Below are 57,671 nucleotides of genomic sequence, written 5' to 3'. Positions count from 1 at the left end.
TTCGGTTAGCAATTTTTCTCTTTTTTGAGGTAAGTCTCCCGTTCTTACAAGAGGAATTTCTGACCGATTACTTCCTTGAATCGTCTTGATTTGATCTTTATGAATCTTTATTTTCCTTGTCTGTTTTAACCCTACAATAGGAGCGGTGGTCATTTTTACAACAACCTTTTTTGACTGTCCTATTGCTTTTTCCTCAATATAATCTGTTGATTTTTTTGCAAGATCATCAGTCGTGTTCACATTTCTATATACGTTTCTTCTCACGTTTTTACTCACGTTTCACACTCCTTTACTGCTTCCCTGCCTTCTTTCTATATTCTGCAAGTTCCTCTGGTTTTGAAGTCATGACCGGATATAAATGATTATTTTTGGGGAATTTATCCTTGAATGGTAGAATCTCTCCATCATAGACAATCAAACCTTCCCCTTCTTCACTATTTGTAATATATTCTGCTTGATAATCACTGATATTCAGCTTTTTTTGAAGAATCAATTTATCGTCCCATGCTTGATTCAACAAGTAGATAAAATCAGAGTTACCCAAAATCGTTTCAATCTTAGGTGAAGACAATAAATCCTGCACGTTTTGCGTAATTCCGCTCGGAATCCCTTTGTATTTTCGAAATCTCTTCCAAAAATCAACAGAATAACCACTGGTTCTCTCATCTGCCAGCAACACATGGAATTCATCCATGTAATACCAAGTTGTCACATTTTTGTTTCTATTCTTTGTGACTCGATTCCAAACATAGTCTTGTAAAATCAGCATACCCAAATCTTTTAAATTACTACCCAAATGCTGAATATTAAAAGAAACAATCCTGCTCGTTACATTAACCGTTGTTCGATGATTAAACACATTCAATGAGCCATCCACATACAGCTCCAAAGCATCCGCCAGTTCTTTTGCTTCTGGTTCAGGAAAACTCTTGAACGCTTCATAAATATCTTCTAATAGCGGAATCGTTGCTGGATCTCCGTTAGAAGCCACATACGGTTTATAGGCTTTCCTAACCGCTTTATCGGTCAGGCTTTTTTCCTTACCGGTCAGTCCGTCTTTTGTTCCAACAATAATATTCATCATATTGGTCACAAAATCGGATTTATAGCGAATCGGGTCGTTGTCTTCCTGTCCGCCATATTCATCATTTATATCTAATGGATTGATAAAGACATTGCTATCGAGCGAGATAATCATCTCTTCTCCTTCCAGCTGTCGGACAAAGTCTCCGTACTCCCCTTCTGGATCTGTGATAATAATTTCATCTCGGGTATTCAAAAAGGTATCAATCATTTCTCTTTTTGCACTGAAAGTTTTCCCTGATCCCGGTGTTCCTAAGAATAGTCCATTAGGCGTTCGTAGATTCTTCCGACTAACCTGCACCAAATTATTACTCAATGCATTCAACCCATAATACACAGGATCGTTGGTTTCTTGATACAATTCCTGTGTCGTAAAAGGTACGAATATTGCAGTTGCAGTCGTGTTTAACCCTCGTTCAAACTCAATTTCATTAATGTTATTTCCCAAAGGCAACGCACTCATAAACGCTTTTTCCTGTTGGTTTTTTAAGTTTAATATTTCACAATTGTAGTTTTGCGCCAACGAAGATAATTGATAAATCGAGTTATCGAGATCAGTCATGTTTTTATCAAAAACAGTGATAGTAAAGGTAATATAAAAGTACCGTTCATCTTCTTTTTGCAGGTTTTTCAATAACTTTGTTACTACATCACGGTTTGGATCCAAGTCAGCAGGCATCAAATCCATGTCATACCCACGTTGAATCGCTTTTTGTTGTTCCTTAATTTTAATTGCGTCCAAGTCGGAACTTTTGGTTTTCATCATCCGAATGGCTTTCTGCTGATCCATGGAACGCATATGAATGCTAATGGCTAGTTCTTTTTGTAGTTCCAAGAAATCGACTAGCACTCTATCTGCCAATTCCGATGAAGTAACATTAAAATACATGGTCGATCCCAAACGATTCCCTATTTTAAAATACGTTCGCTTCTCATTGTTGAAATTCAGTAATCGAGGAGCAATATAGTCTTTTTCCAATGCCTGATCAAAAATATCGTTGGGAAGATGTTCCACGTTAATATAACTTTTTTCTCCGTTATTCAACAATTTATTTAAGACTGATAAGCGTTCCACCCCATTTAATGAATAAGTACTTGCACCCAATCGTTTGAAGAGGCGTTTGACATTCTCTTCAATCGTCTCCAATCTTCTAACGGCGTTTTCATAACTCGCATCTTTAATTGAAAAGGTTAAATACTTATTCCGAGTGATTCCATTACTGCCCTTTTCCCTTTGATTTCCAATGAAATCAGCATATTCCTTGCGTAATTGTTGAATCTTCTCGCTACCTTCGTCCATGTCCTTGTTGTCGTTCTCTTTTTGTTCAATCGCATGATTGATAAAAGAAAACTGAAATTGTACTACAGGATCAAACCAATTGAGTAAGGAGCAATAAAGGGAAAATATCCTCGTCTTATCTTCATCTTTTGACAGCTGGTAGCCAACGTCGCTAAAACGAATACTCTTGCTATAGATATTTTTCCCAATAGATACAACACCGTTTGAATCAAACCTATTAAAAGGCAGGCTATCTTGTGTCGATAGCAATTTCACATCATTTCTTCGATTATGTATCGCTTGTTGAATCCTCTGAACTAAGTTCTTTTTCTCGATCATCTTTGATAAACCCCCTTTGAATAGCGACTTCTCGATTTTCTTTTGTTAAACGATATCGTCTCTTTTCATTGAATAAAATATTGGTTTCCAGCCAATTCTTTACCCATTTTTCAATGTACAATTTATCTTTTTTAAAAATAGTCGAAAAGATGATTGGTGCACCGACAATAAAAGCACCATACATAGCAAGATTAATATCCAGTTTTTTTAAAAGAAGAAAAGATGGAACGACAACAATGCCTGTTAAGCCAAATCCAATTAATTGTCTTTTGGTTAATCCCATAAAAAGTTTCGACTGGATTTCTTTTAACTCGGTTGGGATTGGTACAATAATATTATTGGCCATTTTTATCCACTTCCTCTTTCAATTTATTTGGTAATCTCAATAAAAAATCTATTTCATCTTTCATCATTAAGCTTGAAAATATTTTTCTGTTCGGTATAAGTAATTTGATAAATAAGACGCTTATCAGGAACAAAAATACTAAGAATAATAGGACTAAAATCCCACCTAAAACAAAAATTGAAATCACGCCACCGGTTAATTTAGCTGTAAGCAAGTATTGGTTGACTTCTTCTTGTTTGCTTACGGTGACAAGCAACAAACCAATGAATAGGAGAAAAAACGAAAGAATATTGACTCCCAAAAGAATAAACATTGGCTTTTGCTTTTTAAAATAATTTCCCATCATTTTCCCCTCAACTTTCTTCTAAGTTGCTCCTGTAATTGACTTCGCTAAACTATGTGTACCAATTAAAAGTTTTGCAACAATTGCCATGGAAACTACAATCAATATCATTCCCATAAATCCACCGTTACCACCATCGATCAAGGTAGTAGTACGTGAAACCAACCCATTGTAGATAACCATTAATACCAACATCAAAAATCCTTGAAGGGTCAATGCCATTAAGTTCTTCAAGTAATTTTGACCAATGGAATTGACCCATGTTTCTGACATCACAGTCGCCATTGGAATTGGCGCGATCGTAACATAAATAAGAATCATGATAATTCTCGACCATGCCACCAGATAAATAATGCCACAGATAATTGCTACGATCAGAAATCCAACGCCTGCAATCATCAACGTCATTAATCCTTCGCCTAATTTATAATCCATTCGTTGTGTATCTTCGTCTGCAACTTCGTCCAAATCTTCTTTAACAACTTCTGTACCATCTGCAGTGATTTCAACAACAACAGGCTTTAAAGAATCTACCAATGAATCCGATACATCAGCAGTGATCTCTATTTGCTCGGTCGGTACTTTATCAATCATCCATGTAGCCAGATCAGAGAATCCTAATGCAATGGTGAAAGCATTCGTAGCTAACAAAATCATAATCGTGGTTTTGATAATCAGCATAATCATATTGCCAACATCAAATTCCCCGCCTTTGTTTTTATCTGTAACAAATTCAATAATCTGTAACACAAAAACATAGGTAATTAGTAAAACAGCGATTGGCAAAACTACTGTATCAGAAATGGACTTCAAGGTATCAACCATATTTCCATCAAATTGAGCCGGTGTAATTGCGACTTCACTTTTCAATGCATTCACAGAGGTATTAAACAGAGCAGTCATGCCTTCCAATGAAGATTTCGTAAAACTTATCAATACGTCATTAAATAGTGCCTGCAAGCTTTCGAGGGCGTCTGATAGAGCATTTCCTATTGGATTCCACCAACCTGCACCTATTATCAGAGAAGATGTCATATTCACCTTGAAATCACCTGCCTTTTCTAATCAATATCGATATACACAACTTCATCATTGATTGTTGCTTTGAACTGTAGCCCTTTTTTTATAAAGTCTTTTTTTACGATTGTAATAATTCGATAGTCTTTAACAACTTCTCCATAAACAACTTCTTCATTTTTTTCTTTATCAAATCGTTTTAAATAATCCTTATCGGCTATTGTCATTTGATAGAGTTTGGTATTAAGTATTTCATCATCATAAATAAATTTTGAAGTATTTTCATCAAATCTATAAACAGTTCTATTTATTCTGTCTATTCTTTCTGAATCCCCAAAATAAAACTCAACAGCAGAATAATCTGAATTTAGAGTGTTCAACGTATTGTTTTCCATTATTGCAAGAAACTTTTCGTTTTCATCAGCAGTTAGATCACGAACAGTTACTTTTTCTAAAACCTGATAATCCGTATAATAATCCAAACCTTCTTCTTTAAAAGCTTGAACTTCTTCATTTGTAATTTCATAAGGAAGTGTAATAGACGGTTGCGTCTTTACGTTGCTTCCAGAACAACCTGCTAAAACAAAAAAGCTAACAAACAGCGTAAATAGTAATTTTTTCATCGTACAATTCCTTTCCTTTTTGGTTTTCAAACCACCAACTATTTGATCCTCGTGGCTTATGTATAATCCGTTAGATAGTTCGATATTTCACAATTGCAGTTGGCAGGAAGTGATTTTTTCACTGTTCCCTGCACCCTATCAATCGAGGCCTACGATAATATTTACCGCTCCTTTTGAGCTTCTAGCCACAATTGAATGGCTTCTTTTGTAGCCTGCTTATAAGACTTCCCTACTGCTTTTGATTGCTGCTTAAACTCTGCCAGTAAGGCTTTATCAATCGGAAATTTCCGCTTTACTTCCACTTCATTAGACATAGTATCCATCCTACTTTCTATATTCTAACACACTTTGCCACCTTTTGCCACCTTTTGCCACCTTGTCTATTTAATTACTTTATTTTTTTCTAACCACAGCTTGATGGCTTCTTCTAAAGAAAGGTTTAGTTGCTTGTTTTGTCGTTTTACTTCTTTACGAAATGCTTCGTCTAGTTCTTTTTCTATTCGAATGACAAATGCTTCTTTTTCCATAAGCTTCTCCTTTAAATAATAGTTTTAAAAATATTTTAACATAACTTACAGACAGTTCAGAAAATTATCTAGTCGAAGTGATTATTCGAAAACCAAAGGTGGCATATAATGTGGAAAATAAAAATAATTAAAATAATTTGCAAATGTTCATTAGTTTGGTATAATCAAATTAAATATTACACAAGGACGTGGTAAAATGAATTATGCTGAATTTTTTGAAAAGCATGGATATGAATTATACCCTGCTACCGTTACCGATTTTGTTCCAGTAATAAAAAAAGTTATCAGCGATTACAAAGCAAGAATAATTACTCAGCAAGAAGCCAAAGAAGTTCTAACATTCTATGCTGAAAAACATCCTGAAAAATTATTTGACGAAGATGATTACAACAAAACACTGAAACGATTGATTGGAAAAAAACGATTAGACACTCTGGATAGATTAATAAATGATCTAGACTAAACACCTTTCTAAAGGAGTTGAAAATATTGAGTAATTTTAATTTTTACAAAGCAAACAAAGCCTATGGCGAGTTGTACCTGCAATTTCCAAAAGTATTTCTTTACAGTGATAAATACAAGGATTTATCAGACAGTGCCAAAATAGCCTATATGGTTTTCAAAGACCGACTTCAGTATTCGATTCGAAATAATTGGGTTGATAAAGATGGAAACGTGTATTTCATCTACACAACAAATGAAATCATGAATCTTTTAAACTGCTCGATCAATAGCGTGACTAAAATCAAAAAAGAATTGATTGAGAAAGGCCTCCTGCTTCAAGTGGTTCAAGGTTTTGATCCCAAAGCGAAGAAAAACAAACCCAATCGCCTTTACCTAGCAGATTTAGAAGTAGAATCCTATGAGGTATATGCATACCAAAATATCCAAAAAAGCCATGAAACCCTTGATAATGGCGGATTCACAAAATTTGTGAGTCGAGAAGAAAATTTTGAAACAGCTGAAACCATTGGTACGAACGGATTCACAAAATTTGTGAACCGAGAAGAAATGGCTGAAACCCTTGATACAAGCGGATTCACAAAAAATGAACTATATCTATATAAAGAATTAAAGAATAAAGATAATAAAGAACATAAAGATCAGGCTTCTACATATCAAAGTCAATCTGACCTACTCCGTTCAGGGATATCTAACACTAAATCAGATCCCGAATTAGAAGCCGACCTAATATCTCTTTATTTAATAGAAAATTCTTTAGAAGACCTTTTTGGCAAAGACCTAACCCACTCACTAAAAAAATTCAGCATGAATAATTTCGAACGCTTAAAATTATTCCATGAAAAAATTCATTATGCCAATAAAGGTGCTGAAAGGGAGTTAGGCTATCCAATCAGTGTCTACACAGACAGTAGCCCGAAATATCAAATTTACCAAGAACAACTAAATCAGACATTCTGGAAATGCATCCAAGCTGAAAAATATGGAAAAGTAGAAGATATAAACAGTTACCTATTTAGCTCCTTCAAAAATGCGTTCCTTTCTATCGGTAAAGATATGAACCATGAGACTAAAGATTTACCTTCCATGCCCATTCATGATTGGGCAAATGAAGACTAAAGGCTAGGCGATAAGACGCTAAAACAAGTTATCACCTAGCTAATCTTTAGTGTGTCCTTGCGTTTGTTTTCACATGGTTGGGTACTACTGATAAGTCAGTATAGGTCGAAGTTCAAGATGATAGTTGATTTTCAACTATCTATTGTTTTTAAGTGATCTAGTTCTTGTAGGCTTTCTTTGTTGTTCTACTTCATGGTATTTATCCGTCCGATTTCCTACCAGCGTTTTATCTGCTTCAGTCCGAATCACGCTTCTTGTATCATCCGGATCAATCCGATCTGGCACACCGTCATTGTCTAAATCCAATTCTCTAACTCTGCGATTCTGTTCTTTTAAACTAGCAAGAGTCGTTGCTATATTTGTATCTAATCTTGCCAGTCGATTCAAAAGTGTAGGAGATTTTGCCAAGTATCTATTTTGTTGCAACTCTTTTAAGGAAGAACTATCCAAGTCGCTCCCCAGCTCGTCTTTAAAGTGTTTTTCCCATAAGTCTTTATAGTTGGTAAATGTTTCTGTACCGTTTTGTCGAATCGTATCTTTCGTATAAAGAATTTCTCCGTAGCCGTTCTCTTCATAAGTTTCATATGGCGACAGTTGGAAGCTAATGATGTTTTTAAATTCATGGTCAAAGATAAAATCATCAGGGATTGCTACATCAAATGCCTGAAAGAACTCAATCGTTTCTGTGTCTAAATTCTTTAATAGATCATTTTTTATTTTATACATATGTTCTAAATCAAGATGAACAACATCAAATTTATTTTCTGCGACAAATTTGTCTAAGTACTGTGTATCTTCCGTTAAAGCAGTTAATTTAATCATATTAGTAACATCATCAATCGATAGTTTAAAACTTGATGTTGTATCAAAGAAATCATCAAACCGACAATTCATTAAATCTGATGTACAATCTTCAATGCCATAAGGATAGACAGCTTCCAACGTAATGAATTCATTCGATAAACTATTAATCTGTGTTTTGTTTTTTAAATCATACGAAACCTGTTTTGAAAATTGTAATGTATTCGTTGAATCTTCTTCTTCCGTATAAACCAGATCCGCATGGTAGCCATTTTTTTCAATGGTATGCATAATCTTTTCAGACGTTTGATTTGTTCCAAATTCACGTTCAGAAAAATCATTCAAAGCTGATACAAAAGCTTCTAATTCAATTTCAGGAATTCCCAAAGATAGTTTATCAAATCGATTTGCCACAGTAGTGATAAAACTACTTGCAACCTGCTTAACTTCTTCCAGAGATTTAATATAAACTTCATCATCTACATTTCGTTTCGTCCAATTCGCTAAGTATTTTTTCGAATAATCCTCACTATCAATTCCTAAGGTCGAACTAACGATATAGGCCGTCATTTCAGCTTGATATTCCAAGACGCTAGTTGCTACTTCACTATCCGTTTTAGTAGCAAGTTTAGCTAAATTATGCATTTCTGCATGAGCCAATTCATGCAATAGAACTTTGACCTGTTCGACTTCATCCATACTATCTTTAATCACAATATCATTGGTTGCAGGTACGAAGTATCCTTTAGCCGTGCTATTCGTTTTATCAAAAGTAATTTCAATATCTTTCTCTTCTGCAAATTCAACCAGCACTTTTTTAATTCGTTCCACATCTTCTTTTGAACCATCAAAGCTAAAGGTTTCCGGTTTATTCGGATAGAGTTTTGGATAATCTTCTTCAGGACAATTTGTCTGCGTGATATCGAATACCGGAACGGAAAGAAACCCAACCAATCTATCGGCTACTTTCATCTTGCCAGTTTTTATTTTGGCTTTTTGTTCTGCGGTTGCCAGGCTTAAAAATTTCCATTCATGAGTCTTTTCATCTTGAAACATTTTTTGAAACTTAGGAGCCAATATGCGAATGGCTTTTTCGCCTTTTTGAACTTGATGGCCGTTTTGTTGATGTTGTTTATAAGATGCCACCCCAATTGCACTTTCACCAAATTGTTTCTGAATTAAGGCAATATTTCTAACAGAATAATTATTAAAACGATTCATAAATGCCAACAGTTTTAGTTCTTCCAACGGGTCATTCTTATACTGTTTGATACTCTCATTCATACCAGCCATTAATTCATCGATAATTTCTTTTTGTGTTTGTTTTTTACTCATGATTAAAACAACTCACTTTCATCTTCTGGGAAAAGAAACGTCTTTGTTTCAGGATCAATAAATGCTATCACTCCAGTTGGTTCATTCGTTAATGCCGCGTCTTCTTTGACTTCGTCAAGCATGGCAGCATACACCCGACTTTCCTCTTTGCTAATTGGAACTTGGATTTCTTCTTCTGTGTCCAAATCTCGAACAGTCGCAATGGTTTTATTTACAACAAGTAATTCAACAACTTGCTTCATTCTCACCGACTCCTTTCATTTGTTTTCTACAAAATATTTCCGCCAACAGTCGTTCAATAATTCACAATTGAAATTAAACTAAAGTTTTTGCGTTTGTTTCTTGTTACGAACCTTCACTTGTTTTTGTTCCTTCTTCAATTCTCTAGCCTGTTCCTGCAATTCCTTAATCTTGAATTGCGGTTTTTCTTTTTTCTCGGCAATGTTTTGTTTTTTCGTTTCTTTAATCGCATATTTTTCAATTGCATTTCTCAACCCTGCTTCGATTGCTTCACGATCTTTGCCTGCAAAGAATAAAGAATAACTATCCTTGCCAATTTTTTTAGGCGCAAAATCAACACCCATGGATTTTAATTCCTTGTTAAACGCCGTTAATTCATTCTTGGAAACATTGCTACCCAACGCTTCAACCCCACTGTTTTGATTCTTTTCAAAAAGATTTTTTACTTTTTGCTTCCCTTGTTTCGTCGTTAGATCTTGGTAGACTTTTTCCTCTTTGTCAAGATTTAAAAAGTAGTCCATAGTTGCAATTAAAACCTTCGCTCCTAAGCGGATAGTGGTTGTTGTCAATTCAATCCCCACTTCTACATTTTCATCAATATTTGCCATCTATTTGCCCCTCCTTTCTTGAAAAGGTTTTCTTAATTATATCATAAGTCAAAAAAATATGGTAAAATAAACACAATAAAAAGTGATAAGTTAAGTAAGGCAGGCTACGTATTTGTCATGACAAATACCAAAACTAGCGTTTTTACCTGTTAGGATAAATCCTAAAACCTTTTAAAATTATTGTCGTAAACTCCAATAAATTTCGTGTCGCTTTGCTCGATTTAAAAGTAAATAAACGGAGAGTGTTTGAAGAATGAGTAAAAAATTTAAGATAGAAGCCAGAGTGACACAAGAAGAAAAAGAAATGATTCAAAGGAAGGCGCAAGAAAAAAAGACAAGTATTTCTGCCCTTCTTATTAATAGTGTCGAAAACCATATCACGGTTAATTTAAATACTTCCGATTATCGAGATCTAGTGATTCAATTCAGAAGGATTGGCAACAATATTAATAGCATGATCAGAGACATTCGTTTTAATCACATTGTTTCTGATAGTCATATGAAAGGCATTGAGCAGCATTTAAAAAGTTTAGAAGAACTCTTAAAAAGTGAGAAACAAAAAATCAATACAACCAAGCTTGAAATGCAAAAAATGTCAGCAAGACAATTACGAGAATTATTGGAGAAACAAGATAAACGTGTTCCTGATTATTTGATTTATGAAAATATCAGTGACCATATCGTTTTGCAATTACGTTCATTTATTGATCTAACGATTCAAAGTGATTTAGATGAAACCTATCCCCCATACATCGAACGTTTCCTAGAAACATTTGATGTTTATTCTTATGAGTATGACCGGTTGGTAGATTTTTCCAACGCTTTGGATAAGCAAATCTATCGCATCAACCAAAAAATTATAAAAGAAAAAAGCCAATTGGAAGAAGACGATTTTATTCTTGTTTTGGATACATTGGATGAATATAGGAAAGTACGTGATGAATAATGTCGATTGTAAAAATTCAATCAGTAAGAAGATTAGATAATGCAATTGCATATATCCAACAGGAAAAAAAGACGAAAAATCACCTCGTCTCTACTTTTAATTGTGACAAAGATTATATCTTAGAAGACTTCAATCAGTTGTATGAAGAACGAAGAAATACGCTACGAAAAGAGACCAAAAACAAAGCCAAGATGATAATCCAATCTTTTGATTTTGAAGAAGATATTACGCCTGAAGAGGTTCATAAAATTGGGGTTGAATTGGCAGATAATTATTTAAAAGGGGAACACCAATACATTATAGCCACTCATATTGATACGAATTACATTCATAATCACATTATTTTTAATCAAGTAAAAACGGATAGTTTGCTGATGTATGATACATCAAGAATTAATACGATAGACAATTTAAGAATTGAAAATGACAAGCTGTCTAGAAAGTATCAATTAATTATTCCTCAAGAAAGAAAGCACGAAGATAAGATTCATTATATTTCTCAAAGAGAACAGCGAGCAAGATTAAAAGGCACTTCTTTCAAGGAAACGTTAGAAGTGGCCATCGACCAGGCAATCAACGAAAGTGTCAGCTATTCGCAGTTTATTGAAAAGATGAATGACTTAGGTTTTGAACCAAAACAAGGAAAATATCTCGCTTTTTTAAATCAAAAATCAGGAAGATATATGCGTACCAAAACGTTAGGAATGAACTACACCGAAAACTCCATCAAGTATCGTATCGAGCATAATGATTTTGAAATTTATAAATTTAAATACACTGTGAAAACCAGAGAAATCGATAAATCTGAAGAAAAATACGCTAAGAGTTACGGTTTAAGAAAATGGGCGACCAAGCAAAATATTATCCATTTGCAGGAAATCAGCCACTTAGTTTTTAATGAGCATAAATCGCTGGAAGAAATCGAACAAATCCAAAAAACGGAAGCTGAATTCACTCAATTCATTGAAAATAAAGTGCAGGACAAAGACGAAATCTTGTATGATTTAGCACGCAGAGAACAGGCTTTTTCCGACTACAAAGCAAGTGCCGGTCTAATTGCCGATTATAAAGAAGCAGCTAATAAACAAGCATTCAAAAGTGATCACTACCAAGAATTTAAGACGTTTGATAATGCCAAGAAAGATTTAAACTACTTGAAAAAGCAATATAGTATTTATTCGTATGATGATTTGTTGGCGTATAAAGCAAGTCTTTTGAAAGACCGAGACCAGCTGTATAAACACTTCACTTCAATTCAAAGAATCCAAGATTTAGAAAAACAAAATAAAAGGAAAAAATAAGCTATTAGTAAATTGGTTAGGCTAATGAGTAATTAGGAGAGGGACAGCAACTTGAAAAATAAAGAAGTAGAACCTAGAAGAGGAGAAATATACTTTATCGATTTTAGTACACTTGGATTTGAGGGAAGCGAGCAAGGTGGAACACGACCGGGGTTGATTTTGCAAAATGATTTAGGAAATCACTTTAGTGATACAACCATGGTAGCTTTAATTTCTAAGAGCACTAGAAAGAACTTCCCTACACACGTGTTGTTAGATCATGAAAAGTATCCGTTTATCAAAGAAAGAAGCACGGTCATGCTTGAACAGATTCGAACAATTTCTCAGACGAGACTTACAGTTAAATTAGGATCATTATCAGAAGATGAAATGCTTGAAGTGGAACAGAAATTAAAAGTTAGTTTTGGCATTTGTTGATGGTTACTTACAAAATAAGAACGAAAGAAAAAAATATATTGATTAGGAGGATAAAAAATGGGTATAGCTTTTATTGATGAAAAAGGTCCACAAGAAAGAATCAAAATAGCAAAGCAATTTGATGATAATAGAAGAATAAATTTAGGTGACGACTTGATGAAATCGTATGTAGCGGATTTGATTTATATTCCTAACGATTACATGGAATTACTTTATCATGAGTTTAGTCAACTTCTTATGGATTATAAAGCCACAAAAAAAAATAAAAGTAACAAAGAATTAAAAGGAGCGGCTGTTTTAAAAGGTAATTTTGAATATGGCATTGCAAGCTTGAAAAGGGAAAATAGCGATTTCTATACCAAGTTATTCGAAACTCTTTTAAAAGGAGAGGCAAAAAACCTTCTGTTTGCGGTAAATAAAATGTCGCTTGTTGTTGATGCAAGACTAACTGAGTGGTTATTGAAATTAGAAGAACGAAGACTAATTCCAAATGTTGCTCTAACAAAGTATGCTCTAACAAAATATTTGGAAATTGAAGCTTCAGAAGAGATAGTTCGTGCGTTTTTTAATGAGGATATTACTAATAAAAAATTGACTTACTTGATTATCTCGGATTTAAAAGACTTTATTAAAAAACATAAAGGCCTAAAGAGAATGGAACGTCAAATCTATAGTTATAAAGAGCTAATCACGATATTAAAAAAAAATAAACACTTAATCGATGAAAATATAATCTCTGAAGTATATTTTGATTGGGATAAAGTAAGTTTTGCAATTGATTTATGGGTAACAGAAAAGAAGGTGGGTGGTAGCTGGATCCAAGAAGAAAATAAATTGATTTTGGATGAAGGCATACCTTTGGAACCCTTTGATAAAATCGGATTTGATAAGATTTTAGAAAATCAAGATTCTAAAAAACATTTAGGACTTCAGCTAGCAGATTTTGTGGTAGTTATTTCAGGATCATTGATATCAAGACTAGTTACAGCACTAAAATATGATAAGAATCAACCGGGTGAATTTGTCATACTTAACGAAAAGTGGTTTGATTTAGAGGAGCATCAATTCAAGTTGATATGTGTATTCTCTGAATTTCTCTTAGGTGAAGAAATGCAATATGGAATTGTCTCAGATACGTACTTTGATGAAACTTTATTATTTGAAACTTATATTAATTATATTTCCTCATATGGGAGTTATGAAAAGTATAAAAAAGTTCCAAATAAGTATCATCCAGAGAAACATTTTTCTAATTTTTCTCAAGAAGCACGTAATAAAGAGGAGGCTAGTAGGCGTGACGAATTTTTTAATAGGAAAATGTACGGTTCGTTAAGATTAGTGATTAAAGAAGGTGTTAAGAGGAAAATATAATTGAGTATTTGATGATTAAAAAGGACATAACTTTTAAGTTGTGTCCTCTTCTTTTGCGTGTTATACTATCAATGTTTTTAGAAGGTCATAACTTAACCTCATAAGTCAGGAGTGAAATTGATGAAAATTGGCTATGCACGAGTCAGTACCCACGATCAAAAAATAGAAAGTCAAATCGAGGAGTTAAAGTCAAACGGAGCTGAAAAAGTCTATCAAGAAAAATTTACCGGAACGACCAAAAATCGTCCTATCTTTACCATCGTTCTAGATGAACTAAATGCTGGTGATACGTTGATAGTCACCAAGCTAGATCGATTTGCCAGAAATACCCGAGAAGCTTTAGAAATCATCCAAGACCTTTTCCAACGAGACATCAGTGTTCATATTCTGAATGTTGGATTAATCGATAATAGTCCTACTGGAAAATTAATCTTTACCGTATTCAGTGCTTTTGCGGAATTCGAACGAGATATGATTGTCACTCGAACACAGGAAGGAAAAGCTTTTGCCAAAAACAATGACCCCTACTTCCGTGAAGGACGTCCAAAAACCTATACCAACGAACAAATTAAGCTGGCCTATGAACTAAGACAACAAGGGATGACTTACAAAATGGTCTCACGCAAAACAGGAATTAGCATAAAAACTTTGCAAAGAAGATTTAAAGATTTGAATGATAAAGAAAAAACCTCTAATTGATCAGAATTAGAGGTTTTACTATACTCAAAATAAGTAATAACTCACAAAAAAATTAGTTAAGTGCATCTTCTAGTTCTTCTTCAGAATAACCAAATGTATAATCTTCATCCTTACCATTAGATTGCCAAATAAGAGCAGCGTCATATACGCTTAGTGATTCATTACTTTCATAATCGCCATCATCTTCTAAACCATATTGGCAATCTTCACAATACATTCCACTAAATACATAACGCTTTGTTAAAGGATTACCACAATTAGGGCAATCTGGGGTATCACCCTTATAGGTGTTTTTTTCTTCCCAAGTTAATTCTTTTTTAGACTTATTATCACCTTTAAAAAAATCAAATAGTCCCATCGTAGTCACTCACTTCTTTTAGCCATTCACCACTAACAAAATATGGGTTATTATCATCATTTTCTTTTTCAATTAAAACAGCATCATCATGAGTTACTGCAACGAAGAATCTGTCTCCTTTAGAAAATAATAATTCATTTTCTCCAAATCCATTCTCAGTAAAAATAAAACTCTTCAGATTAGCTTTATTTGCTTTTTGTTTGGTTTTACTCTTTATTAACTTAAATATTTTTTTTCCACCAGCTTCGACAGGTCTTATAATTATGTATCCTCCTGCAGCTAAAAGAAGCATTAACTGCTTCGGCCCACCGACTTTTTTCGCCCAAGTTGTTAATAATTGATACCAACCTAAATTTCCCATCTCTCTATCTCCTTATCTATTTTAATAGTTTTTTCCAATCTTTAATTTTAACAGAACTCAATAGTTCAACCACTAGTGGGGAAAGTGCCATTAAAGCAAGAAATAATGCGTCCCCTTTGATTCCGCTTGTCGCAACTGCAGATACAGTTTCTACAGATTTTTGAGCTTCTACATACTTATCATCATCTAAGTCATCATCACTATCGAGTAGAATTTCAATAACTTTAGGTAGTACTTTATTGTCTTTATTTTGTTCAATTTCTGCATCTAATACAGAACGGATTGCAATATATTGAGTAAAGTTCATTGGTGTCTTCTCATTTTCTAGATTACTAATAGTCTGCTTTGTAACGCCAATTTTATTTCCTAAGACCTCGGCTGTCCAACCTGCAATTTTCCTGATGGATGATAGGTTTGATTGTAGTCGATTAATTTGTTTTTGACGTTGTTCGATTCGAGTATCCACTAATGAACACCTCCTTCATAATATCAGTATATCATGATATTTGACTTAGTCAAATTATTTTACTAAGGTAAATTTTCTTTACTTATTAACAACTCCACCAAAACTATTTCACACCCAATCCCCCACTCTACCAACCGAAATACGTTCACAATCTCCCTCTATAAAACACAAAAATGTCGGTATTCTCCACTTCAATGAAGGTCAGACCAAAAAACTATACTAATGAACAAATCAAGCTAGCGTATGAACCAAGAAATCGGGATAAATATTTAGAAGTTTAAGATCAAAGTTGAGCACTTGAATAAGCGCCAAAAATGAACGATTACTCGTTATTTCTGGCGCTTTTCATGGGACTTACGTCACAAGTCCAAATTACTATTCAAATTCTTCAATTTCTTTCAAAGTCTGTCCTTGTGCATTTTTCCAATAAATTAATCCATTTACACTACTACCATATACAAATGCGGCAGCATAGCTAGGGCTAGAAAATAACTGATCTTCTTGCAAGATATTGTTGGAATCTATACTTGCAGTTTTTCGTAATTTCTTGATTGAATTGGGTATCGCTTTCGAATCAATTACTTCAATCATGCTTCCTTTTAGAACCACAAATCCTTCCGCTGTTTGTAGACCTGTTGCTTCCGTAGTTTGCTTGCTTTTTTTTGATGTTCGTTTGAAGTAAAGTAGTTCATTTTGTGTTGCGTTGTCAGAATTAACACTCATTACAGACTTAATTTCTGTTTTTTTCGCCAATGGTTCAAAAACTTTATGTCCGAATGTGCCCATAATTATCTGAGCATTATCTATATAATCTTCCATTTCACTTTCTTTTTCTTCGGTCAAATGACCAGGATTTGGATCGTTTCCATTTTGAACTTCATAACGATTAGCTTCTAAAGCTAGATTTGTAAAACGATTTTCTAAGTAACTTATTTCAGTAGGTCCAAAAGTATTATTGGAAGTTGTAAATATAATAGCTTCATTCCAATACTCTTTTTTAGCATTTCTTTTATGTTCTTTTAAGCGATTAAGGATACCTTCGCCATTTTTTCGAATACCTGCTTGACCAATATACACCACTTTTTTATCGGTTTCTTCATCTGTTCCAAATAAAAAATATACACCACTTTGTTTTAAATCTTCTCGATTATTACATTTATCTAACTCTGTACGCGGAATTTTATAGGCAACACCTGTCCAATTGGCTAAGGTGCATTTGATACGACCATTTATTTCGCCATCCATCAAAAATAAATTGATGCTCTTACCTCTAGAAGCCATCTTTAAGTCCCCCACTTGATTATTTCATCTAAATCAATTATATACTATCCACAGTCTTAAATTAATTATTTTTTACGAATAGACTATCTTCTCATAAATAAAATTGAATTACCTACTACCCTAATTCATCTATACACTCTCCGGTAACTATCCTACTCCACCAAAACCATTTCACAACCAATCCCAATCCCCCACTCTATCAACCGAAATACGCTCAAAATCAACCTATGCAACAAATAAAGGCAAAAAATGCCCAACCTAATTACCGAAGGTCGGACATTTCCCTTATTTTGATTTTTTCCTGTCTCGTGCTTCATAGGTCTTCATATACATATCAAACATAATCCGTTGCTCATTCTCCAACTGGTTTTCAAGTCGATCTAATAATGAAGCCACTAAATCATCCTGCGTATCAAATTCCAATGTGTTTTGTAAGGCATTGATACGATTAATTGTATTCTTTTGAATTCGAATGGTTGAATAAACCTTATTTTTGCGTGGACGTCCCATCGTTGTTTGCCGTTCCGGTTCAACAACCTTCTCCACTTCTTTTTTTTCAGGAGTGAATTTCGATAAATCGAACGTTTTGCTAGGTTCAGAAGCTTTGGTTTCATCAATTTTCTTGTAGGTCTTTTCTTTCACCCCACGATTGGGATCTTTTTTAAATTCCACCTTCGCCATAAATTACTCACGCCCCTACTCTTTTAATCAACTCATCGACCAACTCACTATATAATTCATGGACTTTCCGATCGTGGAAATCAAATTTCTCAGTATAACCTTGTTCAGAAATCCCCAACCGGTCATAACGTTTCAAACGTTCCATATGTCTAACAATTGTTTTAAATACCAACTTTTCGCCAAAAGTTTCTGAAGCATCATTGATAATCTGATTATCCAACCCACTATCATTCTTTAAAAGCACTGGCAACACACCTGCAATGTCAAAGTCCGTTTCAGGATATGCATTATAAACAGTTTGCAGGTATTCAAAGAAGGCCTCCGCCCCATCTAATGAACGTTGTTGCGTCTGCAAAACAATCACAATTTGATTGGATGCAAATAAAGCCGTATCCGTAAAGACAGAAAGTGTTGGCGGTACATCAAAGATAATGAAATCAAATTGATCCTCAAATTCCTTTAATAACTTAGAAAAGTATGAAATACGCTCTTTTTTATATTCTGGAGTCGTAGCAGGAATAGTTAACTCTAAAAAGTCCGGATACTGTACAAAATCTTTATTTGAAGGCAATAGAAACAAGTTATCCATCACTTTGACGATAGCCGAAGATAAATCTTTCTCTTGCAGTGCCACCATCAAAGTCTTTTCGATTGTCAGCGGTTCATCGTTCTGTAAATAATATGTTCGTGATAATAATTGTGTCGAATTAGATTGTGGGTCTAAATCGCAAACCAAAACAGAGTATCCTTTTTTCGCCAATTCATAAGCAGTCATGATTGAATTCGTTGTCTTCCCTACGCCACCCTTAAAATTGCCAAACATAATTTTATTAACCATCAAGTCAGTCCTCCTCAGCGTAAATACTTTCTTACTACATAAAGTATTGTAACATAAAATCCGACTTACTACAAAAAGTATCCTTTGAAATTTACTATTTTACTACTATACTACTTTACTATTATACTATCTTACTATTGTACTATTTTACTACAAAAAGTATTTACTTATCATATTTAAATGTTTATACATCAGCATTTCATTCTTACTATTGTACTATTATACTATTATACTATCTTACTACTATACTACTTTACTATTATACTATCTTACTATTGTACTATTTTACTACAAAAAGTATTCGTGTATTTAAAACCCATTCAACGCTTGCTATTCTACGATTGTAACCAACTGAATAGAGAGCAAGCGTTGAAGCCAAACAGCGTACTGTTAGATCAGCAACCAAATGGAAAGGTCAAGCATCAGCCGACGCAATAACTGATGCTAGTACACGAAAGCACGATTTCATCGTTTCGTGTGTGTACGAAGGGTGGTAGCGACCGTTAACGGCTAGGGTGGCAAACAGGCTCTGACAAGAGCGGTAGCCACAATCCAAGGCTTTTATTGGGCTGTTTGATAAGAGGGGATTGTGGCGTGATAAATCACCAGCAAACGATGGATGTGAAGCGTGGCTCCGCAAACGAAGCGACGGTAGAACAAGCTGTATCCTGTATAAGCTTTTATTTTTATTTTAGCTTGTATAGGGTACAACTATGCTCGCTACACCACTGCACTTCGCTTCCGGTAGCAAATTGAAAACCAAAAAGCAAGAATTTTTGATAGATAACAGCTGATTTTTAGCTGTTTTAGCTTGGGTTTCAATGATATACTTATTAATAATTAGTTATTACAAATAACTTTTTTAGTAGATTTAGAAGTATTTGTTGGAAAACTTTGAAAAATGTTTTTTGAATAGAGAATTAAATTAATAGAAGTATTTGTTTTGGTTTTAATTTAATATAAAAAGGCTTGAGAGGATTGAGTGAATGTGATAACTGTTACAGAATATGATCGTGTATATAGACATACATATGGGTTAGGGCAAGATGTAGCTCATGATTTAAAAAATTTAGCAAAAGTTGCATCTTTGTTTGTATTTGATTCAAAAATAAATACTTGGCTATTAAACGAAAGGTTAGATGAAGTTGTAACTGATGTTGTAACTTGTGCTCAACTCAAGTTTGCAATTCGGCAAAAGGAAATTATATTAACGCATAGGCAATTGGGGGGGACACGAACCAAATCTGAAGCTAATTCGCTAGTTCAGGCTATTTTCGAAGGACAAGGTCGACGATTGGCTATTGTTGATTGGGCAGCTCAAAATTACGTTAGTGTTACAGTTGCGTTTGGTTTAATTAAATTTAATCAATTAAATGATAGTTATCAAATTACTGATTTGGGAAGACAAGCTGTTAAAATGTATGATGCAGAACAAAATGAGGAGTTAGATACTTTTTTTTATGAAAGATTACTTGAATATCCTTATGCAGCATGGCTGTTAAGATTAACTGCTAGAGATACCGAAAAAAAATTTAGTAAATTTGATTTGGGTAGTAATTTTGGTTTTATTGACGAACTTGGATTTTCTACAGCTCCTTTAAATTTATATTTAGACGGATTAGCAGAAGCAACTATTAATCATGATTCTCAATTAAGGAGTCAAATTAGATCTAATTTTGAGAGTACTGGAGATAAGTATATGCGTTGGCTTGCGGGTGTCTTAGTTAATTATGGTTTATTAAAAAGTGAACAGAATACAAGAGTGAGTCATTGTTTTGAAGGTAGGGTATTGGAACTTTCTATCGGAATAACGTATCAAATTAGTTATAAAGGTTTACAAGCGCTTAGGAGAGTAAATGGTTTTTCAAGTTATGCTAGAACTAAAAAGCGAGTTATGTGGGAATATCTTGCACCTAAAGCTGGAGATGCTATAAGAAAAAAAACAGTTAGAGCTCTTATTTTAAAGGTTTTATCGGAAGGAAATAGTAGAAAAGAAATTGTTGATATTTCTGATAAAATTAATAAAGAGTATCCAAGTCTTGAAGTAACTCCGGAACAAATTCTAGATGATTGTAAAGGAATTAATAGAATTGGAATAGAAATTGAAATAGAAGGAACTCAAGCTAGACTTAAAGATCAACTTTTACCATTTGAAATCCCTATTCAGCGGCAAAGTTCTTTTGTTAAACAAGACATTGATATTTTGAAAGATAAATTGAGGAAAGATTTAAAATTATTAAATCATAGTTATTTGAAAGGCATCGATATTGCACTCAAGAGTAGAACATCAAATACTGAAAATACAGAATTTGAATCCTTGTCTGTAGACTTATTTACTAAGGAGTGTTTATTAGAAGGAAAGCACTTAGGTGGATCAAATCGACCTGATGGAATTGCCTGGTGTGATGAGTTTGCATTTATTATTGATTCAAAGGCATATAGTGATGGGTTTCCTTTAACTAGGAGTAATACTGATCCAATGTTACGTTATTTAAATGATCTTAATTCGAGAAATCCGGAGATACTTCCAAATTGGTGGATCGATATTCCTGAAAATATAACAAATAAGTATTTTGTTTATATATCTGGTAAGTTTAGAGGGGAATATATTAGGTTATTGGACGAATTTAAAACTACTTCGAATCATAGTGGAGGAGCATTAGAATATATCAAATTATTATTACTGGCTGAAAATTACAAATCAGGTAGACTTAATACAGAGAGTTTAAAAAATTATATATTGGATACCAATATTGATTTTGAGGATTATTACTCTAAATTAACGAGCTAATATAACTAAACATCTTTCTTATTGTCCTTAAACAGGTGATTTCTATTGACTAATTACGTTAAAGAAATTATCATATAATAAGGATGAAAGGGGATGTTTTTTTGCGTTATATTGGTTCAAAAAAATTACTTTTAGAAGAAATTGATCATTTATTAACCAAACATCTAAGCGGAGATGAAGAAATTTTTTTGGATTTATTCGCTGGAACTAATTGTGTAGGGAATTATTTTAAGGATAGATTCACTATTTATTCAAATGACATATTATATTTTAGTTATGTGAACGCTAAAGCAATTATTGAAAATAATGAACAATTAACATTTGAAAAATTAAAATTGGAAGGAATTGATAACCCGTTCTTGTTTTTACAAGAAAACAAGAACTTTCGAACTTCTAATTATTATGAAAAATCATATACCCCAAGTGGTGATGCAATGTATCTATCGGAAAAAAATGGCCAAAGTATTGATTTTATACGAAATCAAATTGATGATTGGAGAAATAAAGATTTATTGTCTGAATATGAGTATTTTTATCTGCTATCATCGTTAATAGAAGGTATTCCTTCTGTTAGTAATATTACCGGAACGTACGGTGCATATTTAAAGCATTGGGATAAAAGAGCGCTAAACGATCTTGAATTAGTACCTTTAGCTGTAACTAATAACTACAGAGATAATAAAGCTTTTAACGAAGATGCCAATGAATTAATCAAAAAAATCAGTCCAGATATTGTTTATATAGATACTCCGTACAATACACGTCAATATGCATCTAACTATCATTTATTAGAGAATATTGCTCGAAATGAACAACCAGAATTATCAGGTAAAACTAAAATATTTAATTGGGCAAGTTTACGAAGTGATTATGCTATGAAAAAGAATGCTTTAGCAGCAATGTCAAATTTAATAGAGAATATTGATGCAACACACATAATCGTTAGTTACAATAACGAGGGAATAATTTCTACAGATGAGTTAATCAATTTGATGGAGAAGTACGCTATTGATGGAGAAGTTGATATAAAAAAAATTCCGTATCGGAAATATAAATCGAAGAAAATTAGTGAATCTGATAATATTCATGAATTGCTTTTATATATTCGAAAGAAAGATTCTAATTCACAAAAACAAGAAACTAAGGCAATAAAACGTGTAACCCAAAAATGGTCACCTCAAACCACTCCATATTTAAAGAGTCCATTAAATTATATTGGTGGTAAATATAAGCTATTAAATCAAATTATACCTTTGTTTCCTAAAAATATAGGTACTTTTGTAGATTTGTTCAGCGGAGGTGCAAACGTTGGTATTAATGTTGATGCTGAGCATCACATTTTTAATGATATGAACAATCGTATTAATGAAATGTTTAGATACTTTTCTACTAGTAATCCTGACGATTTAATAAGCGCAATTAAGCTGCGGATTGATGAGTACCAACTTACTAAACAAAATGAAGAAGGATATCTTAAATTTAGATCGGATTATAATAAAAATCCCAATCCACTAGATTTATATGTCTTGGTTTCTTACAGCTATAATTATCAATTTAGATTTAATAATTCAATGGAATTTAATAATCCTTTCGGTAGAAATAGAAGTCAGTTCAGTCAAAATATGGAAAAAAATTTAAGATTATTTGTTTCCAGACTCGAAGATATTGATGCCACATTTGTTGATGGATTATTTTCTGATTTAGATTTATCTGGATTAGGTAAGGATGACTTAGTTTACTTAGATCCGCCATATCTTATTACGACTGGAAATTATAATGATGGCAATAGGGGATTTGTTAATTGGGGTATTGAACAAGAAGTCAGTATGTATAATTTGATGAATAATTTAACTAGACAGGGAGTACGATGGGCGCTAAGTAATGTTACAGAACATAAAGGCAAGTCAAATGATTATTTAAAGTCCTTTATTGCAGATAATGAAGTCTTTGTAAATTACTTAGATTTTAATTATGATAACGCTTCTCACAATAGTAGTGGAACAGGTAGCGTTGAAGTTCTAATTACCAACTATAATACTGAAAACTTTGAGATTCTAAAACCAATTTTAAATATAAACTCAAAATCTGTATTAATATAAATAAAAAATCTCCCTTTTCAATTTGAGGGAGATTTTTTATCCGAAGTATTTGTTTTTTGAGAAACAACCGTAACCTGTATTAGAGAGTTTACAACAGCTTCCGAATGTTTTTTAGGTTTTCTGTCAAGTTCATCTCTAGAACTTCCTACGAGTTCACGATATGAAAATTCGGATATTGATAATTCTAATTGCTTGAATTTTGATTATAACTTAGTTAATGCGTTACGGATTTCTAAAGATATGGGATTAGTTCAACAATGGGTCTTAAATCATTATCATACATAACGTAATGTTTATGGCAGAATAAAAGTACATACAAGTGCAACGAAAAACTACACAACTCCGCAAATCGATTAAGTTAAGATAAAAAGCCATTGCGGGCAACCTGAAATTCCTCTAAAGTTATAGTCTCGACACTGTAACTGGAGGTAAGAAAGGTATGCTCACAATGACCGATATTAATACTATCAGAAATTTACGAAATAATCATGATAAATCCATTAATCATATTGCAAAGGAGCTAGATGTAAATTGGCGCACGGCTAAAAAATATGCAGATGATGATTTGCTACCGCAACCTAAAGCACGCAAAAAGACTGGTATGATGTATACAGAAAAGTGGGGAGGCATCGTTTCCCTATGGCTTTCAGAAGATGCTAAGCTGCCAAAGAAAAAGCGTAGGACTGCTGAAGCAATGACTACTGCTTTAAAAGCCGATGGCTTTCCAGGATCCTACCGAACAGTCTGTGTATTCATTCAAGATTGGAAAGCGACACACTACTTGGAAACACTGGAAGACCAAGGCTTTGAGCGTCTTGAACACCCGCCAGCAGAAGCGCAACTTGATTTTGGTACGATGGAAGTTTGTCACGATGGAGCGTTTAAAGATGTGAAGGTATTAGTGATGACTTTCCCTTTTAGTAATGCAGGATTCGCCGTTGTACTCCCCGCCGAGAATCAAGAATGTTTGTTGGAAGGCATGAAAGAACTCTTCAGCCAATCAGGTGGCGTTCCTCGGAAAATACGGATTGATAATATGTCAACGGCCGTTACTCAGACAAAAACAAAGACTGAACAAGCGGTGCTGACTGACGGTTTCCTCCGATTTTCTATGCACTATGGTTTTGAGACACAGGTGTGCAATCCACGTAGCGGAAACGAGAAAGGTAGTGTGGAAAACAAAGTCGGCTATGTACGGTACAACTTCTTTTCATCTACACCGATTATGAAGGATTTCGCCAGTTTCAACGAGGCATTAGCGGTGGAGCTGTCACACGATCGAGAGCGAATCCATTACGAAAAACATGTCATTATCAATGATCTATGGAACACAGAAAAAACAGATTTGCTAGCTTTGCCGGACACCGATTACCCAGTATTTAAAGAAATCGAAGTCAAAGCCAATAAGTACAACGAAATTAAATTAGATAACGAACGGATCCACGTTCCACGTGTACGCAATTATTCAATTATTTATGGGCTGCTTCGTTTTGATTCCTATCAGCTAATCAGCACTGATGGTGAGATTATTTCAGAAGGACTTCGTCCTTATATGATGAAAAAACGAGCAATCGATTGGCAAGCAATTCTTCCTGATTGGCGCAGAAAACCGCGTGCCATGCATTACTCTCGCTATTGGAAGTATTTGCCCGAACGAATCAAGTTATTTCTCAGTCATCCAGATTGGAAAGAACAGGAGAAGCGTTTAAATCAAATCTCAGGTTTATTGGTGACACATGATATGTTAGGGATTGATACACATTTTTACGACATGTTTAGTGCCTCGACTACTACCGATGCGTATGATATTGATTGGCACCAATACGATGCTTTCTTGTCTCTAACAGGGGAGGTCATTGACTAGTGGATCAAGCAAAAAGTTTAGAAACTGCCTGTAAGTTGCTGAGACTTTCCCATGTTCTTCCCACTTTGGTTCGCAAAGACTTAGATTACAGCTTTGAAACCAAAGAAGATTGGTTGATGTATCTTCTGGAAAAGGAGTTGGCTTGCCGTGAAGAATTGAAAACTGCCCGACTCCTAAAACAAGCAAAGTTCCCAAATAAACGTACCTTAGAGGATTACGAATGGCATGATCATATATGTTTGCCAAATGCGACGACTAAAGATGAATTATTGAGTCTATCGTTTATTCATCAGAAAGAAAATGCTGTATTTGTGGGTACACCCGGTACCGGTAAAACACATCTAGCTTGTGGATTGGGTCAGCTGGCAGCCAAATCAGGTATCGATACACGCTTTTGGCGGGTATCAGATTTAGTCAACGAATTGGAACACCATTGGAAAAACAATACCTTAGAGGTCTTCAAGCATCGCTTCGATAAAGTAAAATTAATCATTCTTGATGAGATGGGTTATGTGCCTTTCACTAAAGAAGGCGCGGAACTGCTTTTCCAATTGATCAGCGATTGGTATGAAACAAAAAGCGTTATAGTGACTAGTAATTTAGAGTTTAGCCAATGGAATAAAGTCTTCGTTGATGCACGGTTAACTGCCGCGTTGGTGGATCGCTTGATTCATCATGCGCATATTCTCAGCTTCACGGGTGAGAGCTTTCGATTGAAAAATGCTTTATCAAAATCAAATTAATCAAAGGAAAATATCAGGTTGCAGCATTGTGCATTTTTTCTCTGCAATTATATGTACAAAAGTCTTGCAAAACACACTATAAAGACGTTCCATTTTGTGAAGTCACAATGGATATAGAAAAACAATACAAAGAACAATTAAATCTCTGTTTTATTAAAAATAATCAAGGTATCATAATAGAAAATGAATATAAAAAAATTTTAACGGCAATTTAACTAAAATGAACGAAAGCAATCAGTTAGCTGCTTTCGTTCATTGTTTGATATTATTAGATGGTTCTGATTTCATGTCATAGATATTACCTGAATAGACCAACGTTTTTTATATCGACTTTTTAGCGTAACTTTGATAAAGGAAGTCTAGCCTCGACTGAATTTTTGGCGTTGCAGAATCTAGATGCTGCTCTTGTTTCCGATGAGAAAAGTATGCTAATCCCCAACTAGTAATACTGAAAAATAACCAGAGAATTCCTTTTAGATAAGCACCTGATAATAAATTTAAACCCGAAAAACCTAGCAAAATCGCTCCAATAGTACCAAATAATAACAATGGACCAATCTTATGCGCTGAATTTTTCCCCTCCAACTTCCTAATTTCCTTTAAAGTAGTTTCACATTGTTCTTGCAAACGATCGACTGAATTTTTGTTTTCGATTCTTCGATCGCGTTTAAATTTTAGGATAATCATTTCTTGTTCGTTTTCAATTATCGGATGCTGCTCTACAATCCCCCCCAATTTTGTTTCGCCTAAAAGAATCCATTCAAAATTTTCATAACAGTCTTTGTACAAATTAATTTGATAGCGCGGGATCTGTACTTGTTTATACTCCCATTCAACTGGATTCGCTTTTCTCTCAGTCATCATTTTCTCCTTCCCTCTGTTTTTTAAGATATGGATCGTATTGATCATTACTTGGCTGATACTTTTGATAGCTATTCATACGCTTTTCTTGATTAATCTTTTCTTGTTGATCTGATTGTTTCAACCGTTCCTTTGCCTCTTTTAAAGTCTCACCATCTTTCCGAAAGAACTTATCTACAAAGTGATCCGAAACTTTCGTAAATCCCCCAATCGCACTCTCCTCTACTTTTTTATAGCCATCAACCACATTTCCCTCAAGGTGCTTATATCCTTCAACTACTTTTTTCTCAATCTTTTCATTTTTGTCTGCAAATGTCATATGTCATCCTCTTTTCTTTTTTAATCATGCAAAAATTAAATTCAATTCAGGAAATCCACCTGTTGATAAATAGGTGAATCCCATAATACCAAGGGCTAGTACTGATAAAATTCCTCCTACAATATATCGACGCTTATTGGTATATTTCCCTTTCATAACAGATGATGGTACTAGAAACACAATCAAACTTAGCGACAAAGCTAATGTTGCTACGAAGACCATTAAAGCACTGAAACCCATACTGATATTCACAAAAAATAAAACTATAGATGCTAAAACACCCAAGATACTCATTCCCAGCACTCCATAGCGTGTACCAATAAACAAACCATCAATAATTTTAAATATACTCATTTTCTCATCTCCTCTTTATTCATTAAGATAAATAAACTCCAATTAGTCTTAAATTTTCTGGTAATTTAATTTTATACTTATGATCTTTTGTAACCGAAACCACTATTTCTTCTATACTATTTTTATAATTGTTCCACAGATGTCGAAAACCTATAGTACTTACAATTTCGTCTATAAATGTGTAGTTTGACAAATGATTCACACTATTTTTGTCTTTAACTTCTAGCAATACCTTTTTAGAGTTCCGAGGTTTAGGAATAAGATATACATTTTCCATTTCAACTCCAACATCAATCTTCTTTAAGATAGAAACCATTCGAAGCCTCCATTCTACTTCTTTGATTTACTTTTATGTCTTTTGATACCAAATGCTCCAGCCATCAAAGCTACACCCACGACTACGATAAATTTCATATACTTAACTTCTCCTTTTTATGATTAAATTTCTTTATTTCGAACGACGTTTCAGCCAAAGTGCTACGCCTACGATTACTACTACTACAACGATTACACCAATGATAACAGTACTTGGTTCCATGATTCATTCCTCCTTTTACGATCATATTCATTTATTTTGAACGACGTTTCAGCCAAAGCGTTACACCAATGATTGCTACTACTACAACGATTACACCAATGATAACAGTACTTGGTTCCATGATTTCTTCCTCCTCTCATCCCGAAAATTTAATTTACTATTTAGAAAAAAAGGCAAACAAATCATTCGTATGTTTAATTACAGCAAGAACGATAGCAACACTAATTGTAAAATTTACAATTTCCATATTTAGCATCCCCTTCCTATTTTTACAACAATTGATTCCCTCTTTTGGTAATCTCATATAGTTCATCGTATTTTTTTTCAATCAACGGGTTTAGATCAACTACTTTTTTTTGACGAATTCTCTTATAGATCGGATAAGAAATTATCCAGCCCACCAATCCAGGAAGTGCCAGAAAAATCATTCCAACAATCCATCCAGCGTTTAAAGCAAAGACAGAACCTGCGACAAAAGCAGTACCCAAAACACCTACAATGTAAGCAAACGTAGCTGCCAGTATCCCCTTTGATTTTTCCATACTCTGTATTTCTTCTAGAACTGCATCAAACTGCCGTTGTAATCTTGTAAGTTCTGCTTTATTTCGAATTGCCCGGTCGCGTTTGAATTTGATTGTTATCGATTGAACAGGTTGTGCAGGTTTCAAACTACTGTCAACTTGCCAACCAAAATTTTCATACCCATCTATCACAATTGAGACAATCTCTTCTTTTATGGTCACGTCGCGATATTCATACCCAATAAACGTCTCTTTACTCGTTAATGTCATTGTTCTTTTCCTTCTGTCTATATATTTGATAAGGCTATTGTATGTTTAAATTGTTTCTAAATGACTGTTAAAATATTTCCAAATTGTTAATATGCAATAGATTGAAAGAAAAGTTGCTATATCATAGAATATTCATTTGCATTCCCTTCAAAGTAAATAGATGCTTTCTCGTGTAAGAAATCTGAAGGAAAGTACACTGATGTATCCTTTTTTAAAACCATTGCTCCGGATCGTTCTAGCAATTCTGCAACAAATTTGGAACAATAGTATCCTTTGTCAAACTGATGTTTTATGCCAAGAAATCCTAACGCAACGCTTAAGTAGGAATAATGATATTGTTCTCTTTCGCTAATAAATGAGTGAATAACCTCCTGGATATTTCGATACTCGATTTCAGTCACCTCTACTTGATAAATTGCACACGGTATATACTTTTTATGTTCCTTATTAAAAGAAAAGGGATGTTCGATACAAAACCCCCATTTCGTTCGAAAACTATAAAACTCTTCTAATTCGTCATCAATTCCGATTGATGCATGGTTATAAGTCCCGCCTTTCATAAATTTATACACCTTTCCAAAAAAACATGTGTACTCCTGTAATAAGATATAAATTTTTCTATTCCCCATACATCTCCTACTCTCTTTCTTCTATCTGTAATTTACTAGGTAGTTGTTTAATAAAATCGACAAAATTGTTTCTAATTTATTAAAATCAAAAAAAAGCCTTACCATCAATTTGTGGTAAAGACTTTTTTTACTGATACAATTCTCTATTTTTTTAGATTCTATACATGATTACTAGCCCTTAGGTAAATTCTGAAAGTAGTACCTTTTCCCAACTGACTTTTCACTTCTATGCGACCATCCATCATTTCAATCACACGATGAACCAACGACATTCCTAATCCATTGCCATCTTTTGAATGAGAAGTATCTCCTTGATAAAATTTTTCAAACAAATGTTTTTGTGTATCTTCAGACATCCCCTCACCAAAGTCCTTGATAGATATACAAATCTCATCCGAACTAGAAGTTTGTTTGATAATTATCTTTCCTCCCTCCGTGCTAAACTTTATAGCGTTAGAAAAAAGATTTCGCCAAACCAAATCCATTAAATTTTCGTCAGCAGTAATATAAGCTCGATCTTCAAGTCCAATTTCAAGAGTCAGATTTTTTTCCTCAAATAGTGGATCTAAACGAAAAATAGTTTCTGCCAGTTGCCCGCAAACATCATACGGTTTAGGGGGTAGAATGATTTGTTGATTTTCTAGTTTATTCAACATTAACATTGTAGAGACTAAGCTATTTAAACTTTTCACAGCTGTAATAATGGTGTCTATATAATTATTTCTATCTAAAATGGATAGTTCTGGAGACTTTAGCAATGTTACATAGTTTTGGATAATTGCGATCGGTGTTTTAATTTCATGAGATACATTGGCTACAAAGTCCGTCTTCATCGTTTCCAAAGATCCTAATTCTTTCACCATTTTATTAAAATCATGAAACATTTGATCTACATAATCTGCCTTGTCGGCTGTATGAATCGGCTTTATATAGACCGAAAAATCACCCTGTGCTACTTCTTTGGTAGCTTTACTCAAGCGATTCATTGGCACATCAAACGCTTTGTACTTTTCCCTTGCTGTAACTATACAAAAAAAACCAGATAGTATCGCCCAGTAAAGTAAATACCAAAAAAAGTAATCCCAAATCACTTTAAAAACTCCAGTATCATATCCATACATAATTCCAGGTAACGCTGAAAAAAATGCCATTGATGTAAAAATAGCTAGATACTCAACCCAAGAAAAATGACTGATTTTACGATCTTTATTTTTTATAAACATCATCAAGAAATCACCGCCTTATAACCTAAACCATGAATAGTGACTATTTTAAAATCGTTAACGTCAGAAAACTTATCTCTAAGCTTTGTAATATAAACATCCACCGCTCGAAGACTTGTCGTTGATTCCAAAGACCAGAATTCGTCCATTAATTGCGCTCTAGAAAAAGCATGTTCTGGATTTGAGAGTAGCTTAAAAAGAATATTAAACTCTCTCACAGTAAGAGCAATTTGATTTCCTGTAACAAAAACAGATAATGAATCTGCATCGAGTGCTACATTCCCAACAACAACTTTCTTACTTGATAAAATATTAGCCCGTCGCAACAATGCTTCAATTCTCAAGACCAATTCTTCAAGCTCTACTGGTTTGACCATATAGTCATCTATTCCCGCTTGGTATCCTTTTTGTTTAGCAGAAAGGTCATCTCTAGCACTTAAAAATAAAATAGGAATGTTTGGATTAATTGATCGAACAGTTCGAGCAAATTCAAATCCATCAATATTTGGCATCATAATATCACTAAGTATAACATCGAAATTTTCATTATACATTGCATCATATGCTTCGTTAGCATTTAAACAGCCGATTACTTGGTATCCGTTCATTCCCAAATAATTCGTGACAACTCGATTTAATTGAACATCGTCTTCTACAACTATTACTTTTGTCAAATAATCACCTCATTTTTTTACATCATAACACAATTAAATATCTGTATTATTAAAAATAATTGCGATAATCGTTTTAAATGTAGATCCCGGTACATAACAATTCGTAAATGGTACCCTTTGTCCTCAAAGAAGACTGTATTGATTTATCACTATGTTCCTTGCCGCACAGTGATAAATTTTCGTTTGAAGAGGCTGTTTGTTGCATAACATCATATGAAACGATCCTATACAATAAGGCAATAAGCTTTTAAGATTATGACCCCATCCAAGATTTGTCCTAATACTCATAAATCTAAATTTTAAATGAACAATAATTTACTTACGTTTTTATGAATGTCAATGGTCATAACAAAATGTCGTTTTGAGCATGCGGACAAAAACTTGGACTAAAATTAGTTTGGAGGAACGCCCGTGTACACATACGAAGAACGAAAAAGAGCTGTGAATCTCTATTTTGAATATGACAAAGCTTTAACTGCCACAATTAAAAAATTAGGCTACCTCAAAAGAGCCACTTTAAGAAAATGGGTGTCAGAATATTCACCAGCTACTCGTAAAGTTCAGTTAAATTCGATACACTATACGAAACAGGAGAAAGAAGATGCTTGGAAAAGGAGCGTCTAAACGAATGAAACAAGCCAAATTAATACGTTCCATGTCAAAGAAAGGATATTCTCCAGACAATTGATCCTGTGAAGGATTCTTTAGCCGTCTTAAAAATGAATTTTTTTATGGTCATGATTGGTAATTGTTCTCTATTGATCAATTCATCGCTGAGTTAAACGAGTATATCCTTTGGTACAATCACAAGCGAATCAAATGCTCGTTGGGTGGACTTAGCCCGATAGATTATCGTGAACAGTTAGGTATTTTATAGAATGATGGTGCAAGAAAACGTCCGCCCCCCCTTTTCTACATTTTACCGTGACAATTTACAATGAACGCAAAAATAGAGGAACACAGATCAATTATAGTACCTAAAAAGCGTGTTCAGAAATTAGACATTTTCTGAACACGCTCTCTAAAAAAATAATAGATACGATTTCATATTATATGAAAAATTATCGAAGGTTTGTCTTTCATCTTTAGGTCGTATCCACACAACTCTTTAAAGTAATCTTTATAGTCATTCTCAACGATTCGAATGATCTCCTCGTTTGAAAAGTCTTCAAATGGCATCAATTCAGTCAATAAAGTTAATTTGGCATCTACACCCAAAATCTCAGGAAAGACCTGCCAAAAGTTCTCTTGCGAAATACCTTCAATCAGCTGATCGAATTTTTGAACTTGACTATCCAAGTAAGTCTTCAAGGTTGTCCGATCTGATCCTGATTGGTCAAGCGCTACTTGAAACTGGTTGATATAGTCATTTTTTGTTTTTAATTGCGTCATAGTCTGTTTCCTCTTATCTTTCGTCAATTCTTTCGGTAATTGTTAGAGAATACTACTTACCAATCAATTTCCTTTAACGCTTGTTTGATTTCTCTTTCTTCAGGGATCGTCGATAACCATACTACATTTGGTCTTTCCTGGGATATTCCGCCATTCGTTATGATCAATTGCCGATTGAAAGGCGTAGGTCGTATATCCTCTAGTAAATAGAAGCCTTTCACCTGTAAATAGAGACGAACATTCTTTTTTATCCACTCTTGTAAAACTAAACTTCCCGTTAATTGGAAAGTAAGTACCAGCGATCGTTCAAATCGCGCTTTACTGCCGTAATAGTTCTTCATCAGCTGATCAAAGAATCGTTTTTCTTCTGTCTGTTTTTCTACCAGAACTTCTTTAGTTTGGCTGAGAGATAATTGGAAGAACTGATGCATTATGGCAATCAAGGTTTCAAAAAATGGAACGATCATATTTTCAAAATCCATGATCAAATAGTTATGGCCATCCTCCGAAGAAAACTGTCGGATAAATTCTTTTTGACATAGCGGATTTAAAAACTGTTCTTCGTTTAACGACAAGAGGAACAAGGCTGCTTTTTCTTGTCGTGGCAAAGATAGTGTGACCGTCTCATCCAGTGCGGCAACGATTCTTTCTAGGCCTTTCTCTTGACCATTTTTTTGAGGTAAGTATTGTCCCTGGCCGATTCGCCATTGCGCCAGTTGGCACCACTGATTCAGACGAATCGGGTCTAACGCCCATCTACCAGACTTATTAAGTTGGTAAAAAGAGTCCCATGACTTGATTCGATGTTCTAGTACCTTTGGATAAAGAGGCAGCGTAAAGTATAGGTCATACATAAACTGCCGGATCGCGGGTTCATTTCCCTTTAATTGATTGTCTTTTTCGACAATCGTCAACTGGTATTGTTCCTCTAATAGGTGAACAAACTGCCGTTTGACCCGACCAAAACTAGCAGGGGAAAGGTTTAAAGTTTCCGCCCATTCTTGATTGGTTTTTCGAGTCCCGGAAACTAACTGATCCGCATAGAAAAACAACGGTTCTTGGTCTATTAACGCTTGTTTTTCCTTGGTATACGATACAGGGTGATGAAGTGAAAAGTGATAGCCATCCTCTCCGCCCAGAAGCAGGATCGATGCGTCAAAATACTTCTTGATTTGTTTGATATCTGATTGAATCGTTCGTTGCGTACAACTTAGTTTCGTCGCTAAGTCTTTGCCTGTCATGGTTTGATTCTCTTCGAACTGATCCAACATCATCAACCAGCGTTTCGTTTTTTCGTGATAGATCAGGTGATAAAACAACTGACTCATTGCCTCTCCTTTCTAGTAGATAGCCTATAAGTAATACTAGTAGAAAAAGGAAAAGAGAGGGTTCTCTTTCCCTTTCGTTTTTAATTGCCAGGAACGGCACTTAACTCCCAGATCAAGGTAGTGGAATAAGTAGTAGCTTCTGGATTGGCGCCTTTTGGGACATCCAGTGCGACACTGTCGCCTGCCGTCTCTCCATCACCAAAACGATAGATACATGTCCCTGTTCCTTCATTTCCTTCTGCACGAATCAAAGTCCGCTTATTTCCCGGTACCAAAGTTAAAGGATTGGTGGCTTGTAAGGATGGAGGCACCCCATTTTGGGCAGTCACTAATTGTTGGTTTGACAGACTCAAGCTAGCTCCAGTGAGTTGTTGGTCATCTTGTCCTTCAAATTGTTTCCTTTGTGTGACCGCGAGTTGCCAGCCATTACGGTCGTTTTCTGAACGTCGATCACTGATCTGAACATAGTTCGGTCGTTCTTCCGTCTCGCTCACTGTTCCATCTTCATTCAATAATCGTTGTGGTTGCGCATAATAGGTTTGGTCATGAACCGAAATAGCTTGTGAGCCAAAATTGAAGGACGAAATAAAGTCAATACTTAGTTGCCCCTGATCTTCTGGCAATTCTGGTTTATTTTCTGGATCCACTTCTACTTCTGGATCCAAGGGATCTACCGGTGAGACAGGACCTACATCCCCAACGATTAATGTCGTAGCCGGTTCAAAAGTTACATCGTGAAAGGTTAATTCCACGGCTGGATTGATATTTCCACGCGCGTTATTCGTTTCTGGCGGATTGATCACACCTGCGGCTTCTGCCGAACCTTCGGTATCTCGTAGAAAGACTTTTATTTCATCATCCATTTCTAAATCAACGTCACTTAGATTTAGAGTAAATCTGCCGTCATTATCTATCGTAACATCATCGGTATCAAGTGGTTCACCATTGTGTGTGGCTGTTACTTCAGCATCCAGATTATCCGTCACTCCTTGAATCGTGGTACTATCTTGCGCAATGATTGACGAAGAAAATTGTGCCGGTGTTGGTGGTATGATTGGAAAAACCTCAACTGTTTCTGTTAAAATCTGGTGTTCGAAGCCATCTGTAAGTTCGCCACTGGTTAGTTCAACTTTACTGATTCGAACTTTTGATCCTGCTTCTAGCGGTTCATCCAAATGGATTTCAAAGAGTCCGCCACGCGGCTCTTCGCCATAAATGCTGATTCCTGGCGATTCATTTGAATCACCAACCGTTTTGGTCGTATATTCTTGTGTCGTTTCTCCCGATGGAGATTCTACTTCTACGGTAACAATTGCTTCATCATCCCAAGCAGGACGACTATTGTCTAGCCCTTCCGGAAGGCTCACTCGCCCATGGATTTTCTTGTCGGCATTGGTTGGTATTCTGAGTTCATCTGCGATTGCCCATCGACCATTATTAGAAGATATTCTTCTGAAATTGGAGAGACCGCTTGTACCAATTACTGAAGTATTTAACTCTTCAGGTTTGCTGGTTGAGACTAGAGTATTAAAAGTAGCACCTCTAAATTCATAATCTAGAGTATCAAAATTAAAAGTAGGGTTCTGTTGCAAAGTTTCAAAATAAAGAAAAACCTGCCTATATTTAGTGTTGACTAAGCAGGAATTCTCAATAATATCTTGATTTCAGTACAGACTGAAAAGCCGAAAAGAGTCCCTTCTTTTCGGCTTTTCTTATACAGTCCTCGAATCGTTTCCATGCCTTTTATCGTGGTTGAGGCAGTGCGCAAACTTCGATAGAATTTGTTGCGACGCTTGATGGGTCGGTGATCTTGCTCAATCAGGTTGTTAAGGTATTTCACCGTTCGGTGTTCAGTCTGTTGATAAAAACCGTGGGATTGTAGCTTTCTAAAGGCACTTCCAATAGATGGCGCTTTGTCCGTGACTAGAACCCTAGGTTCATCAAACTGCTTGACTAAACGCTTCAAAAACGCATATGCTGCTTGTGTGTCACGTTTTTTACGTAACCAAATATCCAATGTCAGCCCGTCTGCATCGATGGCTCGATACAGATAGTACCATTTTCCTTTAATTTTAATATAGGTTTCGTCCATTTTCCACGAATAAAAAGACTGCTTGTTTTTCTTTTTCCAAATAGTATAGAGAAGTTGGCCGTACTCCTGTACCCAGCGATAAATGGTTGTATGACAAACATTTATCCCACGGTCATACAGAATTTCTTGGACTTCTCGATAACTCAAGTTATAGCGCAGATAGTAGCCGACGGCTACTATGATAATATCCTGTTGAAATTGTTTGCCCTTGAAATATGTCATGAGACGTCCTCCGGATGGTTTAGTATCTTCAGTTTACACCTAACAGAAAACTTTGCAACAGAACCAAAAAGAAGTATTTGATAAATATCTATAAAAAACAAAGCGGGATTTCGGTATATCGAGTCTCGCTTTGTTTTACTGATCTACACCTTAAACCGCTCCATATCCGACCACTTCAACTCGTTAGAAAAAGCCACATTCCGAATTTCATCATAGCCAACCTTCGTATCCCCAACGTAAATTCCCAATTCGTCTGAACCCTGAATCATACCAATAATATCTGGCCGATAATAACCATTGGAATCTCTTTCTTCAATCTGAATCACAATTTTCCTGCTTTTCAACACCGCTTCAGATAAAACTTCGCCAATCTCATCGACGTCCATTTGCATTTTTTGAACTGGCCGGTTCGCCTCAGCTGTTTTCTCGTTATGAAGCGTGTCCGTATGTTCAGAGAGGTAAAACCCCGCCCATTTCACCATGCCACGATCTTTATAATTCTTCCCATAAGAAGCCATAAGCCATCACTTCCTTTCCATCAATGGCCACCAATTTTAGAACTCCGGCTGATAGCTGTTGCGCCACTTAATAATGAACTGGCGTGAACTAATGCTTTAAATCCATACCGATTCCTGATTTCGTCACACAAGTAATCAAGTTTTTCTTGCTGAAGCAATTTTTCGGGATCAGAAAATAAATCTAATTGTACGCTAGTTTGATAGATTAATTTTGAACAAGAAATAGCAACAGTTCGCACATCAACGCCGATATAGTATTCATGAAAAATTTTTAGTGCATACTCTGTGAGTTGTTTTGTACTTGCTGTTGCAGTTATCTTCATTTGACGTGAAAATCCACTGATTAAATGCGAATCAGAATACCCAATGCTAAGATTGATACATTCTGTTTGCGAATGTATCTTCCGTAAGCGAGAAGCGACGAGATCACTCATTTCTCGAATTATGACCTCAATTTCTCTAGGGTCTGAGTAGTCACGAAGTAATACTTGCGAATTGGAAACAGATTTTTCTAACGGTTTAAACTTATGATCGATTTGACTACGATCAATCCCATTGGCGTGAGCATGGAGCTGTACACCAATTGCACCCATAGACGTTTTTAACAAAAAAGGGTTGTAGTTTGCTAAATCGCCAATTGTATCAATTCCTTTGTTATACAGGCGTTTGGCGGTTTTCTCGCCAATCCCCCAAAAGTCCGTTAATCGATCAATCGTCCAAACTTTTTGTGGTACATCCTCATACCGCCATTCGGCTATCATATCAGGATTTTTTTTTGCTTCGTTATCCAGTGCCAATTTTGCCAAAAGCATATTATCGCCAATGCCAACGGTCGTATAAATACCAGTTTCTTGTAAGATTTTTCGCATTAAGTCTTTAGCAAACAGCTTGACATCAACATTTCCATAAAGGTTTTTTACCTTATCGTAACGGACAAAAAGTTCGTCGATACTGTAGACATGAATATCATCATCAGAGACGTATTGTCGAATAATATTGACGATTTTTACATTGGTTTCAATATAAAGTCCCATTCGTGGTGGTACTTGTATTAAATCTGGGTGATTAGGTAATTCAAATTTGCGAGTTACGTTTGAGATCCCAAGTACCTTTTTAGCCACAGGAGAAGAAGCCAATACCAATCCCCCAGGTCGATCAGCTCCCGAAAGTACGACTAACATTGCTGTAAGTGGATTTAAACCACGTGCCACACATTCAACTGAAGATAGCGATAGGTAATCCTTTGATGCAATCTCCAGATTTTCCCCCGCTCCACACCGTACGTGCGACTTTCACCGCATACGGCGTTCCATCAAAGTTTACTAACAGTATCATACAGTTATAGATTCAGCGACAATTCACGATTCTTAGCTTTTTTGCGAAACTGGTTGATTATCTCAAGTTGAGCACTTGTAACTCTCATGTTTTGTATGAGAAGTGATGCTCTTGTTTTATCCTCTTCATGAATAAGTGAGTGAATGTTCCGGTGGACAATGACCAGATTTTGATAATTGTCTTTCCCACCTAGATTTTTAGGGACAATACGGTGGCAGTATATGTCTGCTAGCTCTAAGACTTCTTTCGTTACTCGGCAACGGCCGACTTGGGAAGAGTACTTGGATACACGATTGTCTCTAAACTCAATGCTTTCATTAGGATTAGACATGTTCATGAGTTGGTTGATAATATCGATTGGGAAAGTAAGATACCTGTGTATCAGCACACGACCTTCGGGCGTGTATTTACAGGTTCCTATCTTGGGCAGGGAGGTGTGGCTATGTTTTATGAATCCAAAAGGAAGCATAGGAACACCATTAAGCCACCTCAACTGCTTTGACCGAGCGTAATTTTTTTTAATAAAATCACTCGGTGGAGGACCCTTTCTCTTAATATCTAGTCGATTTTTGATGATAATCATTAGGCGTTGATTTATTCTTGGGCAGTCCACACTGATGTGGGTTGCCTTTTTATAATATTGATGGATACCTACTACCATTGAGTTATAAATACTTAACTGTTTTTGAAGTTCAACTTGGGTAGGTGAATGTTGAATCACCTTAATTTGTTTTGCTAACTTATTAGATGCTGCACTCATGGCTTTGGCGCACATGTGCGTTTCAATCACAAAGCTTTTTCTTTTGCGTACCAGTTTCATTGTGAATCCGAGAAAATCAGATTTCTGTTTCTTTAGATTCACTACCTTTGATTTTTCAGCACTTATATCAAGTTTCAGTCGGTCTTTTAACCATAATTTAGTGGCTAGAAAGATTTTGTCTGCGTCACTTCGTTTTCTACAGAAGATTTTGAAGTCATCTGCGTATCTAACAATATAAATCTCTTTTAGTTTCGAAGCACGCAGTGCTCGATATTTGTTGCTCTTAATCCATTGCTTTCTTGTTTGATGATAACAATCGTAGTTTTTCCTAGTCGGGTGTGTTTCCCATTGAGAAGATATCCACCAGTCCAGTTCATTCAAAACAACATTGGCAAGAAGTGGAGAGAGAACACCGCCTTGCGGGGTTCCTTTCTTTGGATGTTCAATGCGTCCATCCCTATGAATAATAGGTGCTTTAAGCATTGCTCGGATAACACCTAGAAGCCATTTATCACGTACCCCTAATGTCCAAAACTGTTTAATAAGTTTTGAATGGTTTACGTTATCAAAGAATCCTTCTATGTCTATGTCTACTACAAAAGTTAGTTTTGAAAGTTGCGCCATTCGTACTGCTTGAGCGAATGCATGATGTGCCGACCGGTTAGGTCGGAAACCATAGTTCTTATCATGAAACTTTGCTTCCATGATCGGTTCTAAAACTTGTAGTAGACACTGTTGTATGATTCTATCCCATATTGTTGGTATACCTAGTGGTCTAGTTTTCCCATTTGGCTTAGGAATATCTACTCGTTTAACTGGTTGCGGTTTATATTCTGAAAATTTTGTTTGAACAGTTTTTATAAACTCGATATTCGGTATTGCTTTTAAATCATCAATATTCTTTTTGTCGACGCCTGGGGAAGTACTACCAGAATTTCCTTTAACATTCCGAAATGCCAATAGAATGTTATTAGGAGAAGTGACAATTTCCATAAGGTTACTGAAAATTTTGTTCTCGCTACTCTCTTTGTAAAGAGAATCAAAGCTATCAATAAGACCATAATATTCCATATGGCGAATTGAATGTGATGCTGATACGTTTTCCATAGCACCGCCTCCTTTCGGACGTCGGCGTTTATTTTGTCATACTCGATTCTATGGATTGTATCATAACTGTTAGTAAAGCAAATTGACTTGTGGCTATCCCTCCACAGCTTATTATCACTGCTTCATAGGTACTGTGCCACTACTCTCACTAGTGTAAATGAGCTTATTATTCTTCGTCTCAACCGTTTCAAAGGAAGTTAGTCCTCCACGACACTAGCTTTCAACGTTCCAATGATTTTATCCCTGCATTTACTTTTAGGCGCTCACTCTGAACCTGTAACTTTCCAATGCCTACTACATTGCACGGTTGTTCATATCTACGATTCTTACTTAACCGCAAGCTACACCCTTTGTCACAGTAATATTTGTGCGGGTAAGATACATTTCTGTACCCCAAGCTTATAGATTCGTACATTCGCGAGTTCGTCAGTGCAGCTGCACATTCTCACCATGAGTAATTTCTGGACTCCCGGCCTATAGGTTACACCATTCACCGCTGAACAGCTTTCGATTGCATAATGCAACTGCGGTAACTCTCAGCCGACTTTACCGAGCTTTTGACAATTCCTATTCTAACTTAAGGTATTGCCAATCGGAGTATCAGAGGGAGCGCTTCAGGTCGTTACACCGTCATTTCACTCCTCAAATCATTAGTTCTACACAAGAAAATCTTGTGTGCCTAACCTTTTCAGTTAGGAACGTTTCGCACCATAAAAACTTTTAACATCAATAAAAAGAATGTCGCGCTTGGGTTCTTTCCTATAATCGAAGTTTGTCAAAATAATCACCTGCTTTAACTTTCTGACACCATTATACGAACTTATGTTCTTTTTTGCAAAAGATATTTATGAACAAAAAAGAAAAGTAATCGTTTTATTTGGAAGGCAGGTTCTTGCATGATACACTTAATATGTAAGATATAATTTGTAGGAGGGAACGTCTATGGCAAAAATTGGAAAAGAATTGTTTGAACAATTGACTTCTGAAGGTGTAACAGGACCATTTCTCACGATTATGTTAAATACACATGTGGCACATCAGGACATCGAAAAGGATCAGCTCAAATTTAAAAACTTTGCAAAAGAAGCGAAGCAACGATTTGTTAAACGCTATCCGGAACTTGACTGGAGCCCGTTTCAAACAAAGATCGATGGACTATTAAGTGATCGGGACTTTTGGCGCAGCGGGACGACCAGCGCAGCGATCATCTTAACGAAAGAAGAAAGCTACATTCATCGGTTGAGTATTGAAGTAGATGATCAATATTATGTTGGAGACACGCCTTATTTGTTGGCGATCATTAAAAATGCTCAGTACAACTATCATTATTATCTACTTGGTTTAAATCGTAATTCCATGAAATTATATGTCATGGAGAATAAAAAATTAGCCGAAGTTCCGTTGCCAAAAGATGCACCATTAGATATCAAAACGGCTATCGGAGAAGAGATCACTGGTGGCAACCTCAATTTCCGTTCACAAGGAAGTGCGAATGGTGGACGAGATTCTGTTGCTTACCACGGAGTGAGTGCTAAAGACGAAGAAGTCGAAGTGGACTGGGTCAATTACTATCAAGCAGTAGATAGCTTCTTCAAGGATGACTTTGAAAACGAAGAGGGACTTCCGATCTATTTGTTTGCTCTTCCTGAAAATCAAACGATGTTCAAAAAGGTTGCGAAAAATCCTTACTACGATGCAACAGTAGCTGTTTCTGCCTCACCGGCGCAACTTTCATTGAATGACTTGGAAAAAGGTGCCGAACAAATCAATGAAGAATTAACCAAAAAAGAAGTTAGCGTCTACCATCAACTGGTCGAACGGAAAAATTTTGATCAATTGTCAGATATTCGTCAAGCAGCGCCATTAGGACGAATCGCTCAATTGTTTATTGCGACTTCTAACTTAATTGATGGCTTTGGAGAAAATCCAGAAGTCGAATATGATTGGCGGCAGGTTCTAAATACACTGGCAGATGATACGATCAGTAATAGTGGAGAAGTCTTTATCTTAGATGAAAAAGATGCCCCTGGAGAAAAGGAACTGTTTGCTGTGTTGCGTTATTAAACAGAAGCGAACTCTTTTTGAATTGCGACTAAAATTGTTTACTGCAGACTCTAAGTAAGACCTACTCACAATAAAGGACGACGATGTAAGCGTGACTTACATCGTCGTCCTATTTTACAATTTGAAGAGAGTTTTTTGAAAGATAATGAAAAAAAGTAGCTATTTTTATGGGACTTGTGTTATAATGAATTTGTAGTTTTTGTAACGGTAATTGCTGGTAGTTTGTTTCATCTTAAAACATCTTCCACTTTTTCACCTTAACAAGTAATTGCAAAATATGTGTTTTTACACAAGGAGGATTTTTTAACATGGAAACAGGTACAGTAAAATGGTTTAACGCAGACAAAGGTTTCGGATTCATCACTGCAGAAAACGGAAACGACGTATTCGTTCACTTTTCAGCTATTCAAGGTGACGGCTTCAAAACTCTAGAAGAAGGTCAAACAGTAACTTTCGATATCGAAGAAGGTCAACGTGGCCCTCAAGCAACTAACGTTGTTAAAGCTTAATTCTATAAGAATGTACAAGGACGAAGCGTAAAGCTTCGTCTTTTTTTGTCCTTTTAAGTGGAAGCGAGTGAAAAGCGAACGATTGTATGGGTGTTGTCGATTAACTTATGTGAAAATATTGTGGAGTATCTGATTTCATTTATAATGAAAAAGAATCCAAAGAATTAGGAAAAAATGTCGCACAGGGTGTCTATCCTGTGATCACACCTCGTTTTGTACCTAGTTGTACGGACGAGGGCCTAGCTGGACTAGGACAGTTAGCTGAAAAATATCACGTGCATGTTCAATCTCATTGTAGTGAAGGGCAATGGGAACATGATCATGTGAAAGAACGATTTGGTAAATCGGATACAGAAGTATTGCGTGATTTTGGTTTATTAACAGAAAAATCCGTGATGGCACATTGCAATTTTGTCGATGAAAAAGATGGTGAAATTTTTGTCGAGACAGGGACAGCCGTGGCTCATTGTCCGATTTCAAATGCTTATTTTGCAAACGGAGTTATTCCGATCAAACGTTTGAAAGAACAAGGAGTGGAAATTGGTCTAGGTACGGATATTTCTGGCGGATTTTCTCCAAGTTTATGGGACAACATCAAACAAGCCGTCATGTCTTCAAGAATGTTAGAAGACGGTGTAGATGTTACCTGTGCCCAAAAAACACGTGGTGTGGCAGATTCGCGCATCACTGTCATCGAAGCTTTTTCTTTAGCAACGCAAGGTGGTGGCGAAGCTTTAAGCCTACCAATTGGTGTCAAAGAGAAAGGATATACCTGCGATTTACAAGTCATCGATATGAATGCTACAGGGGCATCGTTGTCTGGGTTCGGTGTATTTAATGACCCAGCAGAGCAATTGCAAAAATTACTTTATTTAGCAACACCTGCCAATATTAAACAAGTTTGGGTGCAAGGAAAACTTATACACGAGAAACACTAGCGGGAAAATTTGTGGAAACAAAAGTAGAGAAAAAAGGACTAACCGTGGGAGTCAATGACAACATTTCCTTTGGTCAATCCTTTATTTTAGGGTTACAACATGTATTGGCGATGGATGTGTATGTCCCACCGTTTATTATTGCGACAGCTGTAGGAATGTCTTCTCTGGAAGCAGCAGGACTGATTCAATCAACTTTTTTAGGAGCAGGGATTGCTTCATTAATTCAAGTTCTATTTTTCTTAAAATTACCTGTGTGCCAAGGTCCTTCTTTTGTCCCAGTAGGAGCGATTATCGGGATTTATCTGGGCGCGCAAGGAATGGATACAGTTTTAGGAGCCAGTGTCATTGGTGCAATCGCCGTAATATTGCTCGGCTTGACAGGAGTCTACAAATATATTGTTCGTAAATTTATTCCAAGTATTGTGAGTGGGACGATTATTATGATTGTCGGTTTAACTCTCTTGCCTTCTGCTTTTACAGGGAATATTTATGTTTCAAGTGAGAGCTTAAGTATCAATCAGAATATTTTTTTGGCGGTAATTACTGCAGCAACCTTGATTATTTTTTCTATGTTGGATGAGTATTTCCCACGTCTAGGCAAAATTTTCCGTATTAGTTCCGTGATCATTGCCTTAGCATTAGGGTCAGTGGTGGCTTCTTTCATGGGTGGTTTGGATTTCAGTTCTGTTTCAGAAGCTCCTTTCTTAAGCTTGCCGAATTTAGCGTTTATTGATTTTGGATTTAACTTTGATTTTTCAGCTATTTTAACCATGTTAGTGATTTATATGATGCTCTTAGCTGAAACAACGGGAACTTGGTATGCGATCAGTGCTGTAACGGATGAGCCTGTGACCGATGAACAAATTAATAGAGGTGTGATAGGTGAAGGTCTAGGTTGTTTGACGGCGGCCTTAGTAGGAACCACACCAGTAACTGGTTATTCAACAAATGCGGGAATTATTTCCATCACGGGTGTAGCAAGTAAGAAAGTCTTTGTGATGGCATCTGTTTGGTTTATTATTTTATCCTTCTTAGGTAAATTGTCCGCGTTGATTCACATCGTGCCATCCTCTGTCATTGGTGGTGTCTTCTCTGTAGTATGTGTCATTATCATGCTCAGTGGCTTCCGTGTGATTAAGAACGAAGAATTTTCCGAACGTGAATTATACATTATTGGTGTGCCGTTAATTTTTGCTATTGGTCTATTGTTTATGCCAGCTGAGGTCAAACAAAGTGCACCCCAATTCATTCAATATTTATTAGATTCACCGATTGCTTTGAGCGCAATTGTCGCGGTTGCGATGAATAAATTGATTCCTGAAACAAAATAAAATCAAAAAAGATCATCTTGATGGGTGGTCTTTTTTGATTGGGCAAAGGTGGGCGAATAAAAATCTTTGTAGTATAATGCAAAAGAGCATACATGAGGAGGATGAATATGAAAACCACTTATGCAGTTGTCGATATCGAGACGACTGGTACGGATCCTAAAAAAGATCGCATCATCCAATTTGGCTGTGTTTTAGTTGAAGACAACCAGATCGTGGGACGATTTGCAACGGACATCAATCCACTGCAGCCCATCTCCAGACAAATTCAAAAATTGACACATATTTCTAATCAACGAGTGAAAAAAGCACCACTATTTGAAGATGTTGCAGTGACTATTTTTAATTTACTAGAAGAAACTATTTTTGTTGCCCATAACATCCACTTCGATTATCATTTTCTGAATCATGAATTAGAACGCTGTGGCATGCCGACTTTAACGATCCCAGGTATCGATACGGTCGAACTTGCTCAGATTTTTTTGCCGACAGAAATCAGTTTTCGTCTGGGCGACTTGGCAGAAAGCTTAGGTTTGGAACACGACATGCCTCATCAGGCAGACAGCGATGCAGAAGTGACTGCTGATTTGTTATTGTCTATTGAAGCGATCATGAAGGAACTTCCACTGGTCACCTTGGAAAAAATCGCCTATTTAAGCTCAGTCACGAGTAGACAGACAGGAGACTATATCCAAAATATTTTTCATGAGAGAAAAAAACAGACACAAAGACTGTCAGATACAATTGAAATAATTGACGGTATTGCACTAAGAAAAAAAGACGTGCCACTTTTTGAAGAACAGCAATTCGACAAAAAGTATCCTGTGACGAAAAAAGAAAAAACGACATTCTATCAAGAAAAACTCGCCTATCGAAAAGAGCAAGGAAAACTGATGAATGTTATTTATCGTCACTTTACAGAAGGAGAACAAAAAAATCTTTTAGTTGAAGCGTCTACGGGAATGGGCAAAACGATCGGATATCTTTTGCCGGCACATTTTGTAGCAACACCTGAACAGCCCGTGATTATCAGTACCGTATCGATCCTACTGCAGCAACAGCTGATCAATCAGGATATCCCTTTACTGAATACGATTCTGGACCAACCAATTCAGGCAACGGTTATCAAAAGTAAGAGTCATTACATTGATTTGCAGCGATTCAAAGCTACCTTGAATGCGCCGGTACAGCAAAAACAGTATGCCTTGTATCAGATGGGAATTCTCGTATGGCTGACGCAAACCGTGACTGGTGACTTTGACGAACTGAATCTAGTGCGTCTGAATCATCTGCTTTTTCAGGAAATCAAACATCGAGGAGTAGAATATTTGGCACCAGCACAGCCTTTGTATCAAGAGGATTTTCTCCGTCATTTGTATTTACAGATGAAGCAAAGTAATGTGTTGATCGTCAATCATGCCCTACTTGCACAAGAAACCCAGCGTAAGGAACAGTTGATTCCTGATAGTCACTGTCTAATTGTCGATGAAGCACATCATTTACCAGAAATTATGGAGAAGGTGTCGCAACTCTTTGTTGATACCGCAAGTTTTCAGAAGAAGGTAGAGCAATTCCAGATAGAAGGGCAGTTGTTCGATCTGATCACCATGATGGTGGACAAGGACTACGAGACTGCGCATTTGTTCGAATTATACGTAGAAGAGATTCAAGCAATCATGGACGTGCAGGAAGATATTTTCTCTGAATGGTTTGGAGATAAAGAGCCATTCGAAATGAAAGAAGAGGTCATGATCATTCGAGAACAGCGTGATGCTGTCTCCCTTTCCTGTGAAAAAAATATTCAACGTCTGTTGTTGTATTATGAGGAACTTTTGGAGTTGCAGCAACGATTGACACATACGATGAAAAACCTGAGTCAATCCTGGATCAATCGCCAGCGGATCCTCTTTGGTGAATTACTGAGTTTCTTTGATGAGATGGCTCGACAATATCAATTGATGGATCTGTGGTTTAATAATTGGGAAACTAACTATGTCCATTTCATCCATTTTTATGGCAATCGAAAGACAGTCAAGCTACAGCTAGTGGACTTTGATGCAGCGATTTTGCCAAACACACGATGGTATGAACGGTATCAGAAAATCCTTTATGTCGGTGGCACTATGAGAGTCTCAGGTAATCGCCAATACTTTGCAAAAAAATTAGGCATTCCAGAGGCACCATTGAAGGTCATCCCAAGTACCTATGATTATGCCCAGCAGGTACAGCTTTTCGTTCCCGATGAAGGCGTAGCGATCCAAGAGCTGACCAGCCAGGAATATGCCGCTTATCTATCTCGGACACTGACTACTTTACTGGAAGAAGTCAATCAGCCAGTATTGGTTCTTTTCACCTCGCATGATGTTTTGCAGCAGGTATACGGTCGTATGCATAAGATATTTTTGGATAATGGTCGAGAGATCTTAGCACAGGGTCTTGGTGGCAGTCGAGAGAAATTGCTGAAACGTTTCATGCGCTCTAAAAACAGTATTTTGTTTGGTGCTGATAGCTTTTGGGAGGGTGTCGATCTGCCAGGTGATACCCTACAACTGTTGATCATTACACGATTGCCATTTGAAAATCCCAAACGGGCGATGGTTCAAGCTCGTTATGCGTATCTGGAAGAGCAAGGAGTCAATCCTTTTTCACAGGAAACCTTGCCTAAAGCCGCTTTAAAGTTGCGTCAAGGATTGGGACGTTTGATTCGTTCTGAGACAGACAAAGGCAGTATGATCATTCTTGATCGACGGATTGTCAGTACCAAATATGGCCAAAAAATAGCGCGAACACTGCCCAAGGAGCTTGAATTAAAAGAAGCCTCGGTGCAAGAGATCAAGCAGGCAGTGATCGGTTTTTTAGAAAAGAAATAAGTTTTCAGTGAAAATAGTACAGATTCAATCAAAGTTTTTGTATAATAAAAACTAGTTAAGAAGGGAGTGTAAAGAAATAGTGGCTATGAATGAAAAGAGAGAAAGACGTCAAGTGATGGCTTTAATGACCGGGATCGTCCTTTTGCTATTACTGATTCTTTTTTCTTCGATTTTTTACATCCGTTCTTCACGTCCGATGCGACAAGCAAAACAGGAGGCTTCTCAGCTTGCCAAAGAGTATGCAAACATTGAAACAGTAGCCGATTTTTATTGGTTCACACGAGAAGAGACCTATTTTTCTGTGGTGGGGACGAATACTGAGCAAGAGGAAATGATTGCAATCATCCCTAAATCTGGTGAAAAGGTCACGATCTTAAAACAAAGTGACGGATTAAGTGAATCAGAGGCGCGAGCGGTCATCGCAGAGAATCATCCGGAAGAAGTCATTAAAAAGGCTGCTCTTGGTATGGCGGATGATCAACCCGTCTGGGAGATCCTAACGGAGAGTGCACAAGGAAACAATTATTATTTATTGGATTTTAAAGATGGAACAGAATTGAACGTGATCCAAAATATTTAAGTAGTTTGGAAAGGATGAAGTCTATGAAATTATCAAAACGAATGGAAACATTGGAACCTTCTGTGACACTGGCAGCGTCTGCCAAAGCAAAAGAGCTAAAAAATCAAGGTTTAGATATATTGATCGCAACAGTTGGAGAGCCTGATTTTCCTACACCCAAAAATATTCAACAAGCAGCGATTGCGGCGATCGAATCAGGAAAAGCCAGCTACTATACACCTACAGCAGGGATTCCTGAGCTAAGAAAAGCGATTGTTTCATACTTAGAGAAGTTTTATGGTCTGACTTACGATGTGTCGCAAACACTTGTGACTGATGGGGCCAAATTTGCGTTATATACATTGTTCCAAGTCTTGTTGGATGAGGGCGATGAAGTGATCATTCCCACACCTTACTGGGTCAGCTATGGCGAGCAAGTCAAGCTGGCGGATGGGACACCGGTCTTTATTGCGGGAGAAGAAGACAATCGCTTTAAAGTAACTGTTGAACAATTGGAGTCTGTGCGAACAGAACGTTCTAAAGCAGTGATTTTGAATTCGCCGTCTAATCCGACAGGGATGATTTATTCAAAAGAAGAATTACAGGCCATCGGTGAATGGGCAGTCGCTCACAATCTACTGATTATTGCCGACGATATTTATGGACGTTTGGTCTATGGCGACGATGAATTCACACCGATCGCTACGATTTCAGAAGAAATTCGCAAAAACACGCTGATTATCAATGGGGTTTCCAAAACCTATTCGATGACCGGCTGGCGGATCGGTTTTGCTGTAGGAGACAAAAAATTGATTCAGGCGATGATCGATATCGCTTCACAATCGACAAGTAACCCAACAGCAGCCAGTCAATATGCTGCAGTCGAAGCTCTAACAGGCGAGCAGGATGCAGTAGAGGAGATGCGCCAGGCTTTTGAAGAGCGTCTCAATCGTTTGTATCCTTTAGTCTTAGAGATTCCAGGCGTGAAGATGGAGAAACCACAGGGAGCCTTCTATTTCTTCCCAAATGTAAAAGGAACGATGGAACTATGTGGCTATAGCGATGTCACTGAGTTTACCGATGCATTGCTTGCGGAAGCGCATGTCGCTCTAGTGACCGGAGCCGGTTTTGGCGCGGAGGAAAATATCCGTCTAAGCTATGCGACAGATTGGGAAACGTTAGAAGAAATCGTGAATCGAATCAAGGCTTTTGTTGAAAAGAAGCGCAGAAAGTAATACACTTTGATAGAATGCTTAATTAAAGAATGGAGAGACACCAATTGGAACAAATTCAAATCATTGATGCGAAAAAACATGTAGGCGAAACAGTTAAAATCGGAGCGTGGGTAGCAAATAAACGTTCAAGCGGAAAAATCGCCTTTTTACAATTAAGAGATGGTACGGCGACCTTCCAAGGAATCGTGGTAAAGAATGAAGTAGGAGAAGAGCTTTTCCAAACGGCAAAGAATTTGACGCAAGAAACTTCGGTTTGGATCACTGGCGAAATTCGTGAAGACAGCCGCTCGAAATTTGGCTACGAAATCGGTGTTCAAGGAATTGAAGTCATCGGTGAGAGCCATGATTACCCGATCGCACCAAAAGAACATGGAACGGAATTCTTGATGGATCACCGCCATTTATGGCTACGTTCTTCAAGACAACATGCAGTGATGCAGATCCGTAACGAAATCATCCGAGCAACCTATGAATTTTTCAACAAGAACAACTTTATCAAAATCGATCCACCGATCCTCACTGGCTCAGCACCAGAAGGAACAACCGATCTATTTGAAACAAACTACTTTGACCACAAAGCGTATCTTTCTCAATCTGGCCAGCTATACATGGAAGCGGCAGCGATGGCTTTTGGTAAAGTCTTCTCGTTTGGTCCGACTTTCCGTGCAGAAAAATCCAAGACACGTCGTCATTTGATCGAATTTTGGATGATGGAGCCGGAAATGGCCTTCGTTCATCAAGATGAGAGTCTAGAAATTCAAGAACAGTATGTCGCCTTTCTAGTCCAAAATGTCTTAGATAACTGTGATCTAGCTTTGGATACTTTAGGTCGTGACCGAGAAGTGCTAGAAAAATACACGAAATTACCTTATCCACGTATCTCTTATGATGAAGCTGTGGAGTTACTGAAGAAAAATGGCTTTGATGACATTGAGTGGGGCGATGATTTTGGTTCTCCTCATGAAACATTTATAGCTAATTCGTATGATCAACCCGTCTTTATTTTGAACTATCCAAAGGCGATCAAACCTTTCTATATGAAAAAACATCCAACACGTGAAGACGTTGTGATCTGTGCGGACATGATCGCTCCAGAAGGTTATGGTGAGATCATTGGTGGTTCTGAAAGAAACGTCGATTATGCAGATCTGTTGGAGGAAGTGAAAGCTCACGGCTTAGATCCAAAAGACTATTCATGGTATCTAGATTTACGCCAATATGGTTCTGTTCCTCATTCAGGATTTGGCCTAGGCTTGGAGCGTACAGTTACTTGGCTATCAGGTATCGAACACGTTCGAGAAGCAAGTCCATTCCCACGTTTATTGAATCGTATTTATCCATAAGAATAGTCAGTCAACTCCAAAATTTTTTGAGTTTTGGAGTTGATTTGTATATATTAGGTACATGAAAGGGTTAGAAAATGAAAAATATTATAACTAAAGTAAAAAGTCCAATGTTTATCTCAATTGGGATTATTTTTATTTCATCTGTGGTATTGCAGATTGTGCAGATTCAAAATAAGAATTTGTATTTGGGGATTGACTGGATATTTCATTACAATCGATTTTATGATGCTGCTCAGCAAATCAGAGAAGGAAATTTGCAATACTTCGTTTCAATGTATGGATTTTCGCAATCTGGAAGAATAGTAAATGCTCTCTATGGACCACTATTTGCTTACTTTAATGGGCTATTAATATTATTATTTGGTTCTTGGCTTAGATATCAATTAGTTTCAAATTTCTTAATTACTTTTCTATCATCATTATCAATGTTTGCATTATTAGTGAAGAGTAAAGTCAGACCATCAATAAGTATATTGTTGTCATTGCTCTATAGTACGCTATATACGGTACAGGCTTGGTCATTTAATCAACATTTTACAGCATGGGGTGCTGTTATTATCCCTATAGGAATATTCGCTGCTACAAAATTCCTAGAAGATGGGAATGACAATGAGAGAAAAAATATGCTTATGTTATCTTTTGTTGTTACTTTATCTATTCAAATTCATGTTTTAACAACTCTTTTCTTAGTTATTATTCTTAGCGTATTTTTTATTATTGGAATTATTATTTCAAGGAATAGAGTCAAGCTATTCGGATGGGTGGTAAAGGCGGCATTACTGACAACTTTTATGACTGCTAATGTCTGGTATCCTTTGTTGGAAACAAATATAGAAAATAATCTTTTATCGCCATGGTTAAATCTTGACATGGATGGAACAGCATTAAAACTAACTTTATTTAACTTTCCAGGATATATTACACTGGTAGTTTTGGCTCTATTTTTTCTTCAGTTCATTTTAATTATGTTTGTAAAAAATAATCTGTTGATACGACTTAGTACAATTTTGTCATTTATACTATTTATATTGTCAACTAAACTTTTTTCTTGGAATGAAATATTAAATAGGTTCCCTAGTATCGCTATAATTCAATTACCCTCAAGGTTTTTACTTCCAGCTATTGTCTTAATTTTGTTTAGTCTTGGTTTAACAATTGAAACAATGCTTACTGAGGAAAAAAGTAACAAAATACAACAAGTGACTTTGTATGTTAGCCTTATTTTTTTAACATTCTTTGGATTTCTTCTACATCATAAAACTGCTGATAAGCAAGCTAATATTTGGACGAGTGATGATGTATATTCTAGAAATAGCAACACAATTTCGACAACTGAAAATTCTAATCAATTACGAGAAAGCTTTAGGAAAGAAAACTCAATGGATACCCCATTAGAAATGATTTTGAAACCTACTTCAGATTATGTCCCTCTTAAAAATGAACATTTAGCAAAAAGTAAAGATCTACATCCATATTACGAATATAGAGAAGCCATTTTCAATAATCCGCTCAATCCAAAGATAACTAAGAGTGTACAAAATAGAAAATTGAACCTTGAGTGGACTTTAGAAGAAACAGAAGAAGTGTTACTTCCCGTTTTTGTATATCAAAGAACTGAATTAGTTTTGAATGGTGAGAAATTAGAGCAAAATGATTTTGAAGTCAATAATATTGGAGTTTTAAAAGTACATGCAAAGGAAGGAGAAAATATTCTGACCATGTCTTATAAAAACTCAATACTATTTTATTATATGAATCAATTTCATAATTATTACCCACTAAAAACCCTTGATGGAGCAATCGTTGTAAATGGCACAAAAAAGGAACCTCCCCATATGTTACAATTTGTTTGTCTTCTAGGACAGTAATCAAATGGAGGGATTCCCTATGTCTATCATACAACAACCAACACTTTTTGACATTGATTTTTTAGAAAATCTTGAGATTCAAGAAAAGTACGCCCAAATCTTCTCCCCACTCGTGTGGGACAAATTACTGGCATTATTTGATAAAGAAACTTCTGTTGGTCCTCCTGTTACGGTCAATTACGAAGCGGTTCTCCGGTCGATTGTAGCTCGTTTTTATGAAAAGATCCCTACACAAAAAGATCTAATTCTCCGCTTGAAGAATGATCTGCGTTTCAAGTTGAGCTTGGGCTTCTTGTATTCCGAAGCCATTCCTTCTGAGACTACCTATTCTCGTGTGATGAGGACGTTATCTCAACATTTGGATTTGTTAGAAACCATGAATCAAGCGTTGCTTCGCTGTGTCAACGAAGAGTTTGGCATCTTTAACGAAAATGTCGCCATCGATGTCACTTCTGTTGAAGCACGAACGAAGGCACACCAGACAGACAATCCTAAACTGCCTTCGACAAAAGAACAACGAGCAATGACAACGGAAGCGATTCTGGCTCAAGTGCCCAGCTATCCTTCTTGGGGCGTCAAAAAGAATAGTCAAGGGAAAAACTATTTTTGGTTCGGCTATAAAGCAACCTTGGCTGTTTCAAGTTCTTCTCAGTACATTTTACATTTGCACGTTGCTTCTGCTTTTGCGGCAGATGTCAGTCTGGCCATTCCCACTGTTCGAAAAGTACATGAACTGACCCGACAAACCCAACCAAACAATTACTATCTCTTTGACAAAGGCTATGATGCTTCCGCTCTCTATGAAGAAGTCCATCAACTGAACCATGAACCGATCATTAGCTTGAAGAAGGTACCAAAAAATGTAGGAGAAGTGAATGACCATTTCACGCCAACCTGTCTGTTAGAGTACAGTTACCGCTACGACAGCTATGACAAGCGGTATGGTGCGCTTAAATTTTCACGCCCGGAAATGCATTGTCGAGAGTGTCCGCTAAAACGCGAAGGCCTTTGTCAACAAGTGATCAAAATCAAACAGATGAATGATCCCAGAAAGTACAATCATCCGGCAAGAGGAACCTTTGCTTGGAAGCACTTGTACAATCAACGGAGCAGTGTCGAACGAGTGAATGGCTATCTTAAATCGCAGTATCAACTGAATCAAAGCATGTTCCATCAAGCGCCACAAGCAATGGTGGAATATTTGCTCATCCAACTTGCTTATAACGCCAGAACCTTTGCCAATCAACGAGTCCAACAAAGGAGTCAAGAAAAAGAAATAGTCGTGTAATTTCAAAAAATTGAGATCGTTTGAAATTGGTCGAGTGTTTACTTTTTGAAAAATTGAATTATGAAATTGATTCATATGTGTATTTTAACGATAGTGTCTTGGATAGTATATCTATTATTGTTGTTACAGTATATGAGAAAAAAACTCTCAATCATATAAAATAGACAGAAGAAAATATTCTGAAATCAAAAAGTAATCTTTCAATTCTAGAAAGATTACTTTTTTTGCATAAAAAACTTGTACGTTTTTAGAATACGTGTTATGAATATAGTATAGAATATTTGCCAATACTTTATACGAAAATAGTTTTTAACTAAAGGGGATGTTGTCATGATTCAATTACAAGAGTTAAAAGTTGGAGAAAGATATGAAGTGCAGCCAAAAGACTTTCATCGAAGATTTATTGGAAAGGTTCATGAATTAAATGGAAACTCGGTTTTATTTAAAGTAGAAAACTATGACAATTGTGATCAAAAAAGAATTACTGCAGATAAATTAGTAGAAGTGGATGCCTTGGATGTGAAAGTACCTATACGAAACACGTATTTTTTTAGCTGAAACTCAGAAGAATAAGTAATGCATGGAAAAAGAGAAAATTTCCATGCATTTTTTGTGTTTTAGCTAATGTTAATTCAATAGAAATAATCTAATTTGAAGAGAACTTCGAGTTGTTTATACAAGTGAAAGTATATTTCTTTGGAAGTACTGTAAAAACTATGTCAATAGTTTTTATAGCTCTTTTTTCAAGTAAGTAAAATTCTTATTGTAATTAAATTCTAATAATGATACCTTTATTCTATGTAATTCACTTTGAAGTAAAGTTCTTAAAAAAAACAGAAATAACCGATTATTTATTAAGTAACTTTTTAAGTAAAAATGTTAGGATGGGAAGAATGAAGAGAAAAATTTTTATTACAGGATTGACCTTGACTATGCTACTGGGATCATATCCAGTACCTGTTTATGGAATTGAAGAATCAGTTGATCAAGAAAGCAGATTGGAAGAGACATTAGAGAGTTCTTCATCAGTAGTTGATTCAACATTAGAATCGATTATTCAAGAAACGACTCAAGAGGATGATCAAAGCTTTGAGATAGGTACGACAAACGAAAGTATAGAAGAGACCGTTGATATCGAAGAAACGATAGAAAGCTCATATTCAGAAACGATAGAAAGTGAAGATCAAATTAATCTTCAGTATTTTGATAGTAATTATATTTATCCTAGTAATCGATCAGATTTGAATGAGGCAGAGCATCAAGCAGTATCTCCATCAGTAAGTGCTTTGGATGATAGTCTTCCTTTTAGCAATTATGTAGATATTTCTGCAAAACATGGAAATTTAACTGTAGATGACTTTAAAATCATGAAATCTTATGGAATTACTGGAATTGTTGTAAAGTTAACTGAATCAACATCATATAAGAATCCATTTGCAAGTGAACAAATTAAAAATGCAGCAGAGGCAGAACTAACAATCGCGGTTTCACATTATAGTACTTTTAATGATGAACAGAGTGCTAAAAGCGAAGCTGAATATTTTGCAAATCTTCTTTTGAGCCTGAATTTATCTAAAGATACAGTTCTGATTAATGATATTGAAGAATTAAATGAAGATGTAAACCAGACAAATAATTCCAAAATTTTCGAGGCGAAATTGAATGAACTGGGATTTAATAAAGTTAATCACTATATCAGTGGAGAATGGCTGTACAAAGAACTAATTGATCCCAATGTATTAGGTGTAAATAAAATATGGATGGCTGCTTACCCATATAAAGTTTCACAGCAACAACAATTTTCAGAATACGCTGCTTGGCAATGGACTAATCAGTTTTCTTTTCCGGATATCAATGGTCTATTTTCTGTTTCGTCTAATTATAGTGACAACAAAGATAACACTAAACAAGAATCAGATCCTAGTGATGTAGTGGATGATAATGATGAGCAAAAACTAGAAATTTCGACATTTTCATCTAATCTTGTTCAAAAAATTGGGAAATATGTGACTATAAAGTCTTCCCTACCGTTGTGGCAAGTTGAAAAAAATACCATGGTTCGGAAAGGGAATACCGCCAATTTTATCGGACAAACATTCAAAATTAAATCGGAATTTGTCGATTCAAAGAAAACATCGTATTACTTATTGATAAATGGAAAAAATCAGGAAATTGGCTATGTTAGTTCTCTCGATATTGATACGACAGATAGTCCAGGTGGAGCATATCATAGTTATGGAAAGTATGTGACGATGATTTCTCCAAACTACACGATGTGGCAAAACTTTAATTGGCAAAAACGAAACCACTCTTCTGACTATAATGGAATGACATTGGAAGCAAGAGGGTATTATAATCATTTCAATGGAGATAGATACCTGTCATTATATGATAACAAAGGTGCATGGTTGGGTTATATCAATGAAAATGCAACAAGGCTAGGAAATAACGCAGGTGGAGCATATCATAGTTATGGAAAGTATGTGACGATGGTTTCTCCAAACTACACGATGTGGCAAAGCTTTAATTGGCAAAAACGAAACCACTCTTCTGACTACAATGGAATGACATTGGAAGCAAAAGGATATTATAATCATTTCAATGGAGATAGATACCTGTCGTTATATGATAACAAAGGTGCATGGTTGGGCTATATTAATGAAAATGCAACAAGATTAGGCAATGGATCAGTAGGAGCATTTCAGGGTTATGGTGACTATGTGACGATGGTTTCTCCAAACTACACGATGTGGCAAAATTTTAACTGGCAAAAACGGAACCACTCTTCTGATTATGTAGGTAGCCATTTACAGGCTTTAGGGTACTATGATCATTTCAATGGGGAGCGTTACCTTTCTCTATATACACCTTCAGGTATGTGGCTTGGTTATATCAATGAAAATGCGACGAATATAAAAGATCTTTACAAATCTGAAGCTGAATTTGATAAAAACTATAATGGCAAATCTGTTCACCTTTTTGTTATGGGACATGGAGCTGGTGATCCTGGTGCAGTGGGATCTGGAACCAATGAAAGAGATTTTACTAGAAATGAGTTACCTGAATAATTCATAGCTCAATATTTAATCTATTTTATCGAACGAATAACCTATTTTGAAATAAGGTCAGGTATTTTCTCTAAAAATAATCTGTTTTCAGACTGTATACTCTTGGATAAAGCTTTT

At 35.9% G+C, this 57,671-nt stretch carries 55 protein-coding genes and 2 pseudogenes (1 of these 57 running past the window's edge); 25 read left to right on the top strand and 32 right to left on the bottom strand.

Going from position 1 to position 57,671, the window contains the following annotated elements; genetic code table 11:
• From ACWODM_RS11515 to ACWODM_RS11480, 8 genes are all read right to left on the bottom strand, one after another.
• Positions 1-276 carry the 5' portion of a lysozyme family protein gene (locus ACWODM_RS11515; RefSeq protein WP_455321518.1) on the bottom strand. The gene continues 1,698 nt to the left of window position 1, outside the view, so only the first 276 of its 1,974 coding nucleotides appear in the window; it begins with the start codon at positions 274-276; its stop codon lies off the left edge, out of view.
• 13 nt (positions 277-289) lie between these two features.
• Complete coding sequence (locus tag ACWODM_RS11510; protein WP_455321517.1) at positions 290-2,701, bottom strand: VirB4-like conjugal transfer ATPase, CD1110 family; 2,412 nt, start codon at positions 2,699-2,701, stop codon at positions 290-292.
• Positions 2,652-3,047, bottom strand: coding sequence for a PrgI family protein (locus tag ACWODM_RS11505; protein ID WP_455321516.1), 396 nt, complete (start codon positions 3,045-3,047; stop codon positions 2,652-2,654). Before ACWODM_RS11505 ends, ACWODM_RS11510 begins: the two co-directional genes overlap by 50 nt.
• The gene (locus ACWODM_RS11500) at positions 3,037-3,390 is read right to left on the bottom strand and encodes a hypothetical protein (protein ID WP_455321515.1); all 354 of its coding nucleotides are present in this window, start codon (positions 3,388-3,390) and stop codon (positions 3,037-3,039) included. Before ACWODM_RS11500 ends, ACWODM_RS11505 begins: the two co-directional genes overlap by 11 nt.
• Before the next feature lie 21 nt (positions 3,391-3,411).
• Complete coding sequence (locus ACWODM_RS11495; protein ID WP_455321514.1) at positions 3,412-4,293, bottom strand: VirB6/TrbL-like conjugal transfer protein, CD1112 family; 882 nt, start codon at positions 4,291-4,293, stop codon at positions 3,412-3,414.
• A gap of 158 nt (positions 4,294-4,451) precedes the next feature.
• Positions 4,452-5,030: a hypothetical protein gene (locus tag ACWODM_RS11490; protein WP_455321513.1), complete on the bottom strand. Its 579-nt coding sequence runs from the start codon at positions 5,028-5,030 to the stop codon at positions 4,452-4,454.
• A gap of 161 nt (positions 5,031-5,191) precedes the next feature.
• Positions 5,192-5,344 carry a hypothetical protein gene (locus ACWODM_RS11485; protein WP_455321512.1) on the bottom strand — a complete coding sequence of 51 codons (153 nt, stop codon included), beginning with the start codon at positions 5,342-5,344 and terminating at the stop codon, positions 5,192-5,194.
• 66 nt (positions 5,345-5,410) lie between these two features.
• Positions 5,411-5,557, bottom strand: coding sequence for a hypothetical protein (locus ACWODM_RS11480; protein WP_455321511.1), 147 nt, complete (start codon positions 5,555-5,557; stop codon positions 5,411-5,413).
• A 196-nt stretch (positions 5,558-5,753) separates the two neighbouring features.
• On the opposite strand from ACWODM_RS11480, the gene ACWODM_RS11475 reads away from it, so the two are divergent.
• A complete protein-coding gene (locus ACWODM_RS11475) occupies positions 5,754-6,020 on the top strand; it encodes a hypothetical protein (RefSeq protein ID WP_455321510.1) in 267 nt (88 codons plus the stop codon).
• Between the two features lie 26 nt (positions 6,021-6,046).
• On the top strand, positions 6,047-7,138 hold the full coding sequence (locus tag ACWODM_RS11470; RefSeq protein WP_455321509.1) for a replication initiator protein A: 1,092 nt from the start codon (positions 6,047-6,049) through the stop codon (positions 7,136-7,138).
• Between the two features lie 135 nt (positions 7,139-7,273).
• On the opposite strand, the gene ACWODM_RS11465 is transcribed toward ACWODM_RS11470, so the two are convergent.
• From ACWODM_RS11465 to ACWODM_RS11455, 3 genes are all read right to left on the bottom strand, one after another.
• A complete protein-coding gene (locus tag ACWODM_RS11465; protein ID WP_455321508.1) occupies positions 7,274-9,274 on the bottom strand; it encodes an ArdC-like ssDNA-binding domain-containing protein in 2,001 nt (666 codons plus the stop codon).
• A gap of 2 nt (positions 9,275-9,276) precedes the next feature.
• Complete coding sequence (locus tag ACWODM_RS11460; RefSeq protein ID WP_455321507.1) at positions 9,277-9,516, bottom strand: hypothetical protein; 240 nt, start codon at positions 9,514-9,516, stop codon at positions 9,277-9,279.
• A 78-nt stretch (positions 9,517-9,594) separates the two neighbouring features.
• The gene (locus ACWODM_RS11455; protein WP_455321506.1) at positions 9,595-10,122 is read right to left on the bottom strand and encodes a DUF3801 domain-containing protein; all 528 of its coding nucleotides are present in this window, start codon (positions 10,120-10,122) and stop codon (positions 9,595-9,597) included.
• A gap of 253 nt (positions 10,123-10,375) precedes the next feature.
• Here ACWODM_RS11455 and ACWODM_RS11450 point away from each other — a divergent pair, with 253 nt between their 5' ends.
• From ACWODM_RS11450 to ACWODM_RS11430, 5 genes are all read left to right on the top strand, one after another.
• The gene (locus tag ACWODM_RS11450) at positions 10,376-11,068 is read left to right on the top strand and encodes a plasmid mobilization protein (protein WP_455321505.1); all 693 of its coding nucleotides are present in this window, start codon (positions 10,376-10,378) and stop codon (positions 11,066-11,068) included.
• Positions 11,068-12,369, top strand: coding sequence for a relaxase/mobilization nuclease domain-containing protein (locus ACWODM_RS11445; protein ID WP_455321504.1), 1,302 nt, complete (start codon positions 11,068-11,070; stop codon positions 12,367-12,369). The genes ACWODM_RS11450 and ACWODM_RS11445 overlap by 1 nt, the downstream gene beginning before the upstream one ends.
• A 51-nt stretch (positions 12,370-12,420) precedes the next feature.
• Positions 12,421-12,786 carry a type II toxin-antitoxin system PemK/MazF family toxin gene (locus ACWODM_RS11440; protein ID WP_455321503.1) on the top strand — a complete coding sequence of 122 codons (366 nt, stop codon included), beginning with the start codon at positions 12,421-12,423 and terminating at the stop codon, positions 12,784-12,786.
• A gap of 57 nt (positions 12,787-12,843) precedes the next feature.
• A complete protein-coding gene (locus tag ACWODM_RS11435; protein WP_455321502.1) occupies positions 12,844-14,157 on the top strand; it encodes a DUF3800 domain-containing protein in 1,314 nt (437 codons plus the stop codon).
• A 120-nt stretch (positions 14,158-14,277) separates the two neighbouring features.
• The gene (locus ACWODM_RS11430) at positions 14,278-14,856 is read left to right on the top strand and encodes a recombinase family protein (RefSeq protein WP_455321501.1); all 579 of its coding nucleotides are present in this window, start codon (positions 14,278-14,280) and stop codon (positions 14,854-14,856) included.
• A 52-nt stretch (positions 14,857-14,908) separates the two neighbouring features.
• On the opposite strand, the gene ACWODM_RS11425 is transcribed toward ACWODM_RS11430, so the two are convergent.
• The 6 genes from ACWODM_RS11425 to ACWODM_RS11400 all read right to left on the bottom strand — a co-directional run bounded on the left by ACWODM_RS11425 (position 14,909) and on the right by ACWODM_RS11400 (position 18,841).
• The gene (locus ACWODM_RS11425) at positions 14,909-15,214 is read right to left on the bottom strand and encodes a hypothetical protein (RefSeq protein ID WP_455321500.1); all 306 of its coding nucleotides are present in this window, start codon (positions 15,212-15,214) and stop codon (positions 14,909-14,911) included.
• A complete protein-coding gene (locus ACWODM_RS11420) occupies positions 15,201-15,575 on the bottom strand; it encodes a hypothetical protein (RefSeq protein WP_455321499.1) in 375 nt (124 codons plus the stop codon). The genes ACWODM_RS11425 and ACWODM_RS11420 overlap by 14 nt, the downstream gene beginning before the upstream one ends.
• Before the next feature lie 16 nt (positions 15,576-15,591).
• A complete protein-coding gene (locus tag ACWODM_RS11415) occupies positions 15,592-16,041 on the bottom strand; it encodes a helix-turn-helix transcriptional regulator (RefSeq protein WP_455321498.1) in 450 nt (149 codons plus the stop codon).
• A 375-nt stretch (positions 16,042-16,416) separates the two neighbouring features.
• On the bottom strand, positions 16,417-17,322 hold the full coding sequence (locus ACWODM_RS11410; RefSeq protein ID WP_455321497.1) for a GIY-YIG nuclease family protein: 906 nt from the start codon (positions 17,320-17,322) through the stop codon (positions 16,417-16,419).
• 285 nt (positions 17,323-17,607) lie between these two features.
• The gene (locus ACWODM_RS11405; protein ID WP_455321496.1) at positions 17,608-18,003 is read right to left on the bottom strand and encodes a DUF5388 domain-containing protein; all 396 of its coding nucleotides are present in this window, start codon (positions 18,001-18,003) and stop codon (positions 17,608-17,610) included.
• A gap of 7 nt (positions 18,004-18,010) precedes the next feature.
• On the bottom strand, positions 18,011-18,841 hold the full coding sequence (locus ACWODM_RS11400) for a ParA family protein (protein WP_455321495.1): 831 nt from the start codon (positions 18,839-18,841) through the stop codon (positions 18,011-18,013).
• 988 nt (positions 18,842-19,829) lie between these two features.
• On the opposite strand from ACWODM_RS11400, the gene ACWODM_RS11395 reads away from it, so the two are divergent.
• The 4 genes from ACWODM_RS11395 (at position 19,830) to istB (ending at position 26,338) form a co-directional block, all read left to right on the top strand.
• Positions 19,830-21,632, top strand: coding sequence for a restriction endonuclease FokI C-terminal domain-containing protein (locus tag ACWODM_RS11395; protein WP_455321494.1), 1,803 nt, complete (start codon positions 19,830-19,832; stop codon positions 21,630-21,632).
• 101 nt (positions 21,633-21,733) lie between these two features.
• Entirely contained in the window at positions 21,734-23,731 is a 1,998-nt protein-coding gene (locus ACWODM_RS11390; RefSeq protein WP_455321493.1) for a Dam family site-specific DNA-(adenine-N6)-methyltransferase, read from the top strand.
• A 439-nt stretch (positions 23,732-24,170) separates the two neighbouring features.
• A complete protein-coding gene (istA, locus tag ACWODM_RS11385) occupies positions 24,171-25,595 on the top strand; it encodes an IS21 family transposase (protein ID WP_455321492.1) in 1,425 nt (474 codons plus the stop codon).
• Positions 25,595-26,338, top strand: a complete 744-nt coding sequence (gene istB / locus ACWODM_RS11380) for an IS21-like element helper ATPase IstB (protein ID WP_431382150.1) — start codon at positions 25,595-25,597, stop codon at positions 26,336-26,338. Before istA ends, istB begins: the two co-directional genes overlap by 1 nt.
• A 321-nt stretch (positions 26,339-26,659) precedes the next feature.
• On the opposite strand, the gene ACWODM_RS11375 is transcribed toward istB, so the two are convergent.
• The 8 genes from ACWODM_RS11375 to ACWODM_RS11340 form a co-directional block, all read right to left on the bottom strand.
• On the bottom strand, positions 26,660-27,199 hold the full coding sequence (locus ACWODM_RS11375) for a hypothetical protein (RefSeq protein ID WP_455321491.1): 540 nt from the start codon (positions 27,197-27,199) through the stop codon (positions 26,660-26,662).
• The gene (locus tag ACWODM_RS11370) at positions 27,192-27,518 is read right to left on the bottom strand and encodes a hypothetical protein (RefSeq protein WP_455321490.1); all 327 of its coding nucleotides are present in this window, start codon (positions 27,516-27,518) and stop codon (positions 27,192-27,194) included. Before ACWODM_RS11370 ends, ACWODM_RS11375 begins: the two co-directional genes overlap by 8 nt.
• A gap of 24 nt (positions 27,519-27,542) precedes the next feature.
• Positions 27,543-27,872, bottom strand: a complete 330-nt coding sequence (locus tag ACWODM_RS11365; RefSeq protein WP_455321489.1) for a hypothetical protein — start codon at positions 27,870-27,872, stop codon at positions 27,543-27,545.
• A gap of 22 nt (positions 27,873-27,894) precedes the next feature.
• Complete coding sequence (locus ACWODM_RS11360; RefSeq protein ID WP_455321488.1) at positions 27,895-28,188, bottom strand: hypothetical protein; 294 nt, start codon at positions 28,186-28,188, stop codon at positions 27,895-27,897.
• Positions 28,189-28,679: 491 nt separating this feature from the next.
• Positions 28,680-29,201, bottom strand: coding sequence for a hypothetical protein (locus ACWODM_RS11355; RefSeq protein WP_455321487.1), 522 nt, complete (start codon positions 29,199-29,201; stop codon positions 28,680-28,682).
• 116 nt (positions 29,202-29,317) lie between these two features.
• Positions 29,318-29,761: a hypothetical protein gene (locus tag ACWODM_RS11350; protein ID WP_455321486.1), complete on the bottom strand. Its 444-nt coding sequence runs from the start codon at positions 29,759-29,761 to the stop codon at positions 29,318-29,320.
• Positions 29,762-29,988: 227 nt separating this feature from the next.
• Complete coding sequence (locus ACWODM_RS11345; protein WP_455321485.1) at positions 29,989-31,056, bottom strand: ATP-binding protein; 1,068 nt, start codon at positions 31,054-31,056, stop codon at positions 29,989-29,991.
• Positions 31,056-31,727, bottom strand: a complete 672-nt coding sequence (locus tag ACWODM_RS11340) for a response regulator transcription factor (RefSeq protein ID WP_455321484.1) — start codon at positions 31,725-31,727, stop codon at positions 31,056-31,058. Before ACWODM_RS11340 ends, ACWODM_RS11345 begins: the two co-directional genes overlap by 1 nt.
• A 411-nt stretch (positions 31,728-32,138) precedes the next feature.
• Here ACWODM_RS11340 and ACWODM_RS11335 point away from each other — a divergent pair, with 411 nt between their 5' ends.
• Both ACWODM_RS11335 and ACWODM_RS11330 read left to right on the top strand, forming a co-directional pair.
• Positions 32,139-32,351 carry a hypothetical protein gene (locus ACWODM_RS11335; RefSeq protein WP_455321483.1) on the top strand — a complete coding sequence of 71 codons (213 nt, stop codon included), beginning with the start codon at positions 32,139-32,141 and terminating at the stop codon, positions 32,349-32,351.
• Positions 32,341-32,604: pseudogene (locus tag ACWODM_RS11330) on the top strand (IS3 family transposase); the annotation flags it as partial. The gene ACWODM_RS11335 and the pseudogene ACWODM_RS11330, both read left to right, overlap by 11 nt.
• Positions 32,605-32,771: 167 nt before the next feature.
• Here ACWODM_RS11330 and ACWODM_RS11325 read toward each other — a convergent pair.
• From ACWODM_RS11325 to ltrA, 7 genes are all read right to left on the bottom strand, one after another.
• Entirely contained in the window at positions 32,772-33,119 is a 348-nt protein-coding gene (locus ACWODM_RS11325; RefSeq protein WP_455321482.1) for a DUF7006 family protein, read from the bottom strand.
• A gap of 56 nt (positions 33,120-33,175) precedes the next feature.
• On the bottom strand, positions 33,176-34,447 hold the full coding sequence (locus ACWODM_RS11320) for a helix-turn-helix domain-containing protein (protein WP_455321481.1): 1,272 nt from the start codon (positions 34,445-34,447) through the stop codon (positions 33,176-33,178).
• A gap of 80 nt (positions 34,448-34,527) precedes the next feature.
• Positions 34,528-36,039 (bottom strand): WxL domain-containing protein, encoded by a 1,512-nt coding sequence (locus ACWODM_RS11315; protein ID WP_455321480.1) that lies wholly within the window; start codon positions 36,037-36,039, stop codon positions 34,528-34,530.
• 41 nt (positions 36,040-36,080) lie between these two features.
• The gene (locus ACWODM_RS11310) at positions 36,081-36,761 is read right to left on the bottom strand and encodes an IS6 family transposase (RefSeq protein WP_455321479.1); all 681 of its coding nucleotides are present in this window, start codon (positions 36,759-36,761) and stop codon (positions 36,081-36,083) included.
• Between the two features lie 143 nt (positions 36,762-36,904).
• Positions 36,905-37,279, bottom strand: coding sequence for a hypothetical protein (locus tag ACWODM_RS11305; protein ID WP_455321478.1), 375 nt, complete (start codon positions 37,277-37,279; stop codon positions 36,905-36,907).
• A 20-nt stretch (positions 37,280-37,299) separates the two neighbouring features.
• Entirely contained in the window at positions 37,300-38,490 is a 1,191-nt protein-coding gene (locus tag ACWODM_RS11300) for a Y-family DNA polymerase (RefSeq protein ID WP_455321477.1), read from the bottom strand.
• A gap of 128 nt (positions 38,491-38,618) precedes the next feature.
• On the bottom strand, positions 38,619-40,481 hold the full coding sequence (gene ltrA, locus ACWODM_RS11295; RefSeq protein ID WP_002337637.1) for a group II intron reverse transcriptase/maturase: 1,863 nt from the start codon (positions 40,479-40,481) through the stop codon (positions 38,619-38,621).
• A gap of 942 nt (positions 40,482-41,423) precedes the next feature.
• Here ltrA and ACWODM_RS11290 point away from each other — a divergent pair.
• The 12 genes and pseudogenes from ACWODM_RS11290 (at position 41,424) to ACWODM_RS11235 (ending at position 57,554) form a co-directional block, all read left to right on the top strand.
• On the top strand, positions 41,424-42,545 hold the full coding sequence (locus ACWODM_RS11290; RefSeq protein WP_455321476.1) for a baeRF6 domain-containing protein: 1,122 nt from the start codon (positions 41,424-41,426) through the stop codon (positions 42,543-42,545).
• Between the two features lie 308 nt (positions 42,546-42,853).
• The gene (locus tag ACWODM_RS11285; protein ID WP_455321475.1) at positions 42,854-43,054 is read left to right on the top strand and encodes a cold-shock protein; all 201 of its coding nucleotides are present in this window, start codon (positions 42,854-42,856) and stop codon (positions 43,052-43,054) included.
• A gap of 158 nt (positions 43,055-43,212) precedes the next feature.
• Positions 43,213-43,992 (top strand): annotated as a pseudogene (locus ACWODM_RS11280) (amidohydrolase family protein); the annotation flags it as partial.
• Between the two features lie 11 nt (positions 43,993-44,003).
• Positions 44,004-45,323, top strand: a complete 1,320-nt coding sequence (locus ACWODM_RS11275) for a uracil-xanthine permease family protein (RefSeq protein ID WP_455321474.1) — start codon at positions 44,004-44,006, stop codon at positions 45,321-45,323.
• A 107-nt stretch (positions 45,324-45,430) separates the two neighbouring features.
• Complete coding sequence (locus ACWODM_RS11270; RefSeq protein ID WP_455321473.1) at positions 45,431-48,190, top strand: helicase C-terminal domain-containing protein; 2,760 nt, start codon at positions 45,431-45,433, stop codon at positions 48,188-48,190.
• Between the two features lie 85 nt (positions 48,191-48,275).
• Positions 48,276-48,770, top strand: a complete 495-nt coding sequence (locus ACWODM_RS11265; protein WP_455321527.1) for a cell wall elongation regulator TseB-like domain-containing protein — start codon at positions 48,276-48,278, stop codon at positions 48,768-48,770.
• Positions 48,771-48,793: 23 nt separating this feature from the next.
• Positions 48,794-49,984 (top strand): pyridoxal phosphate-dependent aminotransferase, encoded by a 1,191-nt coding sequence (locus ACWODM_RS11260; protein ID WP_455321472.1) that lies wholly within the window; start codon positions 48,794-48,796, stop codon positions 49,982-49,984.
• A 44-nt stretch (positions 49,985-50,028) separates the two neighbouring features.
• On the top strand, positions 50,029-51,327 hold the full coding sequence (gene asnS, locus ACWODM_RS11255) for an asparagine--tRNA ligase (RefSeq protein WP_455321471.1): 1,299 nt from the start codon (positions 50,029-50,031) through the stop codon (positions 51,325-51,327).
• Between the two features lie 77 nt (positions 51,328-51,404).
• Positions 51,405-53,198 carry a hypothetical protein gene (locus ACWODM_RS11250; RefSeq protein ID WP_455321470.1) on the top strand — a complete coding sequence of 598 codons (1,794 nt, stop codon included), beginning with the start codon at positions 51,405-51,407 and terminating at the stop codon, positions 53,196-53,198.
• 19 nt (positions 53,199-53,217) lie between these two features.
• A complete protein-coding gene (locus ACWODM_RS11245; RefSeq protein WP_455321469.1) occupies positions 53,218-54,486 on the top strand; it encodes a transposase in 1,269 nt (422 codons plus the stop codon).
• Positions 54,487-54,816: 330 nt separating this feature from the next.
• On the top strand, positions 54,817-55,044 hold the full coding sequence (locus ACWODM_RS11240; RefSeq protein ID WP_455321468.1) for a hypothetical protein: 228 nt from the start codon (positions 54,817-54,819) through the stop codon (positions 55,042-55,044).
• A 335-nt stretch (positions 55,045-55,379) separates the two neighbouring features.
• Positions 55,380-57,554, top strand: a complete 2,175-nt coding sequence (locus ACWODM_RS11235) for a GH25 family lysozyme (RefSeq protein ID WP_455321467.1) — start codon at positions 55,380-55,382, stop codon at positions 57,552-57,554.
• Positions 57,555-57,671 lie beyond the last annotated feature (117 nt).

Source organism: Enterococcus olivae, assembly GCF_053760925.1.
Note: the sequence above shows the minus strand (reverse complement) of the source record. Positions and strands in the feature narration are given on the sequence as shown.

What these genes read in the sequence shown, in the direction of transcription:
- ACWODM_RS11510 (WP_455321517.1), bottom strand. Translation starts at nt 2,701, where the DNA reads ATGATCGAGAAAAAGAACTTAGTTCAGAGGATTCAACAAGCGATACAT.
- ACWODM_RS11505 (WP_455321516.1), bottom strand. Translation starts at nt 3,047, where the DNA reads ATGGCCAATAATATTATTGTACCAATCCCAACCGAGTTAAAAGAAATC.
- ACWODM_RS11500 (WP_455321515.1), bottom strand. Translation starts at nt 3,390, where the DNA reads ATGGGAAATTATTTTAAAAAGCAAAAGCCAATGTTTATTCTTTTGGGA.
- ACWODM_RS11495 (WP_455321514.1), bottom strand. Translation starts at nt 4,293, where the DNA reads ATGACTGCTCTGTTTAATACCTCTGTGAATGCATTGAAAAGTGAAGTC.
- ACWODM_RS11490 (WP_455321513.1), bottom strand. Translation starts at nt 5,030, where the DNA reads ATGAAAAAATTACTATTTACGCTGTTTGTTAGCTTTTTTGTTTTAGCA.
- ACWODM_RS11485 (WP_455321512.1), bottom strand. Translation starts at nt 5,344, where the DNA reads ATGTCTAATGAAGTGGAAGTAAAGCGGAAATTTCCGATTGATAAAGCC.
- ACWODM_RS11480 (WP_455321511.1), bottom strand. Translation starts at nt 5,557, where the DNA reads ATGGAAAAAGAAGCATTTGTCATTCGAATAGAAAAAGAACTAGACGAA.
- ACWODM_RS11475 (WP_455321510.1), top strand. Translation starts at nt 5,754, where the DNA reads ATGAATTATGCTGAATTTTTTGAAAAGCATGGATATGAATTATACCCT.
- ACWODM_RS11465 (WP_455321508.1), bottom strand. Translation starts at nt 9,274, where the DNA reads ATGAGTAAAAAACAAACACAAAAAGAAATTATCGATGAATTAATGGCT.
- ACWODM_RS11460 (WP_455321507.1), bottom strand. Translation starts at nt 9,516, where the DNA reads ATGAAGCAAGTTGTTGAATTACTTGTTGTAAATAAAACCATTGCGACT.
- ACWODM_RS11455 (WP_455321506.1), bottom strand. Translation starts at nt 10,122, where the DNA reads ATGGCAAATATTGATGAAAATGTAGAAGTGGGGATTGAATTGACAACA.
- ACWODM_RS11450 (WP_455321505.1), top strand. Translation starts at nt 10,376, where the DNA reads ATGAGTAAAAAATTTAAGATAGAAGCCAGAGTGACACAAGAAGAAAAA.
- ACWODM_RS11445 (WP_455321504.1), top strand. Translation starts at nt 11,068, where the DNA reads ATGTCGATTGTAAAAATTCAATCAGTAAGAAGATTAGATAATGCAATT.
- ACWODM_RS11435 (WP_455321502.1), top strand. Translation starts at nt 12,844, where the DNA reads ATGGGTATAGCTTTTATTGATGAAAAAGGTCCACAAGAAAGAATCAAA.
- ACWODM_RS11430 (WP_455321501.1), top strand. Translation starts at nt 14,278, where the DNA reads ATGAAAATTGGCTATGCACGAGTCAGTACCCACGATCAAAAAATAGAA.
- ACWODM_RS11425 (WP_455321500.1), bottom strand. Translation starts at nt 15,214, where the DNA reads ATGGGACTATTTGATTTTTTTAAAGGTGATAATAAGTCTAAAAAAGAA.
- ACWODM_RS11420 (WP_455321499.1), bottom strand. Translation starts at nt 15,575, where the DNA reads ATGGGAAATTTAGGTTGGTATCAATTATTAACAACTTGGGCGAAAAAA.
- ACWODM_RS11410 (WP_455321497.1), bottom strand. Translation starts at nt 17,322, where the DNA reads ATGGCTTCTAGAGGTAAGAGCATCAATTTATTTTTGATGGATGGCGAA.
- ACWODM_RS11405 (WP_455321496.1), bottom strand. Translation starts at nt 18,003, where the DNA reads ATGGCGAAGGTGGAATTTAAAAAAGATCCCAATCGTGGGGTGAAAGAA.
- ACWODM_RS11400 (WP_455321495.1), bottom strand. Translation starts at nt 18,841, where the DNA reads ATGGTTAATAAAATTATGTTTGGCAATTTTAAGGGTGGCGTAGGGAAG.
- istA (WP_455321492.1), top strand. Translation starts at nt 24,171, where the DNA reads ATGCTCACAATGACCGATATTAATACTATCAGAAATTTACGAAATAAT.
- ACWODM_RS11375 (WP_455321491.1), bottom strand. Translation starts at nt 27,199, where the DNA reads ATGACTGAGAGAAAAGCGAATCCAGTTGAATGGGAGTATAAACAAGTA.
- ACWODM_RS11370 (WP_455321490.1), bottom strand. Translation starts at nt 27,518, where the DNA reads ATGACATTTGCAGACAAAAATGAAAAGATTGAGAAAAAAGTAGTTGAA.
- ACWODM_RS11365 (WP_455321489.1), bottom strand. Translation starts at nt 27,872, where the DNA reads ATGAGTATATTTAAAATTATTGATGGTTTGTTTATTGGTACACGCTAT.
- ACWODM_RS11360 (WP_455321488.1), bottom strand. Translation starts at nt 28,188, where the DNA reads ATGGTTTCTATCTTAAAGAAGATTGATGTTGGAGTTGAAATGGAAAAT.
- ACWODM_RS11355 (WP_455321487.1), bottom strand. Translation starts at nt 29,201, where the DNA reads ATGACATTAACGAGTAAAGAGACGTTTATTGGGTATGAATATCGCGAC.
- ACWODM_RS11350 (WP_455321486.1), bottom strand. Translation starts at nt 29,761, where the DNA reads ATGAAAGGCGGGACTTATAACCATGCATCAATCGGAATTGATGACGAA.
- ACWODM_RS11345 (WP_455321485.1), bottom strand. Translation starts at nt 31,056, where the DNA reads ATGATGTTTATAAAAAATAAAGATCGTAAAATCAGTCATTTTTCTTGG.
- ACWODM_RS11325 (WP_455321482.1), bottom strand. Translation starts at nt 33,119, where the DNA reads ATGACGCAATTAAAAACAAAAAATGACTATATCAACCAGTTTCAAGTA.
- ACWODM_RS11320 (WP_455321481.1), bottom strand. Translation starts at nt 34,447, where the DNA reads ATGAGTCAGTTGTTTTATCACCTGATCTATCACGAAAAAACGAAACGC.
- ACWODM_RS11310 (WP_455321479.1), bottom strand. Translation starts at nt 36,761, where the DNA reads ATGACATATTTCAAGGGCAAACAATTTCAACAGGATATTATCATAGTA.
- ACWODM_RS11305 (WP_455321478.1), bottom strand. Translation starts at nt 37,279, where the DNA reads ATGGCTTCTTATGGGAAGAATTATAAAGATCGTGGCATGGTGAAATGG.
- ltrA (WP_002337637.1), bottom strand. Translation starts at nt 40,481, where the DNA reads ATGGAAAACGTATCAGCATCACATTCAATTCGCCATATGGAATATTAT.
- ACWODM_RS11290 (WP_455321476.1), top strand. Translation starts at nt 41,424, where the DNA reads ATGGCAAAAATTGGAAAAGAATTGTTTGAACAATTGACTTCTGAAGGT.
- ACWODM_RS11285 (WP_455321475.1), top strand. Translation starts at nt 42,854, where the DNA reads ATGGAAACAGGTACAGTAAAATGGTTTAACGCAGACAAAGGTTTCGGA.
- ACWODM_RS11270 (WP_455321473.1), top strand. Translation starts at nt 45,431, where the DNA reads ATGAAAACCACTTATGCAGTTGTCGATATCGAGACGACTGGTACGGAT.
- ACWODM_RS11265 (WP_455321527.1), top strand. Translation starts at nt 48,276, where the DNA reads ATGAATGAAAAGAGAGAAAGACGTCAAGTGATGGCTTTAATGACCGGG.
- ACWODM_RS11260 (WP_455321472.1), top strand. Translation starts at nt 48,794, where the DNA reads ATGAAATTATCAAAACGAATGGAAACATTGGAACCTTCTGTGACACTG.
- ACWODM_RS11250 (WP_455321470.1), top strand. Translation starts at nt 51,405, where the DNA reads ATGAAAAATATTATAACTAAAGTAAAAAGTCCAATGTTTATCTCAATT.
- ACWODM_RS11245 (WP_455321469.1), top strand. Translation starts at nt 53,218, where the DNA reads ATGTCTATCATACAACAACCAACACTTTTTGACATTGATTTTTTAGAA.
- ACWODM_RS11240 (WP_455321468.1), top strand. Translation starts at nt 54,817, where the DNA reads ATGATTCAATTACAAGAGTTAAAAGTTGGAGAAAGATATGAAGTGCAG.
- ACWODM_RS11235 (WP_455321467.1), top strand. Translation starts at nt 55,380, where the DNA reads ATGAAGAGAAAAATTTTTATTACAGGATTGACCTTGACTATGCTACTG.